General features: G+C 71.7%; 45 protein-coding genes, 2 tRNA genes and 1 pseudogene (1 of these 48 only partly in view). 22 read left to right on the top strand and 26 right to left on the bottom strand.

Annotated features, from left to right (window positions below; genetic code table 11):
• The 5 genes from ACFVIM_RS02840 to ACFVIM_RS02820 form a co-directional block, all read right to left on the bottom strand.
• Positions 1–2,041, bottom strand: the 5' portion of a protein-coding gene (locus tag ACFVIM_RS02840) for a copper resistance protein CopC (RefSeq protein ID WP_384297589.1). 116 nt of this gene lie to the left of the window's left edge; the window shows 2,041 of its 2,157 coding nt (coding positions 1–2,041); the start codon lies at positions 2,039–2,041; its stop codon lies off the left edge, out of view.
• Positions 2,042–2,046: 5 nt separating this feature from the next.
• Positions 2,047–2,574, bottom strand: a complete 528-nt coding sequence (locus ACFVIM_RS02835; RefSeq protein WP_384297595.1) for a copper chaperone PCu(A)C — start codon at positions 2,572–2,574, stop codon at positions 2,047–2,049.
• A 50-nt stretch (positions 2,575–2,624) separates the two neighbouring features.
• Positions 2,625–3,386 carry an SCO family protein gene (locus ACFVIM_RS02830; protein WP_384297587.1) on the bottom strand — a complete coding sequence of 254 codons (762 nt, stop codon included), beginning with the start codon at positions 3,384–3,386 and terminating at the stop codon, positions 2,625–2,627.
• Between the two features lie 35 nt (positions 3,387–3,421).
• A complete protein-coding gene (locus ACFVIM_RS02825) occupies positions 3,422–4,222 on the bottom strand; it encodes a YcnI family protein (protein ID WP_384297586.1) in 801 nt (266 codons plus the stop codon).
• A 102-nt stretch (positions 4,223–4,324) separates the two neighbouring features.
• Complete coding sequence (locus tag ACFVIM_RS02820) at positions 4,325–5,143, bottom strand: hypothetical protein (RefSeq protein ID WP_384297584.1); 819 nt, start codon at positions 5,141–5,143, stop codon at positions 4,325–4,327.
• Between the two features lie 694 nt (positions 5,144–5,837).
• Here ACFVIM_RS02820 and ACFVIM_RS02815 point away from each other — a divergent pair.
• Complete coding sequence (locus ACFVIM_RS02815; RefSeq protein WP_384297582.1) at positions 5,838–6,302, top strand: ATP-binding protein; 465 nt, start codon at positions 5,838–5,840, stop codon at positions 6,300–6,302.
• A 198-nt stretch (positions 6,303–6,500) separates the two neighbouring features.
• Here the strand turns inward: ACFVIM_RS02815 and ACFVIM_RS02810 are convergent, their stop codons facing one another.
• Both ACFVIM_RS02810 and ACFVIM_RS02805 read right to left on the bottom strand, forming a co-directional pair.
• Positions 6,501–7,961: an aminopeptidase P family protein gene (locus ACFVIM_RS02810; RefSeq protein ID WP_384297580.1), complete on the bottom strand. Its 1,461-nt coding sequence runs from the start codon at positions 7,959–7,961 to the stop codon at positions 6,501–6,503.
• Between the two features lie 389 nt (positions 7,962–8,350).
• Positions 8,351–9,973, bottom strand: a complete 1,623-nt coding sequence (locus ACFVIM_RS02805; RefSeq protein ID WP_384297578.1) for a PP2C family protein-serine/threonine phosphatase — start codon at positions 9,971–9,973, stop codon at positions 8,351–8,353.
• 709 nt (positions 9,974–10,682) lie between these two features.
• Between ACFVIM_RS02805 and ACFVIM_RS02800 the strand changes: the two genes are divergently transcribed.
• Positions 10,683–11,372, top strand: a complete 690-nt coding sequence (locus ACFVIM_RS02800) for a bifunctional DNA primase/polymerase (RefSeq protein WP_384297576.1) — start codon at positions 10,683–10,685, stop codon at positions 11,370–11,372.
• 1,597 nt (positions 11,373–12,969) lie between these two features.
• Here ACFVIM_RS02800 and ACFVIM_RS02795 read toward each other — a convergent pair.
• The 3 genes from ACFVIM_RS02795 to ACFVIM_RS02785 all read right to left on the bottom strand — a co-directional run bounded on the left by ACFVIM_RS02795 (position 12,970) and on the right by ACFVIM_RS02785 (position 15,968).
• The gene (locus ACFVIM_RS02795; protein ID WP_384297574.1) at positions 12,970–13,956 is read right to left on the bottom strand and encodes a DUF5926 family protein; all 987 of its coding nucleotides are present in this window, start codon (positions 13,954–13,956) and stop codon (positions 12,970–12,972) included.
• A 92-nt stretch (positions 13,957–14,048) separates the two neighbouring features.
• Positions 14,049–14,648, bottom strand: a complete 600-nt coding sequence (locus ACFVIM_RS02790; RefSeq protein ID WP_384297572.1) for an ATP-binding protein — start codon at positions 14,646–14,648, stop codon at positions 14,049–14,051.
• Between the two features lie 510 nt (positions 14,649–15,158).
• Positions 15,159–15,968, bottom strand: coding sequence for a glycerophosphodiester phosphodiesterase (locus ACFVIM_RS02785; protein ID WP_384297570.1), 810 nt, complete (start codon positions 15,966–15,968; stop codon positions 15,159–15,161).
• A 306-nt stretch (positions 15,969–16,274) separates the two neighbouring features.
• Here ACFVIM_RS02785 and ACFVIM_RS02780 point away from each other — a divergent pair, with 306 nt between their 5' ends.
• The 5 genes from ACFVIM_RS02780 to ACFVIM_RS02760 all read left to right on the top strand — a co-directional run bounded on the left by ACFVIM_RS02780 (position 16,275) and on the right by ACFVIM_RS02760 (position 20,170).
• Complete coding sequence (locus ACFVIM_RS02780) at positions 16,275–17,963, top strand: S1C family serine protease (RefSeq protein ID WP_384297568.1); 1,689 nt, start codon at positions 16,275–16,277, stop codon at positions 17,961–17,963.
• 282 nt (positions 17,964–18,245) lie between these two features.
• Positions 18,246–18,335, top strand: a tRNA-Ser gene (locus tag ACFVIM_RS02775).
• Between the two features lie 428 nt (positions 18,336–18,763).
• Entirely contained in the window at positions 18,764–19,585 is an 822-nt protein-coding gene (locus ACFVIM_RS02770; protein WP_384297566.1) for a hypothetical protein, read from the top strand.
• A complete protein-coding gene (locus ACFVIM_RS02765) occupies positions 19,557–19,757 on the top strand; it encodes a type II toxin-antitoxin system VapB family antitoxin (protein WP_384297564.1) in 201 nt (66 codons plus the stop codon). Before ACFVIM_RS02770 ends, ACFVIM_RS02765 begins: the two co-directional genes overlap by 29 nt.
• A gap of 11 nt (positions 19,758–19,768) precedes the next feature.
• Positions 19,769–20,170: a PIN domain nuclease gene (locus tag ACFVIM_RS02760; protein WP_384297562.1), complete on the top strand. Its 402-nt coding sequence runs from the start codon at positions 19,769–19,771 to the stop codon at positions 20,168–20,170.
• Here the strand turns inward: ACFVIM_RS02760 and ACFVIM_RS02755 are convergent.
• The 5 genes from ACFVIM_RS02755 to ACFVIM_RS02735 all read right to left on the bottom strand — a co-directional run bounded on the left by ACFVIM_RS02755 (position 20,167) and on the right by ACFVIM_RS02735 (position 24,955).
• Positions 20,167–21,564, bottom strand: a complete 1,398-nt coding sequence (locus ACFVIM_RS02755) for a tyrosine-type recombinase/integrase (RefSeq protein ID WP_384297560.1) — start codon at positions 21,562–21,564, stop codon at positions 20,167–20,169. The genes ACFVIM_RS02760 and ACFVIM_RS02755 overlap by 4 nt on opposite strands.
• Positions 21,558–21,752 carry a helix-turn-helix transcriptional regulator gene (locus ACFVIM_RS02750; RefSeq protein ID WP_384297558.1) on the bottom strand — a complete coding sequence of 65 codons (195 nt, stop codon included), beginning with the start codon at positions 21,750–21,752 and terminating at the stop codon, positions 21,558–21,560. Before ACFVIM_RS02750 ends, ACFVIM_RS02755 begins: the two co-directional genes overlap by 7 nt.
• Positions 21,749–23,167: a replication initiator gene (locus ACFVIM_RS02745; RefSeq protein WP_384297556.1), complete on the bottom strand. Its 1,419-nt coding sequence runs from the start codon at positions 23,165–23,167 to the stop codon at positions 21,749–21,751. Before ACFVIM_RS02745 ends, ACFVIM_RS02750 begins: the two co-directional genes overlap by 4 nt.
• A 91-nt stretch (positions 23,168–23,258) precedes the next feature.
• On the bottom strand, positions 23,259–24,623 hold the full coding sequence (locus ACFVIM_RS02740; protein ID WP_384297554.1) for a cell division protein FtsK: 1,365 nt from the start codon (positions 24,621–24,623) through the stop codon (positions 23,259–23,261).
• Positions 24,620–24,955, bottom strand: coding sequence for a hypothetical protein (locus ACFVIM_RS02735; protein WP_384297552.1), 336 nt, complete (start codon positions 24,953–24,955; stop codon positions 24,620–24,622). The genes ACFVIM_RS02740 and ACFVIM_RS02735 overlap by 4 nt, the downstream gene beginning before the upstream one ends.
• A gap of 169 nt (positions 24,956–25,124) precedes the next feature.
• On the opposite strand from ACFVIM_RS02735, the gene ACFVIM_RS02730 reads away from it, so the two are divergent.
• Positions 25,125–25,586, top strand: a complete 462-nt coding sequence (locus tag ACFVIM_RS02730) for a GntR family transcriptional regulator (protein ID WP_384297550.1) — start codon at positions 25,125–25,127, stop codon at positions 25,584–25,586.
• Between the two features lie 691 nt (positions 25,587–26,277).
• Here the strand turns inward: ACFVIM_RS02730 and ACFVIM_RS02725 are convergent.
• Complete coding sequence (locus tag ACFVIM_RS02725) at positions 26,278–26,646, bottom strand: hypothetical protein (RefSeq protein ID WP_384297548.1); 369 nt, start codon at positions 26,644–26,646, stop codon at positions 26,278–26,280.
• A gap of 658 nt (positions 26,647–27,304) precedes the next feature.
• Between ACFVIM_RS02725 and ACFVIM_RS02720 the strand changes: the two genes are divergently transcribed.
• Positions 27,305–28,561: a transcriptional regulator gene (locus ACFVIM_RS02720; protein WP_384297546.1), complete on the top strand. Its 1,257-nt coding sequence runs from the start codon at positions 27,305–27,307 to the stop codon at positions 28,559–28,561.
• Here the strand turns inward: ACFVIM_RS02720 and ACFVIM_RS02715 are convergent.
• The 3 genes from ACFVIM_RS02715 to ACFVIM_RS02705 all read right to left on the bottom strand — a co-directional run bounded on the left by ACFVIM_RS02715 (position 28,542) and on the right by ACFVIM_RS02705 (position 30,389).
• Complete coding sequence (locus tag ACFVIM_RS02715) at positions 28,542–29,204, bottom strand: HAD family hydrolase (RefSeq protein WP_384297544.1); 663 nt, start codon at positions 29,202–29,204, stop codon at positions 28,542–28,544. The two genes, ACFVIM_RS02720 and ACFVIM_RS02715, sit on opposite strands and share 20 nt — an antisense overlap.
• Positions 29,205–29,787: 583 nt before the next feature.
• Positions 29,788–30,156, bottom strand: coding sequence for a hypothetical protein (locus ACFVIM_RS02710; protein ID WP_384297542.1), 369 nt, complete (start codon positions 30,154–30,156; stop codon positions 29,788–29,790).
• Positions 30,153–30,389 (bottom strand): exo-alpha-sialidase, encoded by a 237-nt coding sequence (locus ACFVIM_RS02705; protein WP_384297540.1) that lies wholly within the window; start codon positions 30,387–30,389, stop codon positions 30,153–30,155. The genes ACFVIM_RS02710 and ACFVIM_RS02705 overlap by 4 nt, the downstream gene beginning before the upstream one ends.
• 353 nt (positions 30,390–30,742) lie before the next feature.
• Here ACFVIM_RS02705 and ACFVIM_RS02700 point away from each other — a divergent pair, with 353 nt between their 5' ends.
• Both ACFVIM_RS02700 and ACFVIM_RS02695 read left to right on the top strand, forming a co-directional pair.
• A complete protein-coding gene (locus ACFVIM_RS02700; protein ID WP_384297538.1) occupies positions 30,743–31,507 on the top strand; it encodes an XRE family transcriptional regulator in 765 nt (254 codons plus the stop codon).
• Positions 31,504–31,977 carry an NUDIX domain-containing protein gene (locus ACFVIM_RS02695; RefSeq protein WP_384297536.1) on the top strand — a complete coding sequence of 158 codons (474 nt, stop codon included), beginning with the start codon at positions 31,504–31,506 and terminating at the stop codon, positions 31,975–31,977. Before ACFVIM_RS02700 ends, ACFVIM_RS02695 begins: the two co-directional genes overlap by 4 nt.
• Here ACFVIM_RS02695 and ACFVIM_RS02690 read toward each other — a convergent pair.
• Together ACFVIM_RS02690 and ACFVIM_RS02685 are read right to left on the bottom strand one after the other, a co-directional pair.
• Positions 31,965–32,534 (bottom strand): HD domain-containing protein, encoded by a 570-nt coding sequence (locus tag ACFVIM_RS02690; protein WP_384297534.1) that lies wholly within the window; start codon positions 32,532–32,534, stop codon positions 31,965–31,967. The two genes, ACFVIM_RS02695 and ACFVIM_RS02690, sit on opposite strands and share 13 nt — an antisense overlap.
• Before the next feature lie 91 nt (positions 32,535–32,625).
• The gene (locus ACFVIM_RS02685) at positions 32,626–32,853 is read right to left on the bottom strand and encodes a hypothetical protein (protein WP_384297532.1); all 228 of its coding nucleotides are present in this window, start codon (positions 32,851–32,853) and stop codon (positions 32,626–32,628) included.
• 102 nt (positions 32,854–32,955) lie between these two features.
• Here ACFVIM_RS02685 and ACFVIM_RS02680 point away from each other — a divergent pair, with 102 nt between their 5' ends.
• Positions 32,956–33,339, top strand: coding sequence for a winged helix-turn-helix transcriptional regulator (locus ACFVIM_RS02680; protein ID WP_384297530.1), 384 nt, complete (start codon positions 32,956–32,958; stop codon positions 33,337–33,339).
• Between the two features lie 32 nt (positions 33,340–33,371).
• Here ACFVIM_RS02680 and ACFVIM_RS02675 read toward each other — a convergent pair whose 3' ends face one another.
• Positions 33,372–34,589, bottom strand: a complete 1,218-nt coding sequence (locus ACFVIM_RS02675; protein ID WP_384297529.1) for a hypothetical protein — start codon at positions 34,587–34,589, stop codon at positions 33,372–33,374.
• A 196-nt stretch (positions 34,590–34,785) separates the two neighbouring features.
• Here ACFVIM_RS02675 and ACFVIM_RS02670 point away from each other — a divergent pair, with 196 nt between their 5' ends.
• A complete protein-coding gene (locus tag ACFVIM_RS02670) occupies positions 34,786–35,535 on the top strand; it encodes a histone deacetylase (RefSeq protein ID WP_384297528.1) in 750 nt (249 codons plus the stop codon).
• 99 nt (positions 35,536–35,634) lie between these two features.
• Here the strand turns inward: ACFVIM_RS02670 and ACFVIM_RS02665 are convergent, their stop codons facing one another.
• On the bottom strand, positions 35,635–36,234 hold the full coding sequence (locus ACFVIM_RS02665; protein WP_384297526.1) for a dihydrofolate reductase family protein: 600 nt from the start codon (positions 36,232–36,234) through the stop codon (positions 35,635–35,637).
• A 415-nt stretch (positions 36,235–36,649) separates the two neighbouring features.
• Here ACFVIM_RS02665 and ACFVIM_RS02660 point away from each other — a divergent pair, with 415 nt between their 5' ends.
• Both ACFVIM_RS02660 and ACFVIM_RS02655 read left to right on the top strand, forming a co-directional pair.
• Positions 36,650–40,690 carry a DNA polymerase III subunit alpha gene (locus tag ACFVIM_RS02660; protein ID WP_384297525.1) on the top strand — a complete coding sequence of 1,347 codons (4,041 nt, stop codon included), beginning with the start codon at positions 36,650–36,652 and terminating at the stop codon, positions 40,688–40,690.
• A gap of 4 nt (positions 40,691–40,694) precedes the next feature.
• A complete protein-coding gene (locus ACFVIM_RS02655; RefSeq protein WP_384297523.1) occupies positions 40,695–41,678 on the top strand; it encodes an ImpB/MucB/SamB family protein in 984 nt (327 codons plus the stop codon).
• A 160-nt stretch (positions 41,679–41,838) separates the two neighbouring features.
• Here the strand turns inward: ACFVIM_RS02655 and ACFVIM_RS02650 are convergent, their stop codons facing one another.
• A complete protein-coding gene (locus tag ACFVIM_RS02650; RefSeq protein ID WP_384297522.1) occupies positions 41,839–42,891 on the bottom strand; it encodes a bifunctional DNA primase/polymerase in 1,053 nt (350 codons plus the stop codon).
• Between the two features lie 999 nt (positions 42,892–43,890).
• Here ACFVIM_RS02650 and ACFVIM_RS02645 point away from each other — a divergent pair.
• From ACFVIM_RS02645 to ACFVIM_RS02620, 6 genes and pseudogenes are all read left to right on the top strand, one after another.
• Positions 43,891–44,937 (top strand): annotated as a pseudogene (locus ACFVIM_RS02645) (bifunctional MaoC family dehydratase N-terminal/OB-fold nucleic acid binding domain-containing protein); the annotation flags it as partial.
• Positions 44,938–45,611: 674 nt separating this feature from the next.
• Positions 45,612–46,787, top strand: coding sequence for a lipid-transfer protein (locus ACFVIM_RS02640; RefSeq protein ID WP_384297520.1), 1,176 nt, complete (start codon positions 45,612–45,614; stop codon positions 46,785–46,787).
• 52 nt (positions 46,788–46,839) lie between these two features.
• Complete coding sequence (locus ACFVIM_RS02635) at positions 46,840–48,117, top strand: DUF1906 domain-containing protein (protein ID WP_384297519.1); 1,278 nt, start codon at positions 46,840–46,842, stop codon at positions 48,115–48,117.
• Positions 48,118–48,317: 200 nt separating this feature from the next.
• A complete protein-coding gene (locus ACFVIM_RS02630; RefSeq protein WP_384297518.1) occupies positions 48,318–48,875 on the top strand; it encodes a SigE family RNA polymerase sigma factor in 558 nt (185 codons plus the stop codon).
• Between the two features lie 125 nt (positions 48,876–49,000).
• A complete protein-coding gene (locus ACFVIM_RS02625) occupies positions 49,001–49,417 on the top strand; it encodes a hypothetical protein (protein WP_384297516.1) in 417 nt (138 codons plus the stop codon).
• Between the two features lie 170 nt (positions 49,418–49,587).
• Positions 49,588–51,243 (top strand): long-chain fatty acid--CoA ligase, encoded by a 1,656-nt coding sequence (locus ACFVIM_RS02620; protein ID WP_384297514.1) that lies wholly within the window; start codon positions 49,588–49,590, stop codon positions 51,241–51,243.
• A gap of 234 nt (positions 51,244–51,477) precedes the next feature.
• Here the strand turns inward: ACFVIM_RS02620 and ACFVIM_RS02615 are convergent, their stop codons facing one another.
• Positions 51,478–55,440, bottom strand: coding sequence for a PAS domain-containing protein (locus ACFVIM_RS02615; RefSeq protein ID WP_384297513.1), 3,963 nt, complete (start codon positions 55,438–55,440; stop codon positions 51,478–51,480).
• 169 nt (positions 55,441–55,609) lie between these two features.
• Positions 55,610–56,269, bottom strand: a complete 660-nt coding sequence (locus ACFVIM_RS02610) for an SSI family serine proteinase inhibitor (RefSeq protein ID WP_384297511.1) — start codon at positions 56,267–56,269, stop codon at positions 55,610–55,612.
• 446 nt (positions 56,270–56,715) lie between these two features.
• Here ACFVIM_RS02610 and ACFVIM_RS02605 point away from each other — a divergent pair.
• Positions 56,716–56,806: transfer RNA gene (locus ACFVIM_RS02605), tRNA-Ser, on the top strand.
• The last annotated feature ends 35 nt before the right edge of the window (positions 56,807–56,841 follow it).

Here is a 56,841-nt window from a genome sequence, read left to right as displayed (position 1 = left end):
GGCCGGGCGCCAGTCGGTCCGGGGTGATCGGCAGCGGGCCGATCGCCTTGTCCTCCAGGGTGAGCGCGAGCCTCAGCTCGGGGGCGTCCAGCGGTGTGCCGTCGGGCCGGGTGGCCCACACATGCAGCTCGTTGCCGCCGGGCGCGGCCGGGCCCAGGGTCAGCCGGACGGTCCCCTTGCCGTTGTCGCCGCCCGTGTCGAAGGGCAGCGACAGCTCGACGGGCCCCTGGGGCGCGCGCGGGGCGCCCCCGACGGCCGCCGGTCCCGCCTCCTGCTGGGTGCGGGCCGGTTCGGTGGTCGTCAGGGTGGTGGTCACCGCGAGGAGGACGATGGCCACCGTGGCCTCGATGAGGACGGAACGGCGCAGTCCGGACCGTACGGGATCGGCGTCCCGCGCCTTCTTCCGGCGCGCGGTGGCCACGGCCGCCCGCTGCCGGGCGAGCTGGGCGACACGCGACGGGTCCGCCGTACCGCCGGAGAGCGGCGCGGAGTCCGGGGCCGGTTGCTGTGCCGGTTCCTGTACGGGTTCCTGTGCCGGTACGGAATCCGCCTCCTGAGGGGACGCGTTCGGTGGACGCGCCTCCTGGGAGGCGGGTTCACCGGGACCGGTGGTGGCGGACCCGCCCGCGTCCGGCCGCCCGCCCGGACCCGCGCCCGATTCCGCCGTGCCCGCCGGTTCCGCCGGGTCTTCAGTGTCTCCGGCAGGGCCCGTCGCCGTCCGCGGCAGCCGGGCCGTCCAGCGCCGGGAGAACCAGGCGACGGCCACCATCACCACCACCAGGCCGACCTTGGCCAGCAGCAGCTTCCCGTACTCCGTACCGGTCAGCGCCGACCAGGAGCCGACCTGGCGCCAGGACTGGTAGAGCCCGGTGAGGGCCAGGACGACGACGCTGACGAAGGCGGCCCGGGAGAACCTCCGTACCGCCTCCGGCTCGATCGACGGCGCGCGGTGGAGCGCCGTCAGGAGCGCCACGAGCCCGCCGAGCCAGACGGCGACGGCCAGCAGGTGGACGATGTCGACGGGGATCGCGATCTGGGGCTGGAGACCTGTGGAGGCGTGCTCCGAGAGCGCCCAGGTGGCGGCGATGCCCGTGACCACGAGTCCGCCCCCCACCGAGAGCCCCACGGTGAGGTCCTTGCGCCCGCCGCGTGCCTCCTGTCCCTCGTCCACACCGTGCTGGCCGGGGGAGTCCCTGCGTACGTACGCGCCGAAGAGGACCGCGATGAAGAGCGCGGCGGCCCCGAGCAGCAGCAGCCGGGAGACCAGCGCGGCCCCGGTCCTGGTCGCGAGGACGTCCTGGAGGCCGACGAGGTCGAAGACGTCACCCAGCCGCCCGGAACCGGTGTACGGAACGCGCAGCATCAGTGCCGCGAGCGTGGCCGCCGTGAGCGCCAGCCAGCCGTGCACCACCAGCCGCTGCACCGGCCGCACCGAGGCGCCGCGCGGCCAGCACAGCAGGATGAACGCGGCGGCGCCCACCATCAGCGCGTACCCCGCGTAGGCGGCGTAGCGCGCGACGTCGTAGAGCACGCCGACCGCGCCACCGCCCTGGGTGCCGTCCCCGACGGAGACCGTGGTCGCCGAGGGCGCGCCGATGGAGAAGGTGAACGCGCCCGCGATCGGATGGCTGTCGGCGGAGATCGCCTTCCACGCCACGGTGTAGGTGCCGTCGGGGAGGCCGGGCAGCAGGCCGACCGCGTAGGAGGCCGTGCCCGTACGGGAGAGATCGCTGACGGTGGCCGCGTCGGCGCGTTCGCCGCTGGGCTCCAGTACCCGGATCGAGTCCTTCCCCATGCTCATCGGCTCGGAGAAGGTGAGGGTGACCCGCTGGGGGGCGGTGGCGACCACCGCCCCGTCCGCGGGGTCGCTTCCGGTGAGGGTGGCGTGCGCCGCCGCGGGCCCGGCCGTGGCGAGCAGCGTGCCGAGGGCCGCCACCATCAGCAGCACGGCGGTGAGCGGCCACCGCGCGGCCCGGGGGAGCGGGCGGCCCGTGAGCGCTCCACGGGCCGCCGCCGATGTCGTCGTGAGTGTCGTCGTCATGGTCGTCAGTGGCCGCTGTGACCGGTCTCCCCGGAACCCGGGCCGGATTCCGTGGGCGAAGCGGTGGCCGGGTTGTACGTCGCCTCCTTGACCGGGAGTTCGACCCGGAGCGGATCCGACGTCTCGAAGCGCAGCTCCACGGTGACCGTCTCCCCCCGTACCGGCCGCTTCTTGATCTTCATGAACATCAGGTGGTTCCCGCCGCGCTCCAGCGCCAGCGTGCCGTCGGCGGGCACGTCGAAGCCGTCGACCTTCCGCATCCGCTGGTCCTTCGACTCGTGCATGGTCACGTCATCGGAGAGCGGGCTGGTGATCGACGTCAGCCGGTCGGCGGCGGAACCCCCGTTCCGTATCGTCAGGAACCCGGCGGCGGTGTCGCTGACGGGCTGGGGCATGAAGGCGCCGTCGACCGTGAGGTCGGGCGCGGCGGGACCGTTCTCGTCGGCGGCGGCGGAGCAGCCCGTCAGCACCAGGCCCATGACCAGGGCGACCCCGGCCGCGGTGGCCGTGCGCCACCGAGGGCGCGCGGTCATCCGCCGCGTGGCGTTCGTCCGTCCCGTGACCGGCCCGGTGTCGCGTACGGTCACGGCTTCTCCCCGCGGATGAGCTTCGGCAGGTCCTTGGCGTACTGGTCGGCGGTCGTGCTCTCGCCGTAGAGCACATAGCCCTGGTCGGTCGTGGGCGAGAACGCGACGACCTGCGCGCCGTGCATGGACACGACCGAGCCGTCCTTCTCCTTCTTCGCCGCGTCGATGCCGATGCCGATCTGGCGCGCGCCCGCCTGGATGGTGGCGAAGTCGCCGCTGAGGCCGGTGAACGAGGGGTCACCGGCGCTCGGCAGCCACTTCGCCAGGGAGGCCGGGGTGTCGCGCTCGGGGTCGGTGGTGACGAAGACGACCTCCAGCTTCTCCTGGTCGGCCTTGGGGAGCTGCTTCTTCGCGATGGCGATGTTGCTCATCGTCAGCGGGCAGACGTCCGGGCAGTTGGTGTAGCCGAAGAAGAGCAGGGTCGCCTTGCCCTTGGTCCGCTCCCGCAGGTCGTAGGGCTTGCCCTGGGTGTCGGTCAGCACCAGGTTCGGCTTGGTGTACGGCCGGTCGAGAACCGTCCCCGGCTTGGTGTCCTGCTGCCCGGAGAGGTCCTTGACCTCGGCGATGCCGGTCGCCTTCCCGGCGCCGCCGTCGTCGCTGGAGCAGGCGGAGAGGGTGAGGGCGGCGGCCAGCGCCAGCGCGGCGGCCGCGGCGGCCCGGCCGCGCGGCCCGCGCCGCGCGGAGACCGTGGCGTCGGCGGCGGTCGTGGCGTACTGGTCGGCGGTCGTGGGCGCGGGGATACGCGGGGTCTTACGCATGGAAAGTCATCCCTGAGGTTCGTGAGAGGCGAGGGTCAGGAGGTACGGCGGCGGGCCAGCACACCGAAGGCCACTCCGGCGGCGCCGACGAGGATGCCGACCACGGCCAGGATCCGTGCCGTCGTGTCGGAGCCGCCGGCCGAGGTCTCGGCGGCCTTCGTGTCACCGTGCGCGGCACCCTGGTCGTGCGTGGACCCGGCGGCGGTGTCCTTCGCGTCCTTGGTGGCGTCCTTGGCGTCGGCCGTGCCCGTGCCCGTGCCATGGTGTCCGCCGTCGGCCGGGGCCAGCTCCAGCACCGGCGCGGGGGACTGCGGCTCGGGCGTGCCCTTCGTCGGCTCCTCGATCCAGCGCACGACCTCCTTGTTGTCGTACGTCTGGAGCGCCTTGAAGACCAGCCGGTCCGCGTTCTCCGGGAGCTGGCCGATCGAGAGCGGGAACTGCTGGAACTGGCCGGGCTCGACCTTGGCGCCCGCCGAGGTCCACGTCACCTTGGTGACGGCTTCGGTGATCTTCTCGCCGTGCACCTCCAGCGGCTTGGCGAGCGGGGCCCGGGTGACCGTGGCCTTCCAGCCGGGTACCGCCTGAGGCAGCACGGAGGCCAGCGGATGGGCGGTCGGGAGGGTGACCTCCAGCTTCACGGTCGAGGCGTTGTCCCGCTCATTGGGGACCTTGAAGAGCACGGTGGCGTAGCCGCCCTGGGCGGCCTCGCCCTGCGGCTGGACGCTGACGTGCGCGAAGGCGGGTCCGGAGAGCAGCAGTCCGGCGGCGGCGGTTCCGGCGGCGACGGTGAGCGCGCGGACGGCGAACGGACGGCGGGCGAACGGGCTCAGGCTCATGACGACACTCCACAGGGAGAGAAGCAGACGGGGAGGTGCGCCCGCGCGAACACGCGCGGGCACCACGGCCCCACCCCTGTGGCAGGGGGCGTGGGGGCCGTGTCAGACGGCGAGGGCGTAGCCGTCGGCGGGCGGACCCCGTCTGATCACCGCGTGCTGAAGGGCCTCCGCCGCCATCGGCGGGGGAGGGTCGTCCACGGCCCGCCGTGGCGTGTGCGGCGCTCCGGTGCCCCGTACGAGACCGCCGAACAGCGCCCGCACCAGCCGCAGGGCGGCCCGCAGCGGACGCAGCCGCGCGGCGTCGGCGGCCTCCGCGCACTCGCCCGCGAACTCCCGCGCCGAGGCGGTGGAGAGCCGCGTCAGCCGGTCCAGCGCGAGATCACTGTGGCGCAGCAGCCAACCGGTGACCAGGGCGGCGAGCAGATGGGCGAGGAGCATGGGCAGCGAGGGCAGCGGCCCGGCCGCCGCGACGGCGCTCTCGGCGCCGTGCGCGGGCGGGGTGAGGCCCGCGAGGGTGACGATCCGGTGCGCGTCGTCCGCGGTGAGATCCACCGGACCGGCGCCGCAGACCAGGTCCGCCGCCAGCCGGATCAGGGCGTCGTCGCCGCCCGGCGCGGAACCGGACTCATGCCGCTGGGCCGTGCCGAAGAGGAGGTGCAGGGCGAGCTGTCCGGCGCCGAGCGCGAGGGTGGTCGCGGGCAGGGAGCGGGTCCGGCCCGTGAACGGCAGCACCAGCGCGAGCGCGCCCGCGAAGCCCGCCAGCAGCGTCCACCACGGAACGCCCGCACAGGCCGCCAGCGCGTGTCCCGTCGCGGACAGCGCGACACAGACCGCGGCGAAGACCGCGGCCCTCAGCAGCCGGGGCCCGGCTCCGGCACGCTCACCGGAGGGGGACGACGGGGACGACGACAGGGACGACATGGCCGGGTCATCATCCCACCCGGCCCCCGCCGCCCGTACGGCAGGTCGGGCCGGGTACCCCGCCCGCCCGCACCGCGCACCGCCTCGCACCGGGCCGCCCGCCCGCACCGCGCACCGGGCCGGACGCCGCGTCGCACAGGGCCGCCCGGATCACCGGCGCGACCACGGCGGACCGCCGTATACGCCGACGGGCGCCCCAGGGATCGCGTCGTATCGCTGCGTACCGCCCTGTACGAGGGTGAATCGCGTCGTACGGCGGTGGACGGTCATGAGCGGTCCTGAACGGGCGCGGGCGGTCGCGAGCGGCGGTGCGCACCGTGGCCGGCGATGGCGAACCGCGCCGGATGACGGGCGCGTTGCGGCGCGCGACGACGGCCTGTGGCGGGGTTCCCGCGGGACTCCGGAGCGCCCTGTGAGGGACCGCGCCGGACTCCGCAGGACCCCGCCGGACCCCGTCGGCCGGGGAGGTGGGACCCGCCCGGAAGGCGCACTCCGTCCTGGGCTCGCCTCAAACGTGTCCCGTTCCCCACACCCAGGGTGGTTTATCCAGGTGGTGGTGGGCGGGAAGACATACACCGCCACACCAAGGACGCGCGTCGGCCGAATGAGCGCAATCGCAACATCCGTGTGCTTACCAGTCCGGGGGTGGGGCAATACGTATCGGTATGTCGAGCCGCAGCCAGGAGGCTGGAGCATGAGCATCTGGTGGTCACTCCACTTGCGGCGCGAAGCTGCGAGCATCCCGCTCGCCAGGCGACTGCTGATGGGCACGATGGAGACGGCGGGGGTCGACCCGGACATCTCGTTCGACCTCTCCGTGGCGCTCAGCGAGGCCTGTGCGAACGCGGTGGAGCACGGTGGCGGTCAGGGCCCCGGCACGGGTGGTGCGGGGGCGTACCGGGTGACCGCGTATCTGGATGGCGAGAGATGCCGGATCGAGGTCGCCGACTCCGGGCCCGGCTTCCCCGCCCGGGGCGCGGGCTGTGCCCACACCCGGGCCGAGCGGCTCCCGGCGCTGGCGGAGAGTGGGCGCGGGCTCTGTCTGATCGAGCAGCTCGCCGATCATGTCCATTTCGCCAATCGGCCGGGCCGGGGCGCGGTGGTCAGTTTCGACAAGATCCTGAAATGGCGGGAGGACGCGCTGCTCAAGGTCTCGTAGACCTCGGCAGCACGCCCTCCGTGGTTCGCCCGGCGGAGCTCGGGAGCTCGGGAGTCCGGGAGCTCGGGAGTCCGGCTGACCGCTCAGCGGACAGACCAGCCGGTCAGCGGCCCGTTCGTCGGCCAGGAGCCCGGCCGGCCAGTCAGCCGCAGCCAGCCAGCCGACTAGCTGGTCGGCTAGTCAGCCGGTCAGGCCGTCTCAGCTCTGGCGCAGCCGCGCCATCCACGCCTCGACCTCGTCCGCCTGCCGGGGCAGACCGTCGGACAGGTTCCGGTTGCCGTCCTCGGTGACCAGGATGTCGTCCTCGATCCGGACGCCGATGCCCCGGTACTCCTCGGGCACGGTCAGATCGTCCTCCTGGAAGTAGAGCCCGGGCTCCACCGTCAGGCACATGCCCGGCTCCAGGGTGCCGTCCACATACGCCTCGGTACGCGCGGCGGCGCAGTCATGGACGTCCATGCCGAGCATGTGACCGGTGCCGTGGAGAGTCCAGCGCCGCTGGAGACCCAGTTCGAGCACGCGCTCCACCGGGCCCTCGACCAGACCCCACTCGACCAGGCGCTCGGCGAGCACCCGCTGGGAGGCGTCGTGGAAGTCGCGGTACTTGGCACCCGGCTTCACGGCCGCGATGCCCGCTTCCTGGGCGTCGTAGACCGCGTCGTAGATCTTGCGCTGGAGCTCGCTGTAGCGGCCGTTGATCGGCAGCGTACGGGTGACGTCGGCGGTGTAGAGGGTGGTGGTCTCCACACCCGCGTCCAGCAGCAGCAGGTCGCCGGAGCGGACCGCGCCGTCGTTGCGGACCCAGTGCAGCGTGGTCGCGTGCGGACCGGCGGCGCAGATGGAGCCGTAACCGACGTCGTTGCCCTCGACGCGCGCACGGAGGAAGAACGTTCCTTCGATGTATCGCTCGCTGGTGGCCTCGGCCTTGTCGAGGACCTTGACGACGTCCTCGAAGCCCCGGGCGGTGGAGTCGCACGCCTTCTGGAGCTCGCCGATCTCGAAGGCGTCCTTCACCGCGCGCGCCTCGGAGAGGTAGGCACGCAGCTCTTCGTCGCGCTCGGCGGTGACCTTGTCGTTCAGGGCCGCCTCGACACCCGCGTCGTGGCCGCGGACGACACGGACCGGGCCGGTCGCCTCGCGCAGCCGCTCCGGCAGCTCCCGCACATCGTGGGAGGCGATCCCGAGCAGCTGGGTGGCCTCGCCCAGGGAGTGGCGGCGGCCGACCCACAGCTCGCCCTGGCCGGAGAGCCAGAACTCGCCGTTCTCCCGGTTGGAGCGCGGCAGCAGGTAGATGGTGGCCTCATGGCCGTCGGCGGTGGGCTCCAGCACGAGGACGCCGTCCTCGGTCTGGTCGCCGGTCAGGTAGGCGTACTCCGTGGCGGCACGGAAGGAGTACTCCGTGTCGTTGGAACGCGTCTTCAGGTTGCCGGAGGGGATGACCAGCCGCTCGCCCGGGAAACGGGCCGAGAGGGCGGTCCGCCGCGTGGCGGTGTGGGCGGCCTGAGCTATCGGCTCCAGGTCATGACGCTCGGTGTCAGCCCAGCCGCCCGCCATGTTCTCCGCGAGCTCGTCCGACACTCCCGGGTACAGGCCGTTCTTCCGCTGCTTGATGGGCTGCTCTTCTTCTTCCGGAGCGCTCGGGGTGAGCTCCTCGGCCACGACTGCCTCCTTGGTATGACACAGGACCGCCCTCCATCGTATGTGTGTCGTGAAGACGGCCTGAACGTGCCTTTTGCCCAGCTTCCCCAGCCCGTCGCGACCTGCTCTCATGTGCCGCGCTCATACGGTCATGCGATCGGCTCATACGCGCTGCCCGGAGCTGCCCGGACAGGACCTAGGTGACGCGCACCGCCGTTCCGCGACCCTGGTGCCGCGCGCGACCCGACCGGCACCCGTCTCCCGGAGCCCGGAGGGCGTCCATCGGCCATCCCCGCGTGCCACATCCGTACGAGGCGCTGACCCCGTACGGGTACGTTCCGCGCGCCGGGGCGCCCCCCCACGTGTTCCTCGCGTACGGAACGTTTATGCGCCGTCCCGCGAACGGGCGGTCAGGCGAAACGGGCGGCGAGCAGGACGACGTCCTCGTCGGCGATCTCGGCAGCGCCCCCAGCGCCCTCAGCACCGTCAGCGCTCTCGGCACGCGCGGGGAAGAGGCTGGTCAGGACGTGGTCGGCGAGGGCGCCCGGGTCCTGGCGGGCCTGCCGGGGCGCGGACGCGGCGGCCGCGTGGAGACGGGCGAAGGCGCGGTCCATCGTGTCCCCGGTACGCCGCAGCAGCCCGTCGGTGTAGAGCAGCACCGTTTCGCCTGGAGCCGGGTACAGCTCCACGCTGGGCGCCTCCCAGCAGGCGAGCATCCCCAGCGGGGCCGAGAGCGAGGTCTCCACGAACTCGGTCCGCCGCTCGCCGACGACCAGCGGTGGGGTGTGCCCGGCCCCGGCCAGGACGATCCGCGCGTGCGCCCCGCACCGGGCCGCCACCGGATCCGGCCCGGTCCCGTCCTGATCCGGGCCGCCGCGTCCGCCCGTCGTGCCCGCTGGGCCGGGGTCCGCGCCGGCCACCGGTTCGGCGTAGGCGAAGAGCGCGGTGGCGGTCCTGGACGGTTCGGTCAGCCGGAGCAGCAGCTCCAGATCGGAGAGGACGGCGACGGGGTCCTCCCCCTCCATCACGGCGTAGGCCCGCAGGGAGGCCCGGAGCCGTCCCATGGCGGCGAGTGCGGAAGGCCCCGTACCGCTGACCGAGCCGACGGCGAGCCCGAGGGCGCCCTCCGGCAGCGGCAGCGCGTCGTACCAGTCGCCGCCGCCGCGTGCTCCGGGACGGTGCCGTACGGCGAGCCGGACCCCGGGGACGCGCGGCAGTCTGTGCGGCAGCAGTTCCTCGGTGACGGCCGCGACCGTGGACCGGGCCCGTTCCAGTTCCAGTAGCCGGGCCAGGTGTTCGGCGGCGTACCGGGTGTAGCGCTCGACCAGCAGCCGTCGGCGCTCGGGCGGGGCGGTGGGCGTGTCGTAGAGCCAGACGGCGGCGCCGAGGGTGCCCGCGCCGCCGGTGAGCGGGACCGTGTACGTGGCGGCGCAGCCGAGCCGCAGCGCCACTTCGCGCTGGCGCGGATCGAGGGAGTCCGCGCCGAGGATGTCGGGGTGGGCGACGGACCGTGGTGGCGCCCCGGAGCCGTCGCGGCCGTCGAGGATGCGGCCGTACGCGGTGAGCGCGCGCGGAACCGTTTCGATATGGCCGAGTTCGGCATGGCTGAGGCCGAGTCCCTGGGTGACAGCGGTGGAGCGCACCGCTCCGAATCGGTCACCCGGAGCGGCGTCCCCGGACGGCTCCAGCACCACCATCCCGCGCCGGGCGCCGAGCAGGGCGGCGCCCGCGCCGAGTACCTCGTCCAGGGCCGCGCCCAGGGAGCTGGTTCCAGCCAGTCGTTCGGTCAGCCCGTGGAGGGCGGCCAGGTCATCGACGCACCCCGCGAGCCGGTCCTGGAGGGCCGCGACGGGCCGGGGGGTGGCGGTGTCCGGGGAGGCCGGGGAGGTGGGGCACCGCGCCGCCTCCTCCAGCACGGCGCCCGTCGGCGGCACGGCGGAGGCGGGGAGTCCGGCGAGCGGGCCCGCAGTCTGGGGGGAATGAGAAACAGCAGAGTTGATTCCGGCCACTTTCCGCAAGTGGGGGGCGCTCATCGCGGCCAGCTTTCAGGCTGGTGTTTTTCGCTCAATAGCATGGCAAACCCCCATGTCATTCTGGGCCGCTACCCATGACTCCACATCTACACGGATGTGTAAGGGGATGTCCAGCATTGCACCAGTGGGATTGATGGTGTCTGTGGGTCCTTGAACCGCCCTTGATGCATTCTTGAACTTGGCTGAAAAGAGCACCTGGTGGTGCACAATTGAGGTCGACTGAGCACGTTCGACAAGTGGATCTCTCGAAGATCCCGCCAGGGTCGGCACCCTGGTGGGAGTCTCGTGGGTAAGCGTCATTCCAAACGTGTTGGGTACGTGGACGGCGAAGGCCAGGGGCAGTTGGACCGCCCCGGAACCTGGTGACCGGCGCGGGCGTCCTAAGAGCCGTGGGCCGGGCCAGAACTCCTTGGCAGATCTCCCCACGCCCCCACGCGGGTGGGGTTGATCCGATATAACGGGACAAGAAGCGCCAGCCGCGCGTCATCTTCGGACGCGTGTTTCACGGACCAACCCGACCACGTTCGGCCCCCGGCGGCGATCCTGCCGCGGACACAGCGGGGACGCCCCGGCCACCGGCTCCGGGCGGATGGCGCAGACCCGGTACGTCACGTACGCGTACCTCAGTACGTATGCGCACGAACAGTTCAAAGCTGCACACATGGTGTCATGTGGACCTTCGGCGTTCAACGGAAAGGAACGAGCGCTCATGCGCGAGATCCTCGGAAGGCGACGCAGGCTCCGGTTCCGGCGCACTAGGGGGCCTGTCGGGCCAACACAGCCAGAAGCGGCGCTCACCTGTGCCGTCGACTGGCAGTGGCCGGTCGTCCCCGGAGCGGGACTGAAAGCGGGCGGCGGGCGTGACCGCGGGCGCGGCTGCGCCTGCCCGGACCCGGAGTGCGTCGTCCCCGGCGCGCACCCCTTCGACCCGGGACTCCTCGCGGCCACCACCGACGAGCGCATGGTCCGCTGGTGGTGGACGAACCGGCCGGCCGCGCCCATCGTCCTCGCCACCGGCGGCCGCGCGCCGTGCGCGGTGAGCCTCCCCGCGGTGGCCGGAGCCCGCGCGCTGCCGGTACTCGACCGGATGGGACAGCGGCTGGGACCGGTGGTCGCCACCCCCACCCGCTGGTCGCTGCTGGTCGCGCCCTATGGCCTCGAAGAGCTTGGTGAGCTGCTCTTCACCCAGGACCGCGTCCCCAGCTCACTCCGTTTCCACAGCGAGGGCGGCTATCTGGTGCTGCCGCCGTCGGAGACCGGCACGGGCCAGGTCCGCTGGGAACGTCCGCCCGCGCCGGGGACCGCCGCGCCCTGGCTGCCCCGGGTGGAATCCGTGGTGGAAGCCCTCGTCGAGGCGAGCGCCAGCGCGCCTGACGGTGGCAGCAGGCTCGCCTACTGACCCACCGCCCCTCGGCTCGGCCGTCCCTCGGGCCGACCGCGGCCCCGGAGCGGCGGCCCCTCGGGCCGACCGCTTCCCTGGCCCATTGGCCTTTGAGCCGATGGCTCCCCCGAGCCGACGGTTCCTCCGGGGCGACCGGTCCTCAGATCCATCGCCCGTGAGACCCATCGCTGCTCGGGCCGACGGTGTGCCGGGCCGACCGTCGCTGGGGCCGAGGGCTTGTTGGGATCCTGTGCCTCGGGCCGACCGTTCGTTGGGCCGACTGTGGTCCACCGCACTCCGCCGGTCCCGGCCCGGCGCTCCGGCGCCTCTCGTTCTCTCTGGGCATGCCGCCCCAGGCGGACCGGCTCCTTCACTCATCCGGGTTGGAGCCGGTCCGAGTTATCCGGGAAAGGGGCGCGGGTACCGGTCTCCCGCGGGCCCGCGCGGTTATCGTCGACACGCTCGTCCCACCGTCGCCTTTCCTCGTCCCACCCCCACCTCGCCGGGTGAGCCTCCCCGCTCTCCCCCACCCCCGGATGCGGCGTCGCCCGACGCCCCTTCCCCGGAACGGGCCAGGGCGGATCCCCGCTTCTGGCGTCTCCGTCGACAGGTCGCCCATGAATCCGCGTCTGACCGCGGTCGCCTCGGCCGTGGTGGTCCTGGTGCCGCTGGCGTTGCTGCCGCTCGCGGCGCGGGCGGCGGCGCCGGCCGAGGGGCCCTCCGGGTTCCGTCCGGCGGCCCCCGCCACGGCCGCGCCGCCTGGCACGTCTCCGTACCTCCTGCATCCCCCGCACCACTTCTCTCTCCTCCCTCCTCCCTCTCTCCTTCCTCCTTTTCCTCCCCTTCCATTGATCTCCCCTCCTTCCCCCGCTCCGCGCCATCGCTCCCTCCCCCGGGAACTGTTCGCCGATCCCGGCCGTTCTCAGGGTGGATCGCCGGACCGTCCGTCAAGAGCACCGCAGAAGTCCGAAACACATACCGTCCCGACGGTCTCCGGGACCCGCGTGCCGTCCGTCGCGCGGTGTGGACCGGAGCTGTCATCGCCCGAGGGGGTGGAGGCCCAGACCTGTGTCCTGGCTCGCGATGGCGCCACCTGGGGGCGTACGTACTACCGCAATGCGACAGGCGCGGAATTGAGTTCCGTACTTACTCTGATGGCCCCGGCGGGGCGCACCGTACATGTCAACTGCAGGGTGGAAGCGGGCGATGAGCCGGGTGTCTGTGAGACCCCGAAGGAGCCTTCTCAGGGAGGTGCCAGCGGGTATTCGGCGGTGGCGGAGTTCGCCGCGGCCGGGGGCGCTCAGGAGGCGCCGCTGCTGCTGAGGTCGGGGAGCAACTCCCCTGACAGGGGGGCAAGTTGAAGCTTGGATGACATAGCGCCAACGGAATGAGACGTTCCGTAGAAATGGCTACGCCCGGTCGCTGGCGACGGGGGATGCACCAGCGACCGGGCTTCTAGAACGGTAACAAGAGATCTGCGGTTCGCAAATTCGATCTCGGGTATTCGGACAGCGATTCAGCTGCCCATAGCGGGAGTTGTGACTGGAGTCACTCGCGTTTTTCGGTGGGTAGTACGGACGCCCAGGGGGCGGCTCCTGGCCCTGGTGTTCCGAGGTCAGCTCAGGGTGATCTGACGATTGGTGAGGCCGCCGCGGGCCCCGCGCTCCGCCGTCGACAGCGGAGCGTCGCTCGCCAGCGCTTCGGCCAGTCGCTCGGCGAAGGCGGCCGCGGGCTTCTCGCAGGCGTCGGCGTTCATTCCGGTCGGCAGGTCCCAGACCGGGACCATCAGCCCGTGCGCCCGGAAGGAGCCGACCAGCCGGGTGCCCTCGCCCAGCGACGAGGACTGTGCCGCGTGCAGCCGGGCCAGCGCGTCCAGCAGCTTCTCCTCGGGGTACGGCATGACCCAGCGCAGATGGTTCTTCTCCGGGGTCTCGCACCAGTAAGCGGCGTCGACACCGGAGAGCCGCACGGTGGGGATGGCGGCCGCGTTGGCGCGCTCCAGCGAGGCGGCGACGTCGGGTGCGGGGCCGTCCGTGGACTCCGGGATCCAGAACTCGAAACCGGAATGGACCTCCGGAGTGAAGGCGGCCTCCGGGTCCAGGAGGTCCTGGAGCCGGGGACCGTCGCCGGAGCTGCGCTCCGCCGCGACCGGAGTGCCGGGCTCGGCCGCCAGGGCGCGGCGGAGCGTCGCGGCGAGATCCCGGCTGAGGTCGCCCGAGGACGTGTCGTTCTGTAGACCGAGCAGGATGGAACCGTCGTCACGGCGCAGCGCGGGCCACGCCATCGGCAGCACCGTCGCCAGCGTCACGGACGGTACGCCCTCGGGCAGCGGCTCCCTCAGGGTGAGCCGCACCGTGGCCGCCGGGACCAGTTCGCGCAGCGCCACCCAGTCGCACTCACCGGCCAGCCCCTCGAAGGGGCGCTGGGTCAGCTCGGTCACGGCCTGTGCCGCGGCCCGGCCGTGACACGCCTTGTAGCGGCGCCCCGACCCGCAGGGACAGGGTTCCCGGGCGCCGACCACGGGCACGGGCTCATGGGCGCCACGGACCCGGCCGGTCTGCTGCGGCGTGGACGCCTTGGTCTGGGGGCGCTTCTTGGCCATGGTGCGGCTTCTCCCGATCGCGCGAAGTGGGCGGGGTATGTCGCCGCGAGCCTAACCGCCCCCCTCCCGGGGGACGGCAGGGCACCCAGATGTCAGCCGAGCTCCTCATACGTCTCGATGAAGCCGAAACCCGGTGACGTGACGCGCGTAGCGAACTCATGGGAACGGGGATCGTCATACAGAACCGCCCACACCGTGACCTCGCCGGTCGCGCCGTCGCGCACGCCCCACTCCCGGGACAGCGCGCCGATGATGTTGAGCCCCCGGCCGCCCCGGGCCGTGACCGATGGAGTGGCCGGAACGGGACGGGTGGGACCGCCGCCGTCGGTCACCGCGATGGTGAGCCGTCCGGTGGGATCCACCCACCAGTCGGCGCGAACGCTTCCCCCGTCGGTCTCCCGGTGCCCCAATGGCCTTCCATGGCGGAAGGCGTTACTGAGCAGTTCGGACAGAACGAGAACCGCGTCGTCGACGACCGATTCCGCCACGCCACCACGGCGCAGATCCTCGCGCATACGGTGTCGTGCTTCTCCCACGCCCGCAGGGCCATGGGGTACGGCCATGCTCGACGACGTGGGCACTTCTTGTGCCACCACCAACGCCACCCCCGAGACCTCCTTTGCCCCACGCCACGGTGTGAATGCCCCAATGGACTGGACCGGAAACCGCCGTCCGGTTCCCCACCGGGGCACACCCGACGTTCATGACCGGGGTGAACGCGCCGGTGCACTCCCCGGATGGTCGGGGTGGGCGGACCGGGCAAAGCGTTGGGGAATGGGCTGCTTTCGGCCAGATCTGAGTCGAGGGCGGACCGGGGGAAGGGGCGCTTTTCGGCAGGGTGCGGGCGAGGGCGGCCATCGTCGGACCCCGGCGCCCACGGGGGTTCCCGGGGGCTGGTTCAGGCCGGTGGCGGGCCGGGCTCCGGGCGGCTCACGTACTGCTCGGGGCCCCCTTCCCCGTACCGCTGGGGGAGAGGGGCGGGGCGTCGGCTGACCGAGGGCGGGAACGGAGGGAGGGTGGATGGGGACCGTGGGAAGGCCGGAATCAGACCGTACGGATCCGGTCGAGGCGGAGGCGGGCCGGTCCCGGGCGTGGCGGGAGCGGGGGAACGCGGGCCGGGGCGCTGGACGGGGGCCGGGCCCTGGAGTGCGGGCGCGGGGTGAGGTTCGCCTCAGGTCTGGCCTGGTTTGGATGGGGCTGGTTCAGGTACGGCCGAGTTGGGTGAGGACCTGACGGGGCCGGTTGGTGATGATGGCCTCGACGCCGAGCCGGACGCAGAGGTCGACGTCCTCGGGTGCGTCGACGGTCCATACGTGCACCGCGTGACCGGCGCGGTGGAGCCGTTCCACGTACTCCGGGTGGTGCCGGACGATCCGGATGCTGGGGCCCGCGACACGGGCCCCGGCGGGCAGGCGGCCCTCGCGGACGCGCGGGCTCATGAACTGGGTCAGATAGACGGTGGGCACGCTCGGGGCGGCGGCCGCGACGCGGTGCAGCGAGCGGGCCGAGAAGCTCATGATGCGCACCGCCGACTCCTCGGGCACGGTGGGCGTGGTGAGGCCGAACCGGCCGAGGAGCTGGAGCAGCCGCTCCTCGACCTGGCCCGCCCAGCGGGTCGGGTGCTTGGTCTCGATGGCCAGCTCGACGCGGCGGCCGGAGTCGGCGACGAGTTCGAGCAGCCGCTCCAGGGTGAGCACGGAGGTCAGGGAGGGATCGCCCCAGTCGGGGGACTCGGTGGAGTCCTCGTGCCCCTTCCACGTACCGAAGTCCAGGGCGGCGAGGTCGGCGAGCTCCAGGGCGGAGACGGCGCCCCGGCCGTTGGAGGTCCGGTTGACGCGGCGGTCGTGGACGCAGACGAGATGGCCGTCGGCGGTGAGGCGCACATCGCATTCGAGGGCGTCGGCGCCGTCCTCGATGGCCTTCAGATACGCGGCGAGGGTGTGCTCGGGCGCGTCCTCGGACGCTCCTCGGTGGGCGACGACCTGAATCTGATGCTGCCGTGCGTGGGTCACCGCGTCATGGTGTCACCGAGGCCGCGCGGCCATCGAGGCGGGAGTGAGGGACGAGGTCCGTTTCCCTGTCCGCTTCCCGCCCGCCCTCTGTCTGTGCCGTGGCTGACCTGCCCTATCAGATTTTATGCGGCATTTGATCCTTCTGTCCGAAGTAAAGGAGGGCGAGAATACCCACAGGTCCTGCTTACAGTGGCCTGACGAGCCGTGGGAAATGCTGGTCCACGACGCCTTGAGCATGCCGGGACGGCCGCGGCGCCGAGCGGACTCCGCCGAAGTGATCGACGTGGAACCCCAGAGGAGAGAGCTGTGAGCACTGAGAACGAGGGCCCCGAGGGCACCGCGCGGCCGGCCGCCCCGTCGGTCCCGGCGGCCCCTGCCGTGCCTCCCGCGGCTCCTGCCCCCGTGCCTCCGGTACCGGCGGCCGCTCCCGAGGGAGGACAGCCGGCGCCCGCCCTTCCGCCTTTCTCCTCTGATTCCTCTGGTTCCTCTGGTTCCTCCGGTGGTTCCTCCGGTTTCTCCGGGGCGGCCGGTGGGGGGAGTGTCCCGGGGGCTGGTGTGGACTCCGGGGCCCCCGGTTCCGGTGCGCCGGGCGGTACTCCCCCGTACACGGCGGAGACGGTCCCGGCCGCGGCGCATGGACAGCCCTCCCCGGCCGAGCCGCCCACGGCGCCGCTGCCCGGCGCCGTTCCCCCGGCGCCCGGACCGAACGCGCCCGGCGCGACCTCCCCGTACGGCACCGACGGGAGCTGGCCGCCGCCTCCCCCGGCCCAGCCCGCGTACGGCGGTGGCGCGGCCTGGGGCGCGCCGGTCCCGGCGGGTGGCCCGCCCCGCCGCAAGCGCTCCGGCGGCGCTATCGTCGCGGTACTGGCCGCCGCCCTGCTGGTGGGCGGTGTGGGCGGCGGCATCGGCTACTGGGCGGCCGAGCGCAACGACGACGGCATCAGCTCCACCACCGTCTCCGCTTCCGGCCTCCCCGAGGACCTCAAGCGCGACCCGGGCACGGTGGCCGCGGTGGCCGCGAAGGCGCTGCCGAGCGTGGTCACCATCCAGGCCAAGGCGGGCACCCGCCCCGACGCCTCCGCCGACGGCCTCGGCGGAGGCGGTGAGGGCGGCGGCAGCGGCACCGGCTTCGTCTACGACCAGGAAGGCCACATCCTCACCAACAACCACGTGGTCGCCTCGGCGGCGGAGGGCGGCACGCTCTCGGCGACGTTCTCCAACGGCAAGTCGTACGAGGCCGAGGTGGTCGGCCGCGCCCAGGGCTACGACGTGGCCGTGCTCAAACTGAAGAGTCCCCCCTCCGGGCTGGCCCCGCTCGCCCTCGGCGACTCGGACCGCGTCGCGATCGGTGACGCGACGATCGCCATCGGTGCCCCCTTCGGCCTCTCCAACACCGTCACCACCGGCATCGTCAGCGCCAAGGACCGCCCCGTGGCGGCGGGCGGCGGCGGAGGCGGCGCCAACTCCTATATGAGCGCCCTCCAGACCGACGCCTCCATCAACCCGGGCAACTCCGGCGGCCCCCTGCTCGACGCCCGCGGCGCGGTGATCGGCATCAACTCCGCCATCCAGTCCACCGGCGGCGGTTTCGGCCAGTCCCAGGCGGGCTCGATCGGCCTCGGCTTCGCGATCCCGATCAACCAGGCCAAGAACGTCGCCGAGAAGCTGATCAAGACGGGCGAGCCGGTCTACCCCGTGATCGGCGCCACCGTCGACCTCGCCAGCCGTGGCGAGGGCGCCCGCATCACCAACAACGAGCCCGCCGGCGGCGGCTCCTCACCCGCGATCCTCCCGAACGGCCCCGCCGCCAAGGCGGGCCTGAAGGTCGGCGACGTCATCACCCGCTTCAACGACAAGCCGATCGACAGCGGCCCCACCCTGATCAGCGAGATCTGGACCCACAAGCCGGGCGACACGGTGAAGCTCACCTACCAGCGCTCCGGGGAGGAGACCACGGTCTCGCTGACGCTGGGGTCGCGCACCGGGGACAACTGACCCACTGACCACGCGACCTTGGCCGCTGGGCGGCGGTGACGTTCTTCCGCCGCCGCTCCTCCGGCGCCGGGGCCCGGGCTCGGGGCTCGTACGGTCCCGACCGTGCGGGCCCTGTGTCCGCGACGGCTGGCCCGGCTCCGCGTACGAGACGTTGCCGCCGGGCCCCACCCATGAGCCCCGGGCACGGCCCCATCCGGACCGTCCCCTGGACGCTGCTGCGACCGCGGCCGTGCTCCCGGTACGCTGTAGCCCGCTCCACGCCGGATCGGCGGACGGGGCATGGGTGGGTTGCCCGAGCGGCCTAAGGGAACGGTCTTGAAAACCGTCGTGGCAGCGATGTCACCGTGGGTTCAAATCCCACACCCACCGCCAGATCAGAGTGTGTGCAGGTCAGAAGGGGTGTCCCGGGTTTCGGGGCACCCCTTCTGTATGGGCTCCGTCTCACCTTGATTCGCCTCTGTCACGCCGTTGACCAGCGTGTGTGGACCAGGCGTGGACCAAGTGCTGGCCCCTGAGGGCGTGGTAAGAACCTTGCCGGACTCGGAGCACGGTCACCGCCCCTGCGCGATGACGCTGGGCGTGTCCCCGGAACGGGTCACTGCGGATAGCCATCCTGGCAGGTGTGGTGCCTGGTAGCACTGGCACTCTTGGTGCTGTAAGGAAACAGGCATTGAAGGAGCCAGAGAACGTCCCAACGCTGCCGTTCACCTGTAACGGAAGGGGAGTCTAGCGCCCGCATACCGTACTGGGCGGGCAGCGTTGCTTGTGGGATCCTTTTGTGGGAGTGAGAGGAGGGCTAGATGCGCGAGGCAGATTACCGGGCAGGCTTGGCGAATGCTTATTCGCAAGGAGATGAGCCCCGCCTAGTGAGGGTGATCTCTGGCGGGCATGACGAGGTATGGGCTGTCGGGAATTCGATGTTCATAATTCCGGCTGTTCCGGCAGACGCGCCGCCATTGCTGGAGTATGCGATTCGTCTTCGGCGAGAGGCGACTCTCACTGGTAAATGCTCGGAATGTAGCGCGACGGTAGGTTTGGGCGCTTTTGGCCAATTGGTTGAATTGCCGATAAATGAGGCTAGGGTTCCTCACCGAAGAAACTGCCCTGCTTCAGATGAAAACCTCAAGCGTCAGCTTTCAGCGCACCGTTCGAGGTCTAGTCAACGTACGGTTATGGAGGCATTCGAGGCGGCTAGCGCAAATACGCGTAGCAAGATCTTCGAATCGCCATCGAATAAGATTCAGGTGACTAATCCGAAGTTCGAGCGGTGGGCAAAAGATCTACTCGATGCGAAGCTCTCATCTGATCGCTGCGAACACCTTGCATCCGGCCCTGCGCAGACCTGGAACTCTTATGTCGCATCTAGTGAGTGGAGATGTGACCAGTGTTTCGCGTACTTGCAGGCATCCATTGTGGAGGGTGGGCCACTATTTGATGCAACCGAGGAACGTACTTGCGACCATTGCAGGCAATTTGCTGATGTGCTGGAGCCGGTGATCATACGCATCGACCATTTCGTGATGATTGGTGGTGTCTGTGCGAACTGTGCAAAGAAGTTCAATCCCGTAATTCCACCGAAGAAGGTGAAGAAGAGTGGGAAAAACCGTCGCAAACGTCGATGAGGGAACCCTTAGTGAAGCGCAGAAGCTGCTAGGGACTACCAATAACCGCGACACGGTAAACGCTGCACTCAGGGAAGTGGTGCGTCAAAAATTGGCTCGCGAATTCATCGATGAGATGCGTGACCAAGATCCGGAAGAGTTGGAGAAACTGAGGGCCGAGGCTTGGCGGTAGACCCAGAGTTCATGATCGATAACAGTGCGATGAATCGAATGAAATACGATTCAGTTGCCGCGCGCCTCGAGCCTCTTATTATGGCGGGAGTGGTGGCGACTTGTGGGATGTTGGAGGTGGAGGCTCTTTACTCTGCCCAGAGTCCCGATAATTATGAGAATTTGAGGGCGAAGCGCCTTGCGATTCTCACTTATGTGGATTCGGAAGAAGAAGATTGGCAGGCGGCTCTAGAGGTCCAGCGGGCGATGGCTGCGAAGTCTCAGCATCGAGGGCTCAAGATCCCTGATCTGGTTATTGCCGCAGTTGCTGACCGAATGAATCTAACCCTCCTTCACTATGACTCGGATTTCGATCGAATCATTCAGCATACGGGCCAGAAGGGTGAATGGGTTGTTCCTCGGGGGTCTGTTTAATTCCCCTCGGGAATGGAATTTAGCGCGCCTTCGATCAGTATATTTGCTTGATTTTGTCCGCCATGAATTGACTTGGCGTAGAAGCGGAATAGAACCGCGACGCTGTGACCAGCGCGGCGGGCGACTTCGGCGGGCGTGACGCCCGAATCTATCCAGAGGGAGACGCCCGCGTGCCGGAGGGAGTACGGCACGTCTGCCAAGGGTGAGCCGTTCTCGGCCTCGGTTAGTACCTCTCGGCGGGCGGACTTCCAGAGGTCGCCGTACTCCTTGGATAGGAGGTGGCCGCCCCGGGAGGCGCGGAAGAGGCGGCCGTCGTCGGTGGTGCCGAACTCCTTGATGTGCTCGCGGATCATGCGGACCAGGACGGGTGGGATGGGGACGGGGCGGGTGGCTTTCTGGGCGCGCTTCTTGAGGCCGCGCGTGTCGAAGGACTCGCCCGTGTCGGTCCAGCCGGAGCCCACGCGGGGGGTGCTGGTGGAGAGAAGGACTTCGCCCCAGCCCTCCTCGGGGAGGGTGAAGTCGACCTCACGCAGGTTGGCGGCCTCACCGGGACGGTTGGCGGCGTAGTAGAGGCAGCCGAAGAACGCCTTGAGGTGTCTGCCGCGCTCGCCCTGTTCGCCGACAGCGGTGATCAGCTTCTTGGCCAGCTTCGGGCCGGGGACGAACCGGAAGTCGATCTCGTCGTCGGTCTCCGGGGCAGTCCAGTCCACCTTGTCGAGAGGGAAGGTGGTCAGGAGCTCGCGTTCCACGGCGTACCGGAGGCAGTTGCTGAACACCGGCAGTTTCCGCTTCACCGTGTTGGCGGCGGCCTTCTTGCCGTCCAGCCGCAGTGTCATGGCGTCGAGGCCCGAGCGGGCGACCGAAGCCGTGTTGAGGGCCGTGATGTCCAGGGACTTGCGGGTGATCCAGTCGAGCGCGGCCACGATGTCTGCCGGAGGCTCGACCATGTCGATGCGGGGGTGGAGTTCGCCGTCGTCGCCCAGGACGAACCGGAAGACCCATGAGTAGAGGGCGGCACGGAGCACCTTGGGGGCCGGGGCGTCGCGGTTGTCCTTGACCAGCTTGGGTGTGACGGTCGCCAGGGCGTCCGCGATGCTCGCACGGTGCTTGGCCGACGCGGTCGGCCACTTCATCTCCGCGTACGCACGGGCGTGGGTGTACCAGGTGACGGAGTTGAGTGCCCGGAGTTCGGAGGAGGGGAGACCGGTCTCTGTGTCGAACTGCTCGCGCTCACGCAGGGCATTCAGCAGTTCGGTTCGGCGCCCGTCCGCCTGTGCCTTGATCTTGTAGCTCTTGGAGAAGGGCTGGGCGCCGACCCGCCACCGGAGCTGATAGGCCGCTGCGCGGTTGGGGCGCTTGCGGATGCCCCAGATCTTCACGTCGTAGGTCAGCACGCGGCCACCTCGCAGCCCGTGAACCAGGCGTCGAGGTCGGATCGCCGGATACGGATCTGGCCGTTCGGGAGCTTGAGGCACTTCGGCCCGTTGCCGCGTGCCCGCATCCGGTAGAAGGCCGCGCGGGAGATCCGTATCTCCGCGAGGGCTTCCGGCAGGGTCAGCTTCTGGTCCCGTGTGGTCGTCATGCGGCCGGGCCTCCCTCGTGGTGGAACTGGAGGGCGAGGGAGTGTTCGTGGCGGATGGTGGTGGCGAGGAGGTGTTCGGCGGGGGTGTAGCCGGTGCCGAGGTAGGACCAGGAGGATTCGGTGATGAGGGTGGTGGGGGTGGGGTGGTTGAGGCGGGTGTGGGCTTGGGTGGTGCGCCAGGCGCGGCGGGTGTCGCGGAGGGCGGTGAGGGTGGTGGAGTAGCGGCGGGAGCGGGTGGAGAAGTGGCCCCGGAAGCCGAGCATGTGGGCCCATTTCCACAGGCGGAGGTCGGTGAATTCGGTGAGGCGGCCCAGTTCCCAGCAGGTGCGGACCATCTGGCGGGTGTGGGTCCGGCTGGCCAGGTGGCGGAGCGGGATGCCCTCGCCGGTGCCGTCGCAGGGGCGGCATGGGGTGGTGCCATGGGTGCCGGTTCCCCGGCAGGTGGGGCAGTAGAGGGGGTGGTCGACGGTGCCGGAGGCTTCGGCGCCCTTGGTGGCGTACTTGGCGACGTAGCCCGCCACGGCCCGGTCGGTGAGTTCGGTGCGGTGGCCGAAGGCGGTGATCTCGCGTACGTCGAGCTGAGGGCCCCAGCGGATCGTTCGTTCGCCGACGGCGTGGGAGTCGAGGGTGAGGGCGGCCCGGTCGGCGGCTTCCCGTACGGCGTGGATGAGGACGGCGGCGGTGGCCGGGGGCGGTGGGGGTGTGGCGGAGCCGTCGGGGCCGTCGAGGCGCAGGACGGCGTGGAAGTGGACCAGGCCCCGTTTCTGGTATTCGGCGACCTTGGCGAAGGAGATCCGCAGGTGGGTGCGGAGGGCGCGCTGGGAGAGCCCGAGGGTGGCGGCGACCGCGCGGCGCAGGTGGGTCATGAAGCGGGCCCAGAGGGCGGAGGCGTGCGCGTTCCAGAGGACGGCTCCGGTGTAGTCGTACGTCGGTGGGTGGAGCGGGGTGCCGAGTTCCGGGGCGTCGGGGTGGTGGTGCTGGCCGCAGCGGCAGGGCCGGTTGGTGGGGCGGTGGTGGACCGGGCCGAAGGAGGGGGCGGTGAGGGTGAGGAAGACGCGGGGATGGTCGCGGACGGTGTCGGGGACGGTTTTGCCGCCGGTCAGTCCGGCGCGGATCAGGTGGTACGTGTCGGCCGCGTAGAGGCGGGAGCAGGACGGGCAGCGGGAGGCGCGACGGTTGCCGCAGGGGATGAGGAGGCGGCCGGTCGGTTCGTCGTCGCTGGTGAAGACGTGCAGCGCTTCGCCTGTGGCCGGGTCGAGGGTGGCGCTGTAGCCGGTGAGCTGGACGGGGTTGGCGCAGCCGGAGACGCGGGCGATCTGGTCGCGGACGCCGTCGATGTCGCCGAGGCGGGCGAGGCGCAGGAGGTCGCGGACGGCGGGGCCGTGGCGCTGGTCCCGGGCGGGAGGGGGTGCCATGCTGGCGGGGTCCTTCCTTGTGGATGGGCACCCGGCCGGGGACGGTGAGCTTGCAGGCAGAGTCGTCCCCGGCGGGGCATGAGATGTCGGCTCAGAGGCGCGCGGTGGATTCCTCGGTTGCGTACGCGAGGAGCGCGGCGGGGTCGTGGGTGAGGTAGGTGCACCGGGCCACGGCGGCGGACGCGTCGGCGTCGGAGACCTCGGGTGTACGGACGCGGGTGAAGCCCTCACGCCCCTGCACGGTCATCACGGCGACGCCGACATAGGCCGGGTCGAGCAGGTGGACCGGGTTGGCGTCGGGCCAGTCGCGGATGGACTCGCCCAGCGCGGCCACCGAGGCTTCCATGGTCTTCTGCGCGAAGCTCAGCCCGACCGGGCAGACGTCCCGGATGAAGGTGGGGATGGCGTCCCCGGTCGCCTTCTGGGTGGCGAGGATGACCACGATCCCGACGCTCCGGCCCTTCTTCACCAGGTCTTCGACGAGCCGGGCGTTGTCGGCCGCGAGGGAGGCCAGCTTCTTGGTCGCCGTGTCGCCGCCCTTGTGGTCGCGCAGGAAGGTGTGGGCCTCATCGATGACTAGGACCACCAGCGGCCAGTCACGGGAGGGGCCGACGTGCCACATGTTCCGTACGCCGAGGGCAGAGCGGATGGCGGCCGAGCGGTCCCGCCGTAGCCGTACCAGGTTCTGGAAGAGGGTGTTGGCGTCGGCCACGTCGTCGCCGACGAACGCGAAGAGCCGTTCTTCGAGGTCGGCATAGTCGCCTTCGGAGGCGGTGGCCGCCTTGCCGTCGGCCACGGCGATCTGCACGGCCGGGGAGGGCGCGAGATCGCAGATCAGCTTGTAGATCAGGGAGGTCTTGCCGAAGCCGGGGAGACCGGCGACCGTCACGCCGGGCACATTGGCCAGGCTGACCACGACCTCTTCGGCGTACTCGTCCACGCCCAGGACCCAGCGGCTCAGGTCCTCGGGTAAGGCGGGGGTGTGGCGGGTGGGGGTGGCCAGGGGATCGGTCCGCACGGCGCGGATCCGCAGGCTTCCCGGGCCGTCGCGGGTCACCGCGACCCGTACCGCGCGCCAGGCGTCGGCGAGGTACGGGGCGGAGCGTTGAAGTTCGGCGAGGCCGATGCCGGGGAGGCAGCCCAGGTGGACCTGGACGCCGAACCGGTCGGGCCGGACCCGGATCCTGGGGACCAGGACGCGGGGTGGCGGGGTCCGGCCCCGGGCCGCGAGGCCAGTGGGGGCGGGGTCGACCACGGACAGGCCCGTCATCCGGGCCAGCCTCGGCCAGCCACGGCGGATCCGGATCGCCTGCCGGATGCTGACCCGGGTCATCCGGTCCGCCCGCAGATAGCGCACCAGCCAGAGCACCGGCCACCCGGCCAGCGCCGCCGCGCAGAGTATGACCAGGGAGGCGACGGCGTTGATGGGATCACCGGCCGTGAGCGCGGTGGTCATTTGGCCGGCTTCAGGGCGTCGGCGCGGTAGGCGACACCGTCGCTGAGCTGACCGTTGAAGAGTCGCGCCCAGGGGATGGCGACCAGTCCGACCGGGCGGACCGGGGTGCCCGGGGCCAAGCCCTCAGGGACTCCGGTCGCGCGGATCGTGAGCTTAAGGACGTCGGCGCGGCCGTCGGCCATCTCGACCACGCTGATGGTGTGGAGGGTCTCGCCGGTCTCGCGGTGGGTGGCGATCTCCCCGGTCTCCTGGTTCTTGATCTTCGGGGCGGACGGGGTCACCACCATGAAGGACGACGCGGTGATGTCCATCGGGATCTGGCGCATGGCCATGGCTCAACTCCGTGAAGAGGTAGGGGTGTTGCTCCCGATCGGGAGTGGTCCAGTTCTACCTGGAGCGCTCTAGATCAGTCAAGGGTGATCTGTGCTGCTCTGGATCTGAGAGGGTGGGATCCTGCGCATCCCTTGTCTGGGTCGGTCTAGAGCGCACTATTCTCGGGCCATGAGCCTGCCGACGAACGATCCACGACCGCCCTATCTGCTGGCGGCCGACCGGCTCCGCGAAGAGATCACCTCCGGTCGGCTCAAGCCCGGCGACCGCCTGCCGTCCTCACGGGAGCTGAGAGACAGCCTCGGCATCGCCAACGCCACCGTCCACTCAGCGCTGCGGGTGCTGCGGGACGATGGGCTCATCTACTCCGTGCACGGCCGGGGGAGTTACGTCTCCGACCCGGCCGCCCAGGCCGCGAACGATCCCCTGGTCGAGCTGGCCACCACGTTCGTCAGCGACTTCGCCGAGCAGGAGGGCAAGGCCCCCGCGGAAAGTGATTCCCCGCTGACCGACATCCTGTTGACCGTCCGCGACCAGTTGCACGCCATGGCGGCCCAGGTCCAGGACCTCAAGGGTCAGGTGACGGCTCTTGAGGCGAAGGTGGAACGGCTGGAGCGGGAAGCCGGTCACTGAGGGCCGCCAGTCGCGCCCGCAGTTCGACCAACTCCCTTTGCGTCTGTGCCGCGAGCTGGATGATCTCCGCTATCAGGGCGTGGTCTTTGTCGTTCACGACGACACTCCCGTCAGTGCCAGGCGCGTCCAGACTTTCCTTACTGGATCAAGGCGGCCCGCTGGCGCGGGCCGTGCGCGCCAGCGGCCTTCGGGCCGCCGCACGCTCCTGTCTCGCGCCCCGCTCGCGTCGGCCCCGGCCGGGCGCGCCCACCAGGACCAGGAGGGCCGGTGTTCTGTGGCCGGGGCGGACGGCCTACGCGGCTTTACCCACCTGTGCGGATCGGGGCCCGCGCCGGGCAGGACCAGGGGGCCACTCGGGCCCATTGCGGGCAGGGGTGAAACCTGCCCGAGTAGCCAGGCAGCATACGGCCCCCTGCCCCTGCCCGGCCCCAACCCGCCCAGGACACCGGCCAAAGCCGCTCCTGCCGCCCGCGTGCTTGGGTGCACCACCACCAGGGCGTGCGTCCGCCCAACTCGCCTGTCTCTTCCGTCCATTCGCCGTCCTCTCGGGATCGTCCGGTACGGGCGGTGGTCTGAGGGAACGACGACCACCCCGGTACCATCGGGCACCAGGGTCCTGAACAGGGACTCTTGACCGGACCACCCCGGTAGCTGTCCAGGCGAGGGGTGGTCCGGTCGTTGCGTTGTGTGGTTACTCCCGGAGTCGGGAGCGTGGTGGTGGCCCGCCGGGGTGGCTGTTCAGGGCGCCCTGGGATTCGGTCTCCCAGGAGTGGGTGCCGCCGTGGCCGTGGAAGAAGCCGCACGGGGTGATGTCAGGCCCCCAGGGCCCGAAGCTGAGACAGTCGGGCAGCTCCGCGACGTACGGGACGGCGTCGAGCCATACCGCCCACAGGGCGATGCCGTTCCCGGTGCGCAGTGGGGCGTAGTGGTGGCCCAGGGCGTGGTCGTCGAGGATGCAGAACACCCAGGTCGAGGGACGGTCGAAGCCGAAGAGCGGGCTGGTGGGGGAGTCGAAGAGATGGCTGGGGAGCTGACCACCCGTCCCGCACTGCCACCTCACCGGGACCCCCTCGCGGCCCGCAGCAACTGACTGCGCACGGGGCGGGCGCGCCGGGCACCACAGCAGCGTGCGCAAGCGCAGGCCGGGAACTTCAGCGGGTTGTCCAAGACCACGGCCCGGTCGCCGTCGCGGACCACGGTGCTCGGTCCCCAGGTCCGCCCCGAGTCCCGCGACACCCGCAGTGTCATCCGGGCCCGCCCCTCCTCACCGGGGACGCGGCCAGGCCGGTTCATCCGGTCCACCCCACCAGCACGCCGGGGTCGGTGATCTCGTACGCGAGGTTCCGGCGCCGCTCGTACGCGAGGAAGTACGGCCGGATCAGGACCGGGTCCACCTCGACCAGCGGCGGTAACGAGGACCGTCGGCCCGAGGACCGTACAGCGACGGATGACGCCGCCGGGCCACGGCGACGACCGAGCCACAAGGTCAGCAGAGACCGGAGTATCCGGAGGGCACGGGGGATGCTGAACGGCACGTCAGACTCCTTCAGTCAGAAGGCGGGGTGCTTCAGACTGTCGGGCGCCGCTGTCACGTACGAGGGCTTCCAGAGGTCTTCTGCCGCTACAAAGAAGGACTTTGGTGCGCCCGAGTGGTGGAAGGTCTGACGAAAGAGGACACGTTGTGGGACCTTCGAGTCACAACCTGATCGGAGGTGCCCATGTCCCGCCCGAGCGGAAACGTCCGCCTCAAGAGCGCCCGCGTGGCCGCTGGTTATCCCTCGCAGCAGAAGCTTGCCGAGGCGATGACCGCAGCCGCGCCGGAGTTGGGGATCCGTGGTCTGTCCGTTGGCGTACGGCAGGTACGTCGCTGGGAGTCCGCGACCCCGCCATGGCCCCACCCGGACTATCGGAAGCTGTTGACCCATCTGCTCCGCCAGGACATGGAGCAGCTCGGCTTCACCCCGCCGCACGACCAGGGCGGGGAGCGGCGCGCGGCGATCACGACCGTCGCGGCGGTGGGGCTGTCGCCGGTACCGAGACTGGCGACCGCGTTGATGCAGCCCGCATCGGTGAGCGACGACTACGAGGCGGTGACCCGCTCCCACCGTCGGCTCTACTGGACCGTGGCCCCGGGCACCCTGCACCCGGTCGTCATGGCGCACGCCACGATGGGGCTGGCCCTGCTCCCGGAGACGACGGGAGTGACCCGTCACCGCGTCGCGGCGGCACTCGCCGAGTCCTGCCTACTCGCCGCACGCATGGAGTTCTTCGACATGCGCCAGCCGGAGGCCGCCAGCGACACCCTGTTGAAGGCGCTCCAGGCCGCCAGCGAGGCCGACGACGCCCTTCTCGGCTCAGCCGTTCTCGCGCACTCGGCGTTCATCCCGGGGTGGGCCGGGCGGCGGGAGGAGGCGCTGGAGCGGATAGTCGCGGCCAGGACGTACGCCCGGCGCGGTCCGGCGTCGGCGGAGTTCCTGGCGTGGCTGGACGCGGTCGAGGCCGAGTGCGAGACCCGATGCGGTGAGACCCGTATGGCGCTGAACCTGATCGGTCACGCGGAGGACGTGCTGGCGGCGGGGTCCGAGCATTCGAACCCGCCGTGGATGGACTGGTTCAGCCCCGTACGGCTCGCCGCGTTCAAGGGGAACACCCAGCTCAAGGCCGGGCACCTGCCGCAGGCCCGGCAGACCCTGACCACCGTGCTGGAGGAGCTGCCCGACGCCGACGACAAGCAGCGCACGGTGATCCTGGGCGATCTCGCGGCCGTCGAGGCGGCTGACGAGCGCCCGGAGGCCGCGTGCGCGTACGCGCTCCAGGCGCTCGACCTCCTCGCCACGGCCTGGTACGCGACCGGGATGGACCGGGTGCGCGAGGTCCGGCGGGCGCTGGTCCCGTGGCAGCACGAGCGGTGTGTGCGTGAGCTGGACGACCGGCTCTACGGGTGGTCGACCACGCTCAGTGCTCTGACGCGTTGAGCTTGGCGATCTGTTCCGGGAGTTCCAGGAGGCTGCTGATCCGCAGGGTCGGCAGCTCCTTGGCGTCCAGGGTGTTCCACTGGATCGAGGCCCAGGGGCCCCGGCGGATGAGCGCGGTGGGCATGCCCGTCGTGATCGCGGGCTTGATGTCGTTGTCGACCCGGTCGCCGACGTACAGGATCTCGGAAGGGGTGTAGGGGACCACGTCGGCGACCCGTTCGAAGAACGCGGGGTCGGGCTTGGAGGCGCCCCAGTCGTCGCTGGTGCCGATCAGGTCCACGTCATCGGTGAACAGGCCGCGCAGCAGTCCTCCGGCCCGGACGGTCTGATTCCCGGCGATGCCGAGCCAGAGGCCATCCTCCCGCAGGCGCGCCAGCGCGGGGCGGACATCGGCGTACAGGTCCTCTTCCCCGAAGTGCTCGGGCTTCCCCGCAGCGGCCCGGCGCTCGCGCTCCTCGGTCAGGTCGAAGCCGGGGCGGAACTCCTGGAAGGTCTCCCGGTAGTCCCGCCCCTGGGCGATGACCGCCCCGAACATCGCCGCGAAGGTGTGACGGGGGAGCCCCAGCCAGTCCGCCCAGGTCCCGTACTCGCGCGTCTCGTCCACGAGACACTCGCCGACATCGAACACCACTGCACGAATCATGAGGCCGATCCTATGGGCGGTCACCAGCAGCCAGTTCTGGCGGGCACTTCCTGGAGCAGCGGGAGCGGCCTTGCTTTGGCCGAGGGGCACGCGGGAGGTGATCTGGTGGACCAGGTGTGGACCACCACCCCTTCCAGAACCGCCCGCAGGGCGAGAAGAAGCAGGTCAGCACAGGTGCGCCAAGCAGGCCCAAGGCGTTCTTGAAAACCGTCGTGGCAGCGATGTCACCGTGGGTTCAAATCCCACACCCACCGCCAGATCAGAGTATGTGCAGGTCAGAAGGGGTGTCCCGGGTTCGGGGCACCCCTTCTGCGTTCGCTCTGTCTCACCTTGGGTCGGCCGTATCCCGGTCTGGATCGGCGTGTGCGGCCAACCTGTGGCCCAGGGGGTGGGCGGGCCTTCAGAGGTCGCCGTACTCCTTGGCCGGGAGGTGGCCGCCGCGTGAGGCGCGGAAGAGGCGGCCGTCGTCGGTGGTGCTGAACTCCTTCACCAGGGTCCTGAACTGGTCCTGAACTGGGGCTCTTGACCGGACCACCCCGGTAGCTGTCCAGGCGAGGGGTGGTCCGGTCGTTGTGTTGTGTGGTTACTCCCGGAGGTGGGCGCGTGGTGGTGGCCCGCCGGGGTGGCTGTTCAGGGCGCCCTGGGATTCGGTCTCCCAGGAGTGGGTGCCACCGTGGCCGTGGAAGAAGCCGCAGGGGGTGATGTCAGGCCCCCAGGGCCCGATGGTGAGGCAGTCGGGCAGTTCCGCCACGTACGGGACGGCGTCGAGCCATACCGCCCACAGGGCGATGCCGTTCCCGGTGCGCAGTGGGGCGTAGTGGTGGCCCAGGGCGTGATCGTCGAGGATGCAGAACACCCAGGTCGAGGGGCGGTCGAAGCCGAAGAGCGGGCTGGTGGGGGAGTCGAAGAGATGGCTGGGGAGTTGTCCGCCCGTCCCGCACTGCCACCTCACCGGGACTCCCTCGCGGCCCGCAGCAACTGACTACGCGCGGGGCGGGCGCGCCGGGCACCACAGCAGCGTGCGCAGGTGCAGGCCGGGAACTTCAGCGGGTTGTCCATCACCACGACCCGGTCGCCGTCCCGGACCACGGTGCTCGGTCCCCAGGTCCGCCCGGAGTCCCGTGACACCCGCAGCGTCATCCGGGCCCGCCCCTCCTCACCGGGGACGCGGCCGGGCCGGTTCATCCGGCCCACCCCACCAGCACGCCGGGGTCGGTGATCTCCTCCGCGAGGAAGTACGGCCGGATCAGAACCGGTTCGGTGCCGTCCCACGGCGATAGCGGCGACGGCGGACCAGGCGCCCGCACGAGGGCCACACGGTGACGGACTGTCCGTGCGGGCAGCGGGAACCGGAGTATCCGAAGAACACGGGGAAGGTGCAGGGACACGGTACGGCTCCTTCACAGGGCAGGCGTCAGGGTGCTGGAGATCCTCGTGCTCGCCGTCGGGACGGGGGAACCTCGGGTGAACCCCACTTCTAGACGCTTCGATTCCGATAGAACGTCCCTAGTGCCGTCCCAAGCCTTAGAGGGGGACACATGCCGAACGAGCGACTACGAGCCGCGCTGATGAGCAGCGGCTGGACATACGCCACCCTCGCGGACGTGGTCGGTGTCGACCCCAAGTCGGTGGAGCGCTGGGTCAATCTCGGGCGGACACCCCGCCGCACTGCCGCCCTGACGGCAGCAAATGCCCTGGGGGAGGATGTGTACACACTCTGGCCCGCCCTTCGGCAGCCGAGCCCCGCCCGCACCCTCAGCCCGGAACTTCTGGCGTTCTACGACCGGCGGTCTGATCTTCCCGTATCGGCGCTCGTGGATCTGATGCGGCAGGCGAGGCATCGGATAGATGTCCTGGCGTACTCCGGATTCTGGTTGACGGAGGCCCCGGCTTTCCACCAGGTGGTCAGGGAGAAGGCGGCGGCCGGAGTGCCGATCCGCTTCCTGCTGGGTGACCCGGCCAGCGAAGCTGTCGCGGTTCGTGGCGCGGATGAGGGAATCGGCTCTGCGCTGGCGGGCAAGATCCAGAACGCTCTGGTCAATTACGCGCCGCTCTTCGGGCTTTCCGGAGTGGAGTTCCGGATGCACGGTACGACGCTCTACAACTCGGTCTACCGGGCGGATGACGAGATGTTCGCCAACGGGCATATGTATGGCGTGGGTGCCTACAGGGCGCCCGTACTGCATCTCCAGCGGGTGCCCGAAGGTGGATTGTTCGAGGCGTACGCCGAGAGTGTCGAGCGGGTCTGGGAGACGGCGCGGCCCCTTCGGTCCCCTGCTGAGCTGGGAGGTCTTCACATATGAGCCGGATCGACTACTTCCGCGACCCGCACGCTCCGGAGGCGAACTCCGTGGTCCCTTCGGTCACGGCCGTCGTACGCGACGAGGGCGGGCGGCTTCTGATCATCCACAGGACCGACAACGATCTCTGGGCGCTTCCCGGCGGGGGTCATGACATCGGCGAACGCATCGGGGAGGCGGTCGTCCGTGAGGTGGAGGAGGAGACCGGCATCCTGGTGGAGGTCGATGGCATCGTGGGCCTCTACACCGACCCGGAACATGTCATCGCGTACGACGACGGAGAGGTCCGGCAACAGTTCTCGATCTGCTTCCGGGCGCGCCCTGTAGGAGGCGCACTGCGGACCAGCAGTGAGTCGAAGGAGGTCCGCTGGATCGATCCGGCGGACTTGGACGGTCTCGACATCCACGCCTCCATGCGGCTGCGCATCCAGCACGGTTTGGACGAGTCTTGTCAGGGGCCCTACATCGGCTGACCGCTGGAGGCGGTCTCGGCTGTGCGGCGCTCGATCCGTGTGACGGCGGCGCGTAACTCCGGGGTGGCGCGCTGGATGAAGCGGCCGACGATGGTGTCCGGGCCGTAGCGCTGGACGATCTCCTCCAGCCGGGCGGCCGGGGCTGTCCGCTTCCCGTCCGGTGTGGTCGTCATGTCGCAGAAGATCAGCGCGTCCCGCAGGCCGGGGTGTTCCAGAGGGAACTCCGTCTCCAGGTCGTGCCGGAGCCCGTGCTCCTCGGCTTCCAGGAGTGCGCAGGAGTGGTGCGCCACGAGGCTGGTGAGGCGTTCGTCGGCGTTCTGCCGGTGGCGGAGGAAGCGGGCGCCGTCGAGGGGGTGGAAGCCGGTGGTGGCGATCGACGGGGCGTAGCCGATGTCATGGAGTACGGCGGCGGCTTCGAGGAGTCCGGCGTCGTCGCCGAGGATCGGGCGGAGTAAGCGGGCCCGCTGGGCCACCCCGAGGGAGTGGGCCCAGCGGCGTGGCAATGGTTCGGAGAGGAGGGATTCGGAGAGCGCGTAGGCCCATGGGGTCAGCTCCATGGCGGCCAAGGCTAGGGCGCGGAGAGATACCCGGGGCACTTCCTCCGCAACCCGGGATGCGGAGCGCGCTCCTGCCGAGGGTGTCCGCTGGTCAGGCGGGCAGTGCGGTGTCGGCGATGAGGCTGATCTCGATGAGCTGGTCGGGGAAGGTCAGTTCGGTGACGCCGAGGACCGCGCTGACGGGGTGGAGGAAGGTGCCGGTCGCGTCGAGCGCGAGTTGTCCGGAGATATGGGTCAGCGTGCCGGACCTGGTCGCCTGGGAGTAGCCGAAGTCGCTCTCGGCCGGGATGTCGTGGTGGAAGTCGTCGATGGTGGTCAACGGTTCTCGCCTCTCCGCCGTGCTCTCTTGTGGTTACTCGGAAACCGTAGGAGAGTCAGGGCTGACCTGGAAGAACGCACTTTTCGGTGACTGAGGAACCTCATGGTGACCCGACAGCAGCTGACAGATCTGCCCGAGGACGCTGACCTGCGGCGCGCGGATTCCCTGGCGCGGGAGATCTTCTCCGATATCGCCAACAAGTGGGTGTTCCTGATCATCGAGGCACTCGGCGAACGGACCCTGCGCTTCAGCGAGCTGAGGAACGAGGTCGACGGGATCAGCCACAAGATGCTCACCCAGAACCTGCGCATGCTGGAGCGCAACGGCCTGGTCGACCGGAGGGTGTACCCGACCGTGCCGCCACGGGTCGAGTACACCCTCACCGAACCGGGCCGGGCCCTGCGTGCCACGGTCGACGCCATCTGTGGCTGGACCCATCAGCACCTCGGGCGGATCGAGGAGGCGCGCCGCCGCTTCGACGGCTGAGAGGGAGGGGCGGTGTGCTTCCCCGGTCGTGGTTACGGGACCTGAGGTGCCAGCGGCGGGTCGTCACCGGGGCCGCCCGGCGGGAGCGGGGGTGGGTCCGTGCCGCCCCGCACGGGGGGGAGCGGACGGCCGATCTCCTCGGTGATCTCCGGGACGTTCTGTACGACGGAGATCAGATTGCCCAGCGCGGTGCCCAGATGCTCGCTTCTCCAGCGCAGTACTCCCTGGAGTCTCATGAGTGCCGTGGTCAGTTCGCTGTCGGCGGCTCTCTCCGAGTTCTCGATCAGCAGGACCAGGTCCTCTTGGATCGTCTCGTCTCTCGGCAGCTCCGGGATATGGGCCTCTTGGGCGGCCAGGGCTCTCGCCATATACGTCAGCTGATCGATGCCGTGATACTCACCACCGCGAAAGGCCGCACGCCCCCAGACCACATAGGCGACCATCCAGGTGTGCAGTGAGAGCATCCAGTTCCGTGTCTGCCGACGGGCCTCCTGCTGTTTCTCGCTGAGGAACTGTCCGCTGAGATGCCGTGCCGTTGTGACACTCGCGGCCACGAAGAGACTGGCGCCACCGAATTCCAGCGCGTCTTCCATGGTCTGGTTGAATCCCAGATAGCTGGTGATCCAGGCGCCTGTTCCGGCCGCCAGTGAGGTGACACCGTCCTGGAGCAGTCGATAGCGCGCGATACGGACGTCGTCGGCGACTCCGTGCATGATCTCGTTGGCCATTTCCAGGCGGAGGCTGTTCTGTCCGTCCGACGGGACTCCCGAGCTGATCAGGATCCCGTAGAGGGCCACCGAGAAGCTCTTGCCGAAGAGGGCCGCCGCCTCCGGACCCGGCTCGGCCCCGGCCATGTCGAGGGCTTCGAGCCCTTTCTCGGACGCGGCCGCCTTGCTGCCCCAGGCGGCCGCTCGCTGGAAGAAGGTGGTTCCGTCGCCCTTGCGCCACTTGGGGAAGCGGATTCCGTGAGTGATGTGCTCGCGGGTGATACGGATCGCTCCCTTGACGAATCCGCGGGAGCTTTCATAAGGGATCGGTGTGTGGTCCAGTTCATCGCATAAGAGCTTGACCGCTTGGTCGATGTGCGGGGGTATCGGGTCATTGCGCTGGTGATCCGGATAGAGGGCTTCGAGTACGGCCGCGTACCGAATGGAGTCGAGAAGGGCTCGCTGATGGACGATGCGTGTCAGGGCTCGGATCCCCCGGTACGTATTGCTACCGGAGCGTCCTGCTTCCCCCAGGCCAACCATGGGACATCAGGCTAGTGACTCGTGCCGCCGCGGCGCCACCGATTCGGCTCGCCGCGGGGTAGCGGATCACCGTGGTGCATTTGGTGTTGTGGATTCCGGTGGGGATGATCTTTCTGGGGTGACGTGGGTATCCCTTCCCCGAGGGGGTCGGATCCCTTTCCCGGTGCTCGGGGAAGCGAACGTGTGGGGAGTCGTCATGCGAGGAGTCCGGCGCCTCGACCGGGATACCGCTTCGGTACCGTCGCCAGGAGCCTCACCCGGGGTGCCCGAGCGGATCTGGTACGCGGCGTACGGCTCCAACATGCATACCGCGCGGCTCCGTTGCTATATCGAGGGCGGGCGGCCGCCCGGGGCGGCGCGGACGTATCCCGGGTGCCGGGATCGCCGCCCGCCCGCGCGGACCGTCTCCCTGGAGTTGCCCGGGGTGCTGTACTTCGCGACCGAGTCGCGGGTCTGGACCGGTGGGCGGGCGTTCTACGACCCGGCCGGGGCCCCTGGCGGTGGTTCCGCCGGTGATCCCTTCGGTGATCGCGCTGGTCTCCGGGGGCCCACCGGCGTCGTCCTGGCGCGCGCGCATCTGCTGACCGGAGGGCAGTTCTCGGACATCGCGGCCCAGGAGATGTACGAGAGCCCGGGCCGCGATCTCGATCTGCGGCCGGTGCTCCGGGACGGCAGGGACGAACGGGGACCAGGGCGGTACGAGACCCTGGTGTGCCCCGGGGTGCTGGAAGGGATCCCGGTGGTGACGTTCACCGCGCCCTGGCGGCATACGGAGGTGGCCTGGAACGCGCCCTCGGCGGCGTATCTGGAGCATCTCGCCGCCGGGCTGCTCGCCGGGCGGGACTGGGGAGTGCGGTCCGTCGCCGCGTATCTCTCCCGGGCGCCGGGGGTGGGCGGAGCCTGGACCCCCGGCGAGATCGAGGCGCTGGTGGCGACCCTCGGTTGACGGTCCCCGACCGTCGGTTGACGGCCCCCGACCCTCGGTTGAGGGTCCCCGACCTCTCGGTCGGCTGTCGCCGACCGTCACTCACCAGCGCCGGTCCGGCTAATCCCGCGTCTTCGGACGGTAGACGCGCACCTGGGTGCCCGTCGCCTCGCTGGTGCGGGAGGAGACCAGCTCCATCGGGCGCTGGTTGCCGTCGGTGGGGAAGATCGTCTTACCGCCGCCCAGCAGCACCGGCATGGTGACCAGGCGGAGCTCGTCGACCAGGCCCTCGCTCAACAGGGAGCGGACCAGGGTGGGGCTGCCCATCACCAGAAGGGAGCCCGCACCACTCCGGCGCAGTTCGCTGAGGCGGGACACGGTCTGGTCGCCGGGGATGAGGGTGGTGTTGTTCCAGGTCAGGTCGGATTCGCTGAGGGTGCTGGACACCACGTACTTCTGGAGCGAGTTCATCCGGTCCGCGAAGGGGTCGCCCGCCCGCTCGGGCCAGGCCCCCGCCATCGTCCGCCAGGTGCGGCGGCCGAGCAGCAGGGCCTGGGCCTCCCGCATCGACTCGTCGAAGAACGGGCCGATCACCTCCGGGTCGAAGAACGGGTGTGACCAGCCGCCGTGGGCGAATCCGCCGTCGCGGTCCTCCTCCGCGCCGCCGGGACCCTGTACGACGCCGTCCAGGCTGATGAACTCACTGATCACGATGCGCATGGTGGTGCTGTCCTCTTCTGTGGCCGTGTTGTTCAGGTGACTGCTGTGTGGTGGGAGTGACTGCTGTGTTCTTCGAGTGACACGTCTTCTACGAGGGACACATGCCGCTACGGGGGACACATGTCTTTCGTGTGGTGTGTGCTCTTCGGGTTGCTCCGTATGGCAAGGGAGACCGGTGGTGGGCCTCTGACTCATCGCTCTGTCGCGCACATTTTTTCGAATGATCACCCGAATGGTGAAGGGGTGGTGGTGGGGGAGATGAAAGCGCAGGTCGGTGGGGTGACCGGGGTGGGTGGCCGGTGATCCGTTCGCCTCCGGCGTTCCCGCGCGCTACTCTGATCGAACAGAGGTTCGATGACACTTTTCGGGTGATGCGGACGAAGGGGATAGAGGGGGTCATGGCTGGAGGTAGGGCATGGAGGGCTTTACGCATCTGCATGTCGCGTCCGGCTACTCGGCCCGCTACGGCGCCTCCCACCCGCGTGATCTGGTGCGCCGGGCGGCCGAGCGTGGCATGACCGCGCTCGCGGTGACCGACCGGGACACGGTCACCGGGGTGGTGCGGTTCGCCAAGGCCGCCCTGGAGCAGGGGGTGCGGCCGGTCTTCGGGGTCGATCTGGCGATCGAGCCTTTCCCGTTGTCCCCTCTGGTCTCCCCGTCCCCGGTGATGTCCGTGCGCCCGGTCTCCCCGGCCGCCGCCGCGCCGTGGGACGGTGATCCCCGTCGTGCCGGTGCCGGTGATCCGCCGCGTACCGGGCGTACGGGTGGTTCCGGGCGCGCGGCCCGTACGGACGGCACCCGCTCCCCCGTACGCGGCGGGGCCCATGTGATCGAGCCGCCCCTGCGCTTCACCCTGCTCGCCCGTGACGCGGCCGGGTGGGCGGCGCTCTGCCGACTGGTCACGGCCGCCCATGACGGTCGCCCCGGGGACGACCGTCCCGGGCGGCCGCATCTGGCCCATCACCGGCCCGCCCCCGTGCTCGGCTGGGCCGACCTGCGGGAGTTCGCCGGGCCTGGTCAGGGGCTTCTCGCGCTGCTCGGACCGGTCTCCGAGCCCGTGCGCGCCCTCGCGGCCGGGCGGCCCGATCTCGCCGAACGGCTGCTCGGGCCCTGGCGTGAGCTCTTCGGCGACGGGCTGCGTCTTGAGGCGGTCTGGCACGGGCGGGCCGGCACCGGGCCCGGTTCCCTGCGGCTCGCCGCCAGGACGCTGGGGCTGGGTGAGCGCGCCGGGGTCACGACCGTACTCGGTAACGCGGTCCGCTATGCCGACCCACGGCAGCACCGGCTCGCCGATGTCCTGGACGCCGCGCGGCTGCTGCGCCCGATCGGGCGGGTGCCGGCCGGCCGGCGATCGGCTGGTCAGGGGTGGTCGCTGGATTCCGGGGAGCGCTGGCTGAAGGGGTCCGAGGAGATGGGTGGGGTCGCCGGGCTGGTCGCCGAGGCGGCGGGGCTGGGTCCTCGGGGCGCCGCGCGGCTGCTGGCGGCGACCGCCGAGGCCGCCGAGTCGTGCCGGGTCGACCCCGTACGGGATCTGGGTCTGGGGCGGCGGCACTTCCCCGAGCCGTGGACCGTCGGAGCCACGGACGCGGCCGACGCCGCCCGGGTGCTGCGGGAGCGGTGTGAGGCGGGGCTGATCCGCCGGGGACTGGACCGCGACCCCGCCGCCCGCGCCCGTCTGGACGAGGAACTCGATCTTATTACCGAACTGGAGTTCGATACTTACTTCCTGACCGTCGCTCAGGTGGTCGCCGACATCCGGGAGATGGGCGTACGGGTCGCCGCACGCGGCTCCGGCGCCGGGTCCATGGTCAACCATGTCCTCCGGATCGCCACCGCCAATCCGCTGGACCACCGGCTGCTGTTCGAACGGTTTGTCTCCCGGCGGCGCAAGGACCTGCCCGATATCGACCTCGATGTCGAGTCCGCCCGCCGACTCGACGTCTACGACCGGATCATCCGGCGCTTCGGCCGGGAACGCGTCGCGATCACCGCGATGCCCGAGACCTACCGGGCGCGCCACGCGCTGCGCGACACCGGACTGGCCCTGGGCATCGCCCCGGCCGAGATGGACCGGATCGCCACCTCGTTCCCGCACATCAGGGCGTCGGACATCACCGCCGCCCTGGCCGAGCTGCCGGAACTGCGGCGGCTGGCCGCCGAGGGCGACCGCTACCGGCTGCTCTTCGAGCTCGCCGAGGGGCTGGACGCGCTGCCGCGCGGGATCGCCATGCACCCGTGCGGGGTGATCCTGACGGACGCCACCCTGGGCGGCCGGGTCCCCGTGCAGCCCACGCCGACCGGGAACTATCCGATGGTCCAGGCGGACAAGGAGGACGTCGAGGACCTGGGAATGATCAAGCTGGACATCCTCGGGGTGCGGATGCAGTCCGCGATGGCGCACGCCACCGCCGAGATCGCACGTGTCACCGGGCGTCGGATCGACCTCGACGACCCGCGCCAGGTGCCGCTCGACGACCCGTTCGCCTTCAAGCTCATCCAGTCCTCCGACACCCTCGGGATGTTCCAGCTGGAGTCGCCCGGCCAGATGGACCTGCTCAGCAGGCTCCAGCCGCGCGATCCCCAGGACGTCATCGCCGACATCAGCCTCTTCCGGCCGGGCCCGGTGGCCGGAGGCATGCCGGAACGTTACGTCGCCGCCCGTCACGGCGCCGCCCCCGCCTATCCCCACCCCGACCTCGCGCCCGTCCTCGACGACACCTACGGCGTGGTCATCTGGCACGAGCAGATCATCGAGATCCTCGCCACGCTCACCGGCTGCGACCGGGCCTTCGGCGACTACACCCGGCGCGCCCTCGGCGACCGGGAACGGCTGCCGCGCGTCCGAGACTGGTTCCACCGGGCCGCCGCCGCGCGCGGCTACCCGCCCGCCGTCCGTGACGAGGTCTGGCGGACGGTCGAGGCGTTCGGGTCGTACGGATTCTGCCGCGCCCACGCCGTCGCCTTCGCCGTTCCCGCGCTCCAGTCCGCCTGGCTGAAGGCCCACCACCCCGCCGCCCTCTACGCCGGGCTGCTGGAACACGACCCCGGGATGTGGCCCAAGCGCGTCATCGTCGCCGACGCCCGCCGCCACGGCATCGCCGTCCTCCCTGTCGACATCAACCGGTCCCTGGCCACCCACACCGTCGAACGGGCGCCGGACGGCACCTGGGGGGTGCGGCTGGCGCTCCGCGGGGTGCGCGGCATCAGCGAGGACGAGGTCACCCGTATCGTCGCGGGACAGCCCTACGGTTCGCTCTCCGATCTCTGGCAGCGCGCCCGCCCCCACCGTCCGACCGCCGAGTACCTGGCGGAGATCGGCGCCCTGGACGCGGTACGGGGAGGGCTGACCCGGCGCGATCTGCTGCTCCAGATCGGGGAGCTGCACCGCCAGTACCGGGGCCGCCCGCTCGGCGACGGCCAGCTCGTGCTGCGTACCGAATCCGGCACCGGGGCTCTCCGTCAGAGTGCCAGCCAGAGTGCCAGCCAGAGCGTCGACCCGAGCACGGGCCAGAGCGCCGGGCTGCCGGAGATGACCGGGCGCGAGGCCACTGGCGCCGAACTGCGCGTCCTCGGGATCGATGTGACCCAGCATCTGATGGACCACCACCACCGGCTCCTGCGGGAGCTGGGCGCCACCAGCGCCCGACGGCTGGACGGGGTGAGGCCCGGTGAGACCGTCCTGGTCGCGGGGGTGCGCGCCGCCACCCAGACCCCGCCGATCGCCTCCGGGCGCCGGATCATCTTCGTCACCCTGGACGACGGGTCCGGCCTGGTCGACCTCGCCTTCTTCGAGGACAGCCATGACGCCTGCGCCCACACCGTCTTCCACTCCGGGCTGCTGCTGGTGCGCGGAACCGTGCAGCGCCGGGGGGAGCGCTCCACCGTCGTCGGCGCGATGGCCTGGGACCTGGAGGCCCTCGCCGTGGCCCGGCGCGACGGCGGCCCCGAGGCGGTCCACCGCCTGCTGGGGCCCGCGGGCATGCTCGTACCGGCGGGTGGGGCGCGGCGCGGGGGGACGCGGGAGATACGAGAGGTACGGGAGGAGCGGCAGGGCATCGAGGCGTCCGGCCCGTGGGCGAAGGGCGCGCCAGGGCGTCGTCAGCCCCATCGGGTGATCGAGCAGGAGACGGGCGCGCGGCTGCATCCCTGGGCCGACCTCCAGCCCGCGGGACAGCGCACGGCGGATGCGCGGGAGCTGGGGGGCGCGTATCAGGGTCCAGGGGGCGCGCGAAGGGACCATGGGCGAGGCACCCAGGGCGACGCGCGAGACGGTGCACACGGCCACGCGCGGAACGGCACCCAGGGCGACGCGCGAGACGGTACCCACGGCCACGCGCGAGACGGTGCACACGGCCACGCGCGAGACGACCACCAGGACACCGTTCAGGACGATCCCCACCCCCTCGGCGTCGACCTGAAGTCCTTCGGCTACACGAGCCCCGGAAGCGCGGGGTGATCCCATGAGAGAGCGGCACATCCTCCGCGTCCACTACCACCTGGGCGACCGATACGACCCGGAGCTGTACGAGCGTCTGATCCAGCAGCTCCACGGGATCTGTCCGCGCGCCCAGGCGCTCCCGCCCGCCGACGTCGACTGCGACATCACGGGCGCGCTGCGCTACTGGGGCCAGGACCCCCACGGGCTGGCCCAGGTGGTGCGGATGCGTACGTTCGCGCTGTACGGGGTGCGGACCACCATCGGGTCCGCGGGCAACCGCATGCTCGCCGCCATGGCGATGGACGCCACCGAGCCCGGAGGGGTCACCCATCTGCCCCCGGAGGCGGTCCGTTCCTTTCTGCGACCCCGGCCGGTCGCGGCGCTGTACGGGGTCGGGCCCGCCCTCGCCGCCGTCCTGACCCGGCACGGGCTGCACACCGTCGGAGCCGTCGCCGACACCCCGCCCGCCACCTTGCAACGCCTCCTCGGCCGCGCCCAGGGACGCCAGTTGTCCGAGCGTGCCCACGGTCTCGACCACCGTCCGGTGACCGCGCGGGAGCCCGCGCGCTCCCTGGGCGCCGATCACGCGTTCCCGTACGACGAACTCGACCCCTTCCAGCAGCGCCGCGCCGTCCTCGGCCTCGCCGAACGGGTGGGCATGGCGCTGCGGGCCGAGGAGCGCGTCACCCGTCGGCTGACCCTGACGGTCCGCTACGCCGACCGCTCCACGACGACCCGCGCCCGGACCCTGCCCGAGGCCACCGACCATGGCCCGGTCCTGATCCGTGCCGCACGCGAACTCCATGAGGGACTGGGGCTGCAACGCGCCCGGGTGCGCGGGTTCTCGCTGCGCGCCGATGAGCTCCGGCCGGCGGCGGAGGCCACGACCCAGCTCACCTTCGACCCGGCGGACGAGAGGGCGCGGCGGGTCGAGTCCTCCGCCGACCGGGCCCGCGAGCGGTTCGGCCCGGCGGCGGTCCACCGCGCGAGCCTGGCGGGTGGCTGAGGCTCGGTGGCGGTGCGTCGCGTGAGCTTGGCGAACGGCCGAGGCTCGGTGGCGGTGGATCGCGTGAGCTTGGCGAACGGCTGAGGCTCGGTGGCGGTGGATCGTGTGAGCTTGGCGAACGGCCGAGGTACGGCGCCGACCCACCGGCGGCCCGCGCCCTTCAGGAGCCGGAGGTCAGACGGGCCGCCGAGGCGATCGTGGCGCGCGCCTCGTGTTCCGTCAGGCCCGCGTGGAGCGCCGCGTCCGTCAGCGCGTCGGCCAGGTCGTCGCCGATCCCGTTCTCGTACGCCCGGCAGGCGGCCCAGAAGAGACGGGTGTTGCGCTGGCCCGTGTGCGCGGTGAGGACGAAGTGGATCAGTCCCTGGCCGTGTCCGTACCGATGGCCCGTTACTCCGCCGGGACCGGAGGAGGGGTGGTGCGGGCGCGCGGGGGGCGTGAGCAGTCGGATCAGGGCGCGAGGGCAGGGCGCGGGTGCCCGTCCCGCCGAACCGGGAGCCAGCCGGTAGGCGCCCCGCGCGGTGACCGACCCCGGCCCGACCAGATAGCCGCCCGCTCCCCGGACATCGATCCCGGGCGCGAGCCGCCCCGCCGAGTTCGGCACCACCACGCCCGGCGGCCCGGTGAGCCAGAGGTGGCGGCCACCGCTCGGGGTGAGCACCACCACGGTCTCGGGCAGGGTGAACAGATGCCTCAGCGCCAGCAGATGGAGCGAGGCGAGGGAGTCGAGAGAGGCGCAGGAGTCGGGGGAGGAGGCAGAGGAGGAGCCGGAGGCGGGGGCGGCGGGGGTATCGGACACCGGCCCCGGGTACCCCCTGTGCCCTGCCCGCCCCCTGTATCCCACGTGGTCCGCCTGCCCCCCGTACCCCGCGTGCCCCGCCCGTCCCGTGTGGTCCGCCGACGGTGTGTCGAGGTCGATCCCGATCAGATGGCGCGGCTCCTTGCCGCACGCGATGCCGTAACCCGTCGCCCAGGGTGCCGCGTCGAAGAGCGCGCGTACCCGTTCCGGCTCGGTGGTGGCGTCGTGGACCCCGTGCCCCATCCGTCCGCACTCACCCCGGCAGAGCACCCGTCCCGGGTCGCCGTGGTGCGGGGAGCGCAGGGCCGGGAGCTTGTTCGGGGAGAGCGGGAAGACGGCGAGCCCCCGTGCGGCGGCGGCCAGGGCGTGGGCGAGTGCCGGGGAGGCGTGCTGCTGCCGGTGCTCGGTGCGGGCCATGGCTTTATTTTCGTACATGCGTTCGAAGAAGGAAAGAGGGGGGGAGGAAGGGGTGTGGTCTGGATGAAAGGCGGACGTAACGTTTCCGTCCTGGTCGGAGCCGACTCCCTGCCGTCCCTGCTGCCAGGGGAGGGCGGTGTGCGCCGGGGGCGCTCCGGAGCGAGGGGGTTTGCCCCTCCGCCCTCACCCCCGGGAGGGAAACGCTCCCGGCCGAGTGGTTCGCCCCGGATCCGCTGGGCAACTCTGAGGTCGCGACGGGGCGGCCACCGCCCGGCGCGGCCCATCGTCCGGTCGCGCCGGGGTCAGCCGTGGTGGTGATGGCCCGGGTTCCCGGGGCCGTCTTCTCCGGTCCGTGGTGTGTGGTGGGGCGGAGGGGGCTGGTCCCCGAGGTCCGTGGCCCGTGTCGGCGGGGCCGTGGTGGCGGGGGTGGACGTGCGGGGATCAGATGCCCGGAGAACGGACGCCCGTGGAGCAGGTGTCCTGAGAGTGGGGAGCGGGGGAGTGGAGAGCGGACGTCCGGAGGGGGGAGGGGTGTCCGGAGGGGGCCTGGAGCGCGGGAAGGGAGAAGGGGAGAGGGGGGTATGTCCGTGGTGTTCGCCGGTCGTGCGTGGTGGTGGGGCGCATGAGTATGTGGTGACGACCGGCCCGATGGGGGTGTGAACAGGGGGGTGAACCGCCCGTGCGGCGGCGCTTCGGCGCCGTGGCACGGGCGGTTCCCGTTGTGCGGAACGGGCCGTTCGCGGGTGGGGTGGGAAGCCGGGGTTCGCGGGCGGGGTCCGGGAGCGGACGGTTCGAAGCCGGGGTCCGGGAGCGGCCGTTCGCGGGCCCGCGGCCGGTGACCTTGACAGCCGGGCGCGAACTGACGGACAGTCAGAAACTACCCCCGAACGCCCGGGAGGTCCCTGTGCGCCCCACCCCACCGCCCGGCCGCCGCCCGTCGCGCGCCCAGCCGCCCCCGTACGCCCCTGAGCTCCGGGCGCCGCACGGCGGGCGGAACCGATGACGGCCACCGGGTCCGATCCCGCCGTGGAGTTCACCCGTCGGCTCAAGGCGTACGAGGGGAGCCCGGCCTCCCTCGGAGGGACCGGCAAGGACCTCGTCAACACGGCGATGATCAGGCACTGGTGTGAGGCCATGGGCGACACCCACCCCGCCTACCAGGGCCCGGACGCCATCGCTCCGCCGGCGATGCTCCAGGCGTGGACGCTGGGCGGGCTCTCCGGGCACGGGGATCTCCCCGGGGCGCAGACCGAACTGTCCGGACTGCTCGAACGCGCCGGGTACACCTCGGTGATCGCGACCGACTGCGAACAGGAGTACCGGCGCCCGCTGCGCCCCGGCGACCGGATCACCTTCGACGCCGTGGTCGAGTCGGTCTCGGAGCGCAAGCGGACGGCGCTGGGGACGGGCCATTTCGTGACCACGAGGACCGAGATACGGGCCGATGGCGAGCTGGCCGGAACCCATCGCTTCCGCGTTCTGCGGTACGCACCCGTACGGGACGGCGCACAGCCACCCACCCGACCGGCCGCACCACCGGCGCCTCCCGCACCACCGGCGCCCGCGGCCGGGAGCGTCCCGCCCGCCCCGGCGGCCTCGCCCGCCCCGGCCCGGTCCGGCCCCGCCACCCCGCCGCGCCCCCGCCCCGCGAGCGAGGCCGAGCCCCCGCGCCCCCGGCCCGTCATCAACGCCGACAACGCCGGGTTCTGGGCAGGCGTCGCCGAGCGGCGGCTGCTGATCCAGCGCTGCGCCGACTGCGCCACGCTCCGCTTCCCCTGGCTCCCCGGCTGCTCCGGGTGCGGCTGCCCGGAGTGGGACACGGTCGAGGCCGGTGGCGCGGGCCGGGTCTACTCCTATGTGGTCGTGCACCATCCACCCGTCCCGGCCTTCGGCCCTCCGTACGCCGTCGGACTGGTCGAACTGGCCGAGGGGGTACGGATCGTGGCCGGGCTGACCGGGGTCGCCCCCGCGGAGGTACGGATCGGCATGGGCGCCGAGCTGGAGTTCGTCCGGGCCGACCGGGACCAGCTCGTGCCGGCCTTCCGGCTCTCACCGCCCTCGGCCGTTCCGGACTCTGTCCGTCCGGCCCCTGTCCTCCCCTCCGCCGCGCCGGACCTCGTCGTTCCGGACCTCGTCGTTCCGGACCTCGTCGTTCCGGACCTCGTCGTTCCGGACCGCGCCCCGTCCTCCGCCGCGCCGGACCCTGTTGTTCCGGACCCCGCCCCGCCGGATCTCGTCCCTTCCACCCCACCTCCCGCTCCCACGAACCTGGCCGCCATCCCCCCGTCACCACCCCCGCCCCGCCACCCCGCCGCCCCGCTGCCCCCGCTGGAGATCCCCGTCACCCGCACCCTGGTGATCGCCGGGGCCATCGCCTCCCGGGACTACCAGGACGTCCACCACGACCCCGTACGGGCACGGGCCAAGGGCTCTCCCGACATCTTCATGAACATCCTGACCACCAACGGCCTGGTCGGCAGGTATCTCACCGACCGCTTCGGCGCGGGCGCCACCCTCCGCTCGCTCGCGATACGGCTGGGGGTGCCCGCCTACCCGGGCGACACCCTGGTCCTGACCGGGACGGTCACCGCGCGGGACGGCGACGCCGTGACGGTACGGATCACCGGCACCAACCGCCTCGGCACCCACGTCAGCGGAACGGCGGTGCTCGGTCTCGCTGCCACGGATCCGCTGGACCCCACCCCTCCGGAGGGCCCCCGATGAGCGTTCGCCGCCCTGCGCACCGCCTCCGGCTCGGTGGCCGGGCGGCCATCGTCGGGATCGGGGCGACCGAGTTCTCCAAGGAGTCCGGCCGCAGTGAGCTGCGGCTCGCGGCGGAGGCCGTGCGCGCAGCGCTCGCCGACGCCGGGCTCACCCCGGCCGATGTCGACGGGCTCGTCACCTTCACCATGGACACCAGCCCCGAGATCACCCTCGCCCAGGCGGTCGGTGTCGGTGAGCTGACGTTCTTCTCCCGGGTCCACTACGGCGGGGGCGCGGCCTGCGCGACCGTGCAGCAGGCGGCGCTCGCCATCGCCGGGGGCGCCGCCGAGGTGGTGGTCTGCTACCGGGCCTTCAACGAGCGCTCGGGCCGCCGCTTCGGCACGGGCGTACGGCACCGGGAACCGTCGGCGGAGGGCGTGGCGCTCGGCTGGAACCTGCCGTCCGGACTGCTCACCCCCGCCTCCTGGGTGGCGATGGCGGCCCGGCGCTATCTCCATACGTACGGAGTGACCACGGAGGCGTTCGGCCGGGTCGCGGTGGTCGCGCGGCACCACGCGGCCCGCAACCCCGCCGCGTACTTCCACGGACGGCCGATCACGCTCGCCGACCACGCCGCGTCCCGGTGGATCGTCGAACCGCTGCGGCTGCTCGACTGCTGCCAGGAGACCGACGGCGGACAGGCGCTCGTGGTCACCAGCGTGGAGCGGGCCCGTGATCTGCCCCGCCCGCCCGCCGTCGTCCTCGCCGCCGCGCAGGGGGCCGGCCGGGCCCAGGAGCAGATGACCAGCTACTACCGGGACGATCTCACCGGGCTGCCCGAGATGGGCGTGGTGGCGCGCCAGCTCTGGCGGAACACGGGCCTCGGCCCCGGCGATATCGACACCGGGATCCTCTACGACCACTTCACGCCCTTCGTCCTCACCCAGCTGGAGGAGTTCGGTTTCTGCGGCCGGGGGGAGGCGGCCGACTTCATGGCGGCGGGAACGCTGCCGCTGAACACCCATGGGGGGCAGCTCGGTGAGGCGTATCTGCACGGGATGAACGGCATCGCGGAGGCGGTGCGCCAGATCCGTGGCACGTCGGTCAACCAGACACCGGGCGCGGCGCGGGTCCTGGTGACGGCGGGGGCGGGCGTTCCCACATCCGGGTTGATCCTGGGCTCGGACGGCTGAGTGGGCGGCCCGTGCGCTGGCCCGGGGGTGGCGGGGGCCGTTGACTCGGGCCATGCGCTTTCGGAGACGGGGCCGCCGCGGTGGCGGCCGGGACGACCACGGACCCCGGCCCACCGGCCCCGGCCCCGACTCCACCGGCCCCAGCCCCCTTGGCCCCACCAGAGCTGCCGACCCCAGCGCCGGTCCCACCGACCCCGGCCGCACCCCCTCCACCCCTTCCACCTCCCCCGGCCACGGCTCCACCGACCCCGGCCACACCCCCTCCACCCCTTCCACCTCCCCCTCCACCCCCGACACCCTCACCCCCCACCACTCCGGTGGGAGAGCCCGTCACCACCGCCTCCCCGTCGCCGCCGCCCTCGCCGTCACCGCGCTGATCGCCCTGCCCGATCTGCTGCTCACCGGCCCTCCCACCGGGCCCGCCCCCACCGCGGTGGACCGTTCCCTGCTCCCGGTGGTGCCCGACACCACCGCCGACACCGCGGTCACCTTCCGGGGCCTGGTCTTCGACGCCTGCCAGGCGCCGCCGCTCGCCGCCATGACCGCCTGGCGCGGGGCCTCCCCGTATGGCGCGGTGGGTGTGACGTACGCGGGCCGGGGCCGTGACTGTCCCGGCCAGCCCCATCTCACCCGCCGCTGGGTGAGCGAGGTCCACCGCATGGGCTGGCGGGTGCTCCCCGTCTACGCCGGTTCCCAGCCCCCGTGTCTGCGGGCGGAGCCCGCCGGTCCGCCGCACCCCGCCCGCCGGGAGGCGACTCCGCACCCCCGTGGCACCACCCGTCTCGACCACACCAACCCCCGTAACGACGACACCTCCGGCCGCGACCCCCTCGCCCCCCACCAGCGCCACGCCGTCATCGGAGCCACCCCCGCGGCCCAGGGCGAGCGCGAGGGCGCCGAGGCCGTCACCCGTGGCCGGGCCCTCGGCATGGGCCCCGGCAGCGCGCTCTATCTCAGCCTGAAGTCGTACGACCTGCGGGTGGCCGCCTGTGTCCGCGCCACGCTCGACTTCGTCCGCGCCTGGGACCGTGAGGTGCGCCGCCGGGGCTATGTCCCGGGCCTGCGCAGCCACGCCGACGCGGGCGTCCTCCATATGGAGCGCGCCCGCCGCGCGGGCACGGGCGACCTGCCCTCCGCGCTGTGGTTCACCCGCTCCGCCAGCAGGCCGTCGCTGTACGAGGAGCGGACCCTGCATCCGTACGCCTGGCGGGTGAAGCGCCGTATCCACCAGTACGCCGCCCCCGCCGCCGAGCAGTACGGCGGTCATGCGCTGACCGTCGGCCGGAGCCTGGCCGACGCCCCGGTGGCACGGATCGAGCGGACCAGATGAGCGGACCAGATGAGCGGTCCCGACGGCGGTCGTGGACGGTCGCGGCGGGTGGCGCGGCCCTGAGAGCGGCCTCATCGTCCTCGGGGGTCCCCTCCACCTAGAGGAGGTCGGGCCGTGCCCATCCCTACAACCTGAGGGGGACATGCCTTCAGGACCTCTGGCCGATCCGCTCGTACGGCCCCGCTCCTAGCGTTAAGGGCATGACCACGCCAGTCTGCACACGTGCTTCGAAGGCCGCCGTACCGCCGTACGGAACTGGTGCCCTGTACTCGTCTTTCTCGTCGTATGTACGGGCGCGGGGGCCCGTGCTGCTGCGTACCGCGCGTTCGCTCACCGCCAACCCGAGCGACGCCGAGGATCTGCTGCAGACCGCGCTGACCAAGACGTACGTCGCGTGGGACCGGATCGAGGACCACCGGGCGCTCGACGGCTATGTCCGCCGGGCGCTGCTGAACACCCGCACCTCCCAGTGGCGCAAGCGCAAGGTCGACGAGTTCGCCTGCGAGGAACTGCCCGAGCCGGAGACGGTTCCCACCCCCGACCCGGCCGACCAGCAGGTGCTCCACGACGCGATGTGGCGGGCCGTGATGAAGCTGCCGGACCGCCAGCGGGCGATGGTGGTGCTGCGGTACTACGAGGATCTCAGCGAGGCGCAGACCGCCGAGATCCTCGGGGTGTCGGTCGGTACGGTCAAGAGCGCGGTGTCACGGGCGCTGGGCAAGCTCCGCGAGGACCCGGAGCTGGGTCCGGTCCGCTGAGACGGCCTGTTGAAACGTTCCATCGAAGGGGATCAACGCGCGCTCGGGTAAGGGGAGTTCGGGATCCAACCGCAGGGCCGTCATCGCCACTGACACACGCCGTCGCCTGTCGTACCGTTTCCGCTATGGGGGAGAAACGCCGGTCCGACGACGACCACTTAAACGTACGGAACGATCTCTCCGGGGAGGTCCACGGCCCGGTCGGACAGTTCGGGTCCGTCCACGGCGATGTCCATCTGAACTGGTCCGGGCCGGCCCGTAGCCCGCAGGAAGAGGCGTTCCGCCAGCGGTACATAGCGCGGAAGCAGGCGGAGTGGGACGCCGAGGAGGAGCGGCGGCGCCTGGAGCGGAACGCCGAGGAACAAGCCCGGCGCCGCGAGCAGCGCAAAGAGCGGGCCCAGGGCTTCCTCGGCTCACTGGTGGCGGCGCTGATCGCCTACGGCCTGTTGCAGGTGGACGGCTGGGGCTTCATCAAGGTCGCGGGCGTCGCTGTCGGGATCTTCGCCCTGCTCGCCCTGCTGGGGAGCGTCCTCGGCGGCTGAGCGGACCGATGCGAGCCGGTGCGGACGGGTCCGTGCGGGCGCGGGCGGGTCCGCGGAGGATGACCGTTGACCGGAGAAATGCTACCGAGAGGTAGTGACACACCTCCTGATACCTGCGCAGAATCGTCCCCTCGCGCGACCCTGGCGACGGCGCCCTCGGGAGGAATGCTGTGTACGGCACCATGCAGGATGTACCCCTTCTGGTCAGCAGGATCCTCGACCACGGACGGACGATCCACGGCCGGTCGACCGTGACCACATGGACCGGCGAGGGCGAACCCCAGCGCCGTACCTTCGCCGGGATCGGCGACCGCGCCGCACAGCTCGCCCACGCGCTCCGCGATGAGCTCGGGATCGACGACGGCGGTGTGGTGGGCACCCTGATGTGGAACAACGCCGAGCATGTCGAGGCGTACTTCGCCGTCCCCTCCATGGGCGCGGTGCTGCACACGCTCAACCTCCGGCTGCCGCCGCACCAGTTGGCCTGGGTGATCAACCACGCCGCTGACCGGGTCATCCTCGTCAACGGCTCCCTGATCCCGCTGCTTGCGCCGCTGCTGCCGGGGCTGCCGACGGTCGAGCACATCGTGGTCGCGGGTCCCGGCGACCGGGCCCCGCTGGCGGGCGCCTCCGCCCGGGTGCATGAGTACGAGGAGCTGATCGCGGGCCGTCCGTCCGCCTACGACTGGCCTGAGCTGGACGAGCGGTCCGCCGCCGCCATGTGCTACACCTCCGGCACCACCGGGGACCCCAAGGGCGTGGTCTACTCCCACCGTTCGATCTATCTGCACTCGATGCAGGTGAACATGGCGGAGTCGATGGCGCTCACCGACCGGGACACCACCCTGGTCGTGGTGCCGCAGTTCCACGCCAGCGCCTGGGGGCTGCCGCACGCCGCTTTCATGACCGGGGTGGGCCTGCTGATGCCGGATCGTTTCCTCCAGCCCGCGCCACTCGCCGAGATGATCGAGCGCGAACGCCCCACCCACGCCGCCGCCGTCCCCACCATCTGGCAGGGACTGCTGGCCGAGGTCACCGCCCGGCCCCGTGACCTCACCTCCCTGCGCCAGGTCGTCATCGGCGGGGCGGCCTGCCCGCCCGCGCTGATGGAGGCGTACGACCGGCTCGGCGTACGGCTCTGCCACGCCTGGGGGATGACGGAGACCTCCCCGCTGGGCACGGTCGCCCAGCCGCCGGGGTCGGCGACCGGTGACACGGAGTGGCCCTACCGGGTCAGCCAGGGCCGCTTCCCGGCCGGCGTCGAGCCCCGGCTGGTCGGCCCCGGCGGCGAGATCCTGCCCTGGGACGGCACCGCCACCGGTGAACTGGAGGTCCGCGGGCCCTGGATCGCGGGCGCCTACTACGGCGGCGCGGACGGCTCCGACGGCGGGGAACTGCGCCCCGAGGACAAGTACAGCCCCGACGGCTGGCTCAGGACCGGCGATGTCGGAGTGATCAGCCCGGACGGCTATCTCACCCTGACCGACCGCACCAAGGACGTGATCAAGTCGGGCGGCGAGTGGATCTCCTCCATCGAGCTGGAGAACGCCCTCATGGCCCACCCGGACGTCGCCGAGGCCGCCGTGATCGCCGTCCCCGACGAGAAGTGGGGCGAACGCCCACTGGCCACCGTCGTCCTGGCCGAGGGCGCGGCCACCGAGTACACCGCCCTGCGCGACTTCCTCGCCGAACGCGTCGCCAAGTGGCAGCTGCCCGAGCGCTGGGCCCTGATCCCGGCCGTCCCGAAGACGAGCGTGGGCAAGTTCGACAAGAAGGCCCTGCGCCGCCAGCACGCGGACGGCGAACTGGACGTGACGCGGCTCTGACGGCTCTGACACCGTCCACCCGTACGGGCCCGGGCCGCCGCCGGAGGGCGCGCCCGGGGCTCACCGGGCGACGGCCCCGAACCCGTACGCCGGGAACCCCATGCCCGGGGGCCGTACGCCGGGAGGACCCGGCCCGACGGCACCCCGTACGTCCGTACCGCTCGCCCGCGCCCGCTGGTGCGGTGACCGGAGGGTCCACGGGACACCGCTCCCGGCACCGCGCTCCTGGTTCGTCTAGTTCGTCCCGATCTTCGCCAGCAGATCCACGATCCGGGACTGGACCTCCTGGCTGGTGGAGCGCTCGGCGAGGAAGAGGACCGTCTCCCCGGAGGAGAGCCGGGGGAGTTCGGCGCGGTTGAGTCCCGCCGAGGTGTAGACGACCAGCGGGGTGCGGTTGAGCTGGCCGTTGGCGCGCAGCCAGTCGATGATCCCGGCCCGGCGACGGCGGACCTGGGTCAGATCCATGACGACGAGGTTGGGACGGGTCTGGGCGGCGAGCGTGACGGCGTCCGCGTCGGTCCCGGCGCGGGCGACCTGCATACCGCGCCGCTCCAGGGTGGCGGTGAGCGCGCGGGCGATCTCCTCGTGCTCCTCGATCAGCAGCACCCGGGAGGGGTGCTGTTCGCTGTCGCGCGGGGCGAGCGCCTTGAGCAGGACGGCCGGGTCGGCCCCGTACGCCGCCTCCCGGGTCGCCTGCCCGAGCCCCGCCGTCACCAGCACCGGGACCTCGGCCGCCACGGCGGCCTGGCGCAGCGACTGGAGGGCCGTGCGGGTGATCGGACCGGTCAGCGGGTCGACGAAGAGCGCCGCCGGGAAGGCCGCTATCTGCGCGTCGACCTCCTCACGCGAGTGCACGACGACGGGCCGGTAGCCGCGGTCGCTGAGCGCCTGCTGGGTGGAGACATCCGGCGCGGGCCACACCAGCAGCCGCCGGGGGTTGTCCAGCGGCTCGGGCGGCAGTTCGTCGTCGACGGGCTGCGGCGCGGGCCGCATGGCGACCTCGACCGCGCCCCCGGGACCGTCCAGCGGCTCGGGGCCCTCGGCACCCTCGTCGGGAGCGCCGATCGCGTACGCGCGGCCCTCGGGCCGACGCGCGGGCGCCTGCTGCGGCTGGGCCTGCTGCTGCGGCCGCGCGGCGGGCTCGGGCCGCTCGCCCTCGGGCGGGGTCGCCAGCTTGCGGCGGCGGCCGGAGCCGAGCGGCTGGTTCTGCTTCTCGGTGATCTGCTGGGAGAACGGCTTGTCCTGGCCGAGTGTGCGCACGCTGAACGCCCGTCCCTGGGAGGCGTCCTGCGGCATCGGCGTCTCGGCGGGCAGCGGCTGCCGCACCTGGTCCGGCGCGCCCGCCGCGCTCTCCTCGAAGGGCGGCATGGGCCCCACGCCCGCGCCGTCCGTCTCGGGTGCCCGCCGCCGCCCGGTCGGGAGGGGATGCGGCTGTGCGGGCGTGTGATCGGAGCCGCCGGGCTCGGTCCGTACGAGGTCATGGCGGCCGGGAAGCGAGGCGTCGGCCGCTCCCGCCGTCGGCGGGACGGGCGCGGTGGCCGGGGCGCGCTCGCCTTCGGCGGGCGGCAGCGCGAACGGGGTCCGCCAGCCCTGCGGCGGTGTGCCGTCGCCCGCGCCCTCGGTCTCCTGGCCCGGGACGCCCGCCGCCTCGGCGGGCCCCTCGGCGAGCGCCCGCCGGGCGCGCCGGGCCTCGGCGGGTACGGGAGTGCTCGGGGGGACGGGCGCGGCGGTGCCGGGGGCGGGCGCGATGGCCATGGCAGGCCCGGCGGGCCGGTGCGCGGCCGCCAGCTCGGTGGCTCGCGGCAGCGGCTGACCGAGCGTCTGCGGGTCTTGTGGGCCTCGCGGTTCCTGTCCCGGAACCGGCGGGGCCTCCTGCGGACGAGGCGCGGCGGGCAGGGCGATCTGCGCGGCCCGCTGCGGCGTGTTCGCGGGCGGTACCGGGCCCGCGCCCGGCAGGCCACCCGGCAGGCCACCCGGCAGGCCGCTCGGCAACGCGGGCTGTGCCGAGGCGTGCCCCGGGGCGGTGCCCTGCGGCACCCCCTGCGGAGGCACGGCCTGCCCCAGCGCGGGCCGTCCCGCGGCACCCTCCGCCGCCGTGACCACCGAGCCCTCGGCGGGCCGCCCGGGCGCGCCGGGGGTCGCCGTCTGCTGCTCCGCGGGGCTGGGCCGCCCGCGCCTGCGCCCGGTACCCGCGCCGCCCCCGGCCTCCGCGGTGGGCATGGGCACCTGCTCCGACTGGCCCGCCGCGCGGCGCCGACCGGTCGGCTGCGCGGCGTCGGAACCCTCGGTGGACTCGCCGCCGACGGAGCTCTCCAGGAAGGCGTCCGTACCGCCGCGCCGCGCCCGGCGGCGACCGCCGCCCTGGGTCTCGGGCGAGGACGGCTGACCGGGCAGTGCGAGGGCCCCTCCCGGAGCCGTACCGCCCGTGTCACCGGCCGCCTGGACATCCCCGGAGTCGTCGACGGTCTCCTCAGCGCCACCCTCCCCGGCCGGGGCCGGGGCCGGGGACTCCGGAGCGGTGGCCGCGGTGGCCGCGGGGGTCAGCGCCCCGCTCCCCTCCCCGACCGGCACCTCCAGGACATAACCGCCCCCGCCCATCCCCGGCACCTCATGGGGTACGAGGGTGCCGCCATGCGCCTGGACGATCCCGCGCACGATCGGCAGATGCACCGGGTCGCCCCCGGCGAACGGGCCGCGCACCTCGATCCGCACCGACTCACCGCGCCGCACGGCGGCGACCACGACGGTCGAGTCGCCATAGCCGCCGTCGGCGCTCTGCCGGGCCTTGCCGGTGGAGTCGACCCCGGCGACATCGGCCACCAGATGGGCGAGCGCGGTCGCGAGCCGCCCCGGGTCCACCTCGGCCTCGATCGGCGGGGTGTGCACCGCGAACTGCACCCGGCCGGGGCCGATCAGCTCGACCGCGCCCTCGATCCCGGCGCCGACGACCCCGTCGAGCGGAACGGCGGCCTTGCGCAGCCGCTCGGCCCCGGTGTCCAGCCGCTGGAAACCGAGCACGTTGTCGATGAGCGTCGTCATCCGGGCGTACCCGGCCGCCAGATGGTGCAGGATCTGGTTGGCCTCGGGCCACAGCTGCCCGGCCGGGTCCGCCGCCAGGGTGCCCAGCTCGGTGCGGAGCTCCTCCAGCGGCCCGCGCAGCGAGGCGCCGAGGACGGCGGTGAGCTGCCCGTGCCGCGCCGACAGCTCCTGGTGGCGCTCGTCGCGCTCCTCGATCTCGACCGTGTACCGCTCGCACTTGTCCGCCAGCTCGGCGGTGAAGCGCTCGGTGGCCTCGGCCAGCTCCCGCTCCAGCCGCTCGGTGGTCGCGGCCAGCTCCCCCTCCAGCCGCTCGGTCGTGGCGGCCAGCTCTTCCTCGTGCTTCTCCACGAGGTTGTCGTAGGGGCGCCGGTCGGTGAAGGTCATCACCGCTCCGACCAGCTGGTCCCCGTCCCGTACCGGGGCGGTCGTCAGATCGACCGGCACCCGTGAACCGTCCTTGGCCCACAGCACCTGCCCCCGGACCCGGTGCTTGCGCCCGGACTTGAGGGTGTCCGCGAGCGGGGACTCCTCGTACGGGAACGGCTCGCCGTCCCCGCGCGAGTGCAGCATCAGCGCGTGCAGCTCCCGGCCGCCGAGATCGCTGGCGCGGTAGCCGAGGATCTGCGCCGCGGCCGGGTTCACCAGGACGACCCGGCCCTCGGTGTCCGTACCGACGACACCCTCGGCGGCGGCCCGCAGGATCATCTCGGTCTGCCGCTGGGAGCGCGCCAGCTCGGCCTCGGTGTCCACGGTCCCGGAGAGGTCGCGGACGACGAGCATCAGCAGCTCGTCACCGGTGTATCCGTGGTGCGAGGCGTAGGCCTCGCGCCCGTCCTCCAGATTGGCGCTGGTCACCTCGACGGGGAACTCGGTGCCGTCGGTGCGGCGCGCGATCATCCGGGCCGGCTTGGTGCGCCCGCGCTCGTCGGCGGCCTCGGGGTGGCGCATGGAGCCCGGGATCAGCCGGGAGTCGAACGCGGGCAGCAGATCGAGCAGCCCGCGCCCGACGAGGGCGGTGCCGGGGGTCTCGAAGAGTTCGAGCGCGATGGTGTTGGCGTTGACGACGGTGCCGTTGCAATTGACGAGCACCAACCCGTCGGGGAGGGCATCGAGTATGGCTGCGAGGCGAGCAGCGCCTCGGGATGGCCTGCTGCTCACGACGACGGTTCCTCCCTGACCTACTGCCTGTGCCGGACGGCCGGGCCCATCTTGCCCCTCGGGTTCCGGACTGTCACTGAGGGAGTCTAAGGGCTGCGGCCGGACCCGGGACGGCGGATCCGGAGGAGCCCCGCTCGGGTTTCTGTGCGGAACTGGTGTGCGTACGGTGCTATGACCTGGTGCTGGGCAGGATCGGCTCCAGGTTCTGCCACCGCGAGATCTCGCACCCGTCCACCTGGGTGAAGGTCGCGTCGACGGGCTGCCCCCGCCAGGTGCCGGTGACCCGCGCGGTCGCCGGACCGCCGGTCTGCTGGGTGCAGTACGTCCCTTCGGGGACCGGCGCGAACGGGTCGGCCTCCCCGCCCGCCAGCTCGTCCAGCCGTCCGCACGCCGCCTCGGCGGCGGGGTGGGTCCCGCCGGTGGGGCCGCACTGGAGTTCGTACCGGCCGTCGGTGCGCGTGTTGCCGGTCTCGGAGATGGTGACGGTCAGCCGGTCACTCTCGGGGGCGACCCACCTGCCCTGGCTCCCGGCCCGCGCCTGTCCCCGTGGCGCGGCGGGCTCGGCGGACTCCGCTGGTTCGGCGGGCTCGGCGGGCTCGGTGGGCTCGGCGGGCTCTTGAGGCTCGGTGGGCTCGGTCCGCTCCACCGGTTCCGCCCGCTCGGCGGGCTCCGGCGCCGACGCACCGGGCTCCGGCGCGGCCCCGGACCCGGCGACCCCGGAGACGAAGGGCACCAGCGGAAACGGCGACGCGACGGCCCCGGCGGCGGACGCACTGGCGGCGATCATGACGAGCGAGGCGGACGTGGTGAGCGCGATACGACGCAACATGTCTTCTCCTGGCAACGGATCCCGGCGACAACGAGGAACAGCAAAATCCCCAACAAAGCCAACAAAGCCAACAAAGCCAACAAAGCCAACAAAGCCAACGAAATTTCGGTAAGCATGCCCAGTCAGCGCCCGAGCGTGAACCCGAGGCGGCGCTCGTGCCCGAGGCGGTGCCCGTGCCCGGGCCCTGACCGGTCCTGCGGTGAGGCGGCTTCCGACCGCCTCACCGCTTCTAACGCTCCGTGCCCGTCTCCGTTGCGCAACCGGAACCCCGCCACCCGGCCCCATCGCTCCCCGTACGCCTTCCACCCCACCGATCACCCGCCGATGACCCCGCCGAGCGCTTTGCCCCGCGGCCTCTCGTCCTAGTACCGTGGACCGCGATTGGTGACACGCCGCGTGACTGTGTCATCATCGGCACGCACCATCCGCGCTCGCGCGGATGTGCTGGAGGCGTCGCCTAGTCCGGTCTATGGCGCCGCACTGCTAATGCGGTTTGGGTTTTAAAGCCCATCGAGGGTTCAAATCCCTCCGCCTCCGCCCAGTGATCACCGAAGCCCCGGCCACCCGGCCGG

It is taken from the genome of Streptomyces sp. NPDC057638 (assembly GCF_042800315.1).
In the GTDB taxonomy this organism is placed as follows: domain Bacteria; phylum Actinomycetota; class Actinomycetes; order Streptomycetales; family Streptomycetaceae; genus Streptomyces.
The sequence above is the reverse complement of the archived record's forward strand: the minus strand, read 5'-3'. Positions and strand labels throughout refer to the sequence as shown.

Excerpts from the sequence above, each read along its gene's own strand:
- ACFVIM_RS02835 (WP_384297595.1), bottom strand. The coding sequence starts at position 2,574 with ATGACCGCGCGCCCTCGGTGGCGCACGGCCACCGCGGCCGGGGTCGCC.
- ACFVIM_RS02830 (WP_384297587.1), bottom strand. The coding sequence starts at position 3,386 with ATGCGTAAGACCCCGCGTATCCCCGCGCCCACGACCGCCGACCAGTAC.
- ACFVIM_RS02825 (WP_384297586.1), bottom strand. The coding sequence starts at position 4,222 with ATGAGCCTGAGCCCGTTCGCCCGCCGTCCGTTCGCCGTCCGCGCGCTC.
- ACFVIM_RS02820 (WP_384297584.1), bottom strand. The coding sequence starts at position 5,143 with ATGTCGTCCCTGTCGTCGTCCCCGTCGTCCCCCTCCGGTGAGCGTGCC.
- ACFVIM_RS02815 (WP_384297582.1), top strand. The coding sequence starts at position 5,838 with ATGAGCATCTGGTGGTCACTCCACTTGCGGCGCGAAGCTGCGAGCATC.
- ACFVIM_RS02805 (WP_384297578.1), bottom strand. The coding sequence starts at position 9,973 with ATGAGCGCCCCCCACTTGCGGAAAGTGGCCGGAATCAACTCTGCTGTT.
- ACFVIM_RS02800 (WP_384297576.1), top strand. The coding sequence starts at position 10,683 with ATGCGCGAGATCCTCGGAAGGCGACGCAGGCTCCGGTTCCGGCGCACT.
- ACFVIM_RS02795 (WP_384297574.1), bottom strand. The coding sequence starts at position 13,956 with ATGGCCAAGAAGCGCCCCCAGACCAAGGCGTCCACGCCGCAGCAGACC.
- ACFVIM_RS02770 (WP_384297566.1), top strand. The coding sequence starts at position 18,764 with ATGCGCGAGGCAGATTACCGGGCAGGCTTGGCGAATGCTTATTCGCAA.
- ACFVIM_RS02760 (WP_384297562.1), top strand. The coding sequence starts at position 19,769 with ATGATCGATAACAGTGCGATGAATCGAATGAAATACGATTCAGTTGCC.
- ACFVIM_RS02750 (WP_384297558.1), bottom strand. The coding sequence starts at position 21,752 with ATGACGACCACACGGGACCAGAAGCTGACCCTGCCGGAAGCCCTCGCG.
- ACFVIM_RS02745 (WP_384297556.1), bottom strand. The coding sequence starts at position 23,167 with ATGGCACCCCCTCCCGCCCGGGACCAGCGCCACGGCCCCGCCGTCCGC.
- ACFVIM_RS02740 (WP_384297554.1), bottom strand. The coding sequence starts at position 24,623 with ATGACCACCGCGCTCACGGCCGGTGATCCCATCAACGCCGTCGCCTCC.
- ACFVIM_RS02735 (WP_384297552.1), bottom strand. The coding sequence starts at position 24,955 with ATGGCCATGCGCCAGATCCCGATGGACATCACCGCGTCGTCCTTCATG.
- ACFVIM_RS02730 (WP_384297550.1), top strand. The coding sequence starts at position 25,125 with ATGAGCCTGCCGACGAACGATCCACGACCGCCCTATCTGCTGGCGGCC.
- ACFVIM_RS02720 (WP_384297546.1), top strand. The coding sequence starts at position 27,305 with ATGTCCCGCCCGAGCGGAAACGTCCGCCTCAAGAGCGCCCGCGTGGCC.
- ACFVIM_RS02715 (WP_384297544.1), bottom strand. The coding sequence starts at position 29,204 with ATGATTCGTGCAGTGGTGTTCGATGTCGGCGAGTGTCTCGTGGACGAG.
- ACFVIM_RS02705 (WP_384297540.1), bottom strand. The coding sequence starts at position 30,389 with ATGAACCGGCCCGGCCGCGTCCCCGGTGAGGAGGGGCGGGCCCGGATG.
- ACFVIM_RS02700 (WP_384297538.1), top strand. The coding sequence starts at position 30,743 with ATGCCGAACGAGCGACTACGAGCCGCGCTGATGAGCAGCGGCTGGACA.
- ACFVIM_RS02695 (WP_384297536.1), top strand. The coding sequence starts at position 31,504 with ATGAGCCGGATCGACTACTTCCGCGACCCGCACGCTCCGGAGGCGAAC.
- ACFVIM_RS02690 (WP_384297534.1), bottom strand. The coding sequence starts at position 32,534 with ATGGAGCTGACCCCATGGGCCTACGCGCTCTCCGAATCCCTCCTCTCC.
- ACFVIM_RS02680 (WP_384297530.1), top strand. The coding sequence starts at position 32,956 with ATGGTGACCCGACAGCAGCTGACAGATCTGCCCGAGGACGCTGACCTG.
- ACFVIM_RS02675 (WP_384297529.1), bottom strand. The coding sequence starts at position 34,589 with ATGGTTGGCCTGGGGGAAGCAGGACGCTCCGGTAGCAATACGTACCGG.
- ACFVIM_RS02670 (WP_384297528.1), top strand. The coding sequence starts at position 34,786 with ATGCGAGGAGTCCGGCGCCTCGACCGGGATACCGCTTCGGTACCGTCG.
- ACFVIM_RS02665 (WP_384297526.1), bottom strand. The coding sequence starts at position 36,234 with ATGCGCATCGTGATCAGTGAGTTCATCAGCCTGGACGGCGTCGTACAG.
- ACFVIM_RS02660 (WP_384297525.1), top strand. The coding sequence starts at position 36,650 with ATGGAGGGCTTTACGCATCTGCATGTCGCGTCCGGCTACTCGGCCCGC.
- ACFVIM_RS02655 (WP_384297523.1), top strand. The coding sequence starts at position 40,695 with ATGAGAGAGCGGCACATCCTCCGCGTCCACTACCACCTGGGCGACCGA.
- ACFVIM_RS02650 (WP_384297522.1), bottom strand. The coding sequence starts at position 42,891 with ATGGCCCGCACCGAGCACCGGCAGCAGCACGCCTCCCCGGCACTCGCC.
- ACFVIM_RS02640 (WP_384297520.1), top strand. The coding sequence starts at position 45,612 with ATGAGCGTTCGCCGCCCTGCGCACCGCCTCCGGCTCGGTGGCCGGGCG.
- ACFVIM_RS02635 (WP_384297519.1), top strand. The coding sequence starts at position 46,840 with ATGCGCTTTCGGAGACGGGGCCGCCGCGGTGGCGGCCGGGACGACCAC.
- ACFVIM_RS02630 (WP_384297518.1), top strand. The coding sequence starts at position 48,318 with ATGACCACGCCAGTCTGCACACGTGCTTCGAAGGCCGCCGTACCGCCG.
- ACFVIM_RS02625 (WP_384297516.1), top strand. The coding sequence starts at position 49,001 with ATGGGGGAGAAACGCCGGTCCGACGACGACCACTTAAACGTACGGAAC.
- ACFVIM_RS02610 (WP_384297511.1), bottom strand. The coding sequence starts at position 56,269 with ATGTTGCGTCGTATCGCGCTCACCACGTCCGCCTCGCTCGTCATGATC.